Here is a 56,421-nt window from a genome sequence, read left to right on the forward strand (position 1 = left end):
GGATGCACGTGCCGGCGCAATGCGTTTTATGGACGTGGCGGACCTGACGCTGGGCGGGATTGCGGTCTGGGCGTCCCGGTCCGGCTATACCGGTGAGGACGGGTTCGAGATTTCGGTTCCGGCAGATCAGGCCGATGCACTTGCGCGACTGTTGCTGGAACAGGAGGATGTGATGCCCATCGGTCTGGGCGCGCGGGACAGTCTGCGGCTGGAGGCGGGGCTGTGCCTTTATGGCAATGACATCGACAGCGGAACGGATCCGGTTTCAGCAGGTCTGCGCTGGGCCATCCAGAAGGCGCGCAGGGCAGGCGGCGCGCGCGAAGGAGGTTTCCCCGGGGCAGAGACTGTTCTGGAACGCCTGGCCAACGGGACCGACACCCTTCGTGTGGGGCTCCTGCCGCAAGGCCGGGCACCGATGCGCGAAGGCGTGCAGATTTTTGACGCAGAAACAGACGGCGCGGTCGTAGGACGCGTCACATCAGGCGGGTTCGGCCCCACTGTGGGTGGTCCGGTGGCTATGGGTCATGTTCAGAGCACGCATGCGGTCACGGGCACGGCGCTCTGGGGAGAGGTACGTGGCAAGCGGCTGCCGGTGCGCATCGCAGACCTGCCTTTTGTGGCGGCAAATTTCAAAAGATAACTGACAGGAGAAGACAATATGAAATTCACGGAAGAGCACGAATGGCTGCGTGAGGAAGACGGGGAAATGGTCGTGGGGATCACGATCCATGCGGCTGAACAGCTGGGCGATGTGGTGTTTGTGGAACTGCCCGATGAGGGGACCACGGTGAGCAAGGATGACGAGGTTGTCGTGATCGAATCCGTCAAGGCCGCCAGTGATATTCTGGCCCCGGTAGATGGCGAGATCACCGAAGTGAACGAGGCGCTGACCGACAATCCCGGCATGGTCAACGAAGACCCGCAGGGCGAGGCGTGGTTCTTCAGAATGAAGATCACCGACGCGTCACAGATGGACGGCTTCATGGATGAGGCCGCCTACAGGAAATTCATCGAATAAGCTTTCTGGCCGGTCGGGGAAGCCTCCGGCCGGGAAATGTCCACCAGAAGAAACTGACGTGCGCGAAAGGATTGCGACCGATGGTGTATAAACCAACTGAGTATCTGCCCTATGATTTTGCCAACCGCCGGCACATCGGCCCGTCACCGGAAGAAATGGCCGGGATGCTGAAGGTTGTGGGGGCAGAAAGTCTGGAAGCGCTGATTGAGGATACAGTGCCGGCAGCAATCCGCCAGAAACAACCGCTCGATTTCGGGAAAGCAAAATCCGAGCGTGAGGTGCTGGAGCACATGCGCCGGACGGCCAGCAAGAACAGGGTGCTGACTTCGCTGATCGGTCAGGGATATCACGGGACAGTCACGCCACCGGCGATCCAGCGGAATATTCTGGAAAATCCGGCCTGGTACACGGCCTACACGCCATACCAGCCCGAGATCAGCCAGGGGCGGCTTGAAGCACTGCTGAATTTCCAGACCATGATCACTGATCTGACAGGTCTGGATGTGGCAAACGCCTCCTTGCTGGACGAGTCAACGGCCTGTGCCGAAGCAATGACAATGGCCATGCGCACGGCAAAATCCAGGGCAAAGGCTTTTTTCGTGGATCGCGACTGCCACCCGCAGAACATCGCAGTGATTAAAACCCGCGCGACCCCCCTGGGCATCGAAGTAATTGTCGGCAACCCGTCGAAGATGGATGCCTCGGCAGTATTTGGTGCGATTTTCCAGTACCCCGGCACCTATGGGCACGTGCATGATTTCACCGATCTGATGACTGCGCTGCATGAACATCAGGCAATCGGGATCGTATCTGCAGATCCGCTCGCGCTGACCCTGCTCAAGGAACCGGGGGCAATGGGCGCCGATATCGCGGTTGGATCAACCCAGCGCTTTGGGGTGCCCGAAGGGTATGGCGGACCGCATGCGGCCTATATGGCCTGCCGCGATGCGATCAAGCGGGCTATGCCGGGGCGGATCGTCGGCGTGTCTGTGGACAGTCACGGGCACCGTGCCTACCGGCTGTCGCTGCAGACCCGCGAACAGCATATCCGGCGGGAAAAAGCGACATCGAATGTCTGTACGGCCCAGGCGCTGCTGGCGGTCATGGCCTCGATGTACGCGGTATTTCACGGGCCTGAAGGACTGCGGGCGATTGCGCAGCGTATCCACCGTAAAACAGTGCGCCTGGCGCGCGGGCTCGAAGAGGCGGGGTTCCGCGTCGACCCTCAGGCCTTTTTTGATACGATTACAGTGGATGTCGGACCATTGCAGGCGGCAGTCATGAAATCCGCGGTGGACGAGGGTATCAATCTGCGCCGCGTAGGAGAGACCCGTGTGGGCATCAGCATGCACGAGCGCTGCCGCCCGGACACAATTGAGGCGGTCTGGCGCGCGTTCGGGATTGTAAAGCAGGACAGGGACTTCAAACCGGATTACCGCTTTCCCGAAGAGATGCTGCGCACGTCTGACTACCTGACGCACCCGATTTTCCACATGAACCGGGCAGAGACAGAAATGATGCGCTATATGCGTCGTCTGGCCGACCGGGATCTGGCGCTGGACCGTGCGATGATCCCGCTGGGATCCTGTACAATGAAGCTGAATTCTGCTGCCGAGATGATGCCGGTGAGCTGGCGGGAGTTTTCGCTGCTGCATCCTTTTGCGCCCGCTGATCAGGCCGAAGGATATGCGGAGCTGATTGCCGATCTGAGCGCAAAACTCTGTGATATTACCGGCTATGATGCAATTTCGATGCAACCCAACTCAGGCGCGCAGGGAGAATATGCAGGCCTGCTGACGATTGCTGCATACCACCGCAGCAACGATCAGGGCCACCGGAACATCTGCCTCATTCCGATGAGTGCCCATGGCACCAACCCGGCATCAGCACAGATGGTCGGCTGGAAGGTTGTGCCGGTGAAGTCTGCGGAAAACGGCGACATTGATCTGGACGATTTTCGGATCAAAGCAGAACAGCACAGCGAGAATCTTGCGGGCTGCATGATCACGTATCCGTCGACCCACGGTGTGTTTGAGGAAACCGTGACCGAGGTGACCCGGGTCACGCATGAGCACGGTGGTCAGGTCTATATCGACGGCGCGAACATGAATGCCATGGTGGGCCTCTCTCGACCCGGTGACCTCGGGGGTGATGTGAGCCACCTGAATCTGCACAAGACATTCTGCATACCACATGGCGGCGGCGGCCCCGGCATGGGGCCGATCGGCGTCAAAGAGCACCTTGTGGCGCACCTGCCGGGGCATGAGGAAACGGGCGGCGGAGAAGGGCCGGTGTCAGCGGCGCCTTACGGATCGCCGTCGCTGTTGCCGATCAGCTGGGCCTACTGCCTGATGATGGGCGGTGAGGGTCTGACGCAGGCGACGCGGGTGGCAATCCTGAACGCCAACTACATCGCGCGGCGTCTCGAGGGAGCGTTTGATGTTCTTTACAAAGGACCCACCGGGCGTGTGGCACATGAATGTATCATCGATGTACGCCCGTTCGAGCAAAGCGCGGGTGTGACCGTCGAGGACATCGCCAAACGTCTGATTGACTGCGGATTTCATGCGCCAACCATGAGCTGGCCGGTCGCCGGAACGCTGATGGTGGAGCCGACCGAGAGTGAAACCTGTGCCGAGCTGGACCGGTTCTGTGACGCAATGCTGGCGATCCGCGCAGAGATTGCAGAGATCGAGGCCGGACGTATTGATGCGGTAAACAATCCGCTGAAAAATGCACCGCACACGGTTGAGGATCTGGTGAGTGACTGGGACCGGCCTTACACCCGCGACCAGGGCTGTTTCCCTCCCGGTGCCTTCAGGGTCGACAAGTACTGGCCGCCTGTAAACCGGGTGGATAACGTATACGGCGACCGCCATCTGGTGTGCACCTGCCCTCCGATGGAAGACTACGCCGAGGCAGCGGAATAAAAGGGGGCTCTGCCCCCGGCCTTTCCGGCCTTCTCAAAGACATTTCAGGCCAGCTGAAACGGGCGCGCCGGCGGCAGATATCCCCGCCGGTGCTACGAAAACCAAATCATTCCCTCGCGCGCAGAACCTGTGCTGGCCTGACACTTATCGGGCCGGATGCAAATGCAAGTCCGGCGACAAGAGTTGCGATAATGCCACCAGCAACGATGGCCAGGGCTGACGACCAGATGACAGTGTAGTCGGTGTCGAGAATAAAGCGGCTGACAGCCCACCCACCGGTGATCCCCGCCGCCAGTGCGACGACGCCGGCGGACAGGCCAAGAATTACAGAGCGCAGGGCAAAACTGGACAGGATGCGTCGGCGGTCAGCGCCAAGTGTACGCAGCACGGCGGCCTCGAACACGCGTGCTTGTGTACCTGCTGCGGCAGCACCGATCAGGACCAGAAAGCCCGTCAGCAACGTTGCCGCGGCACCGTACGAAGTCGCCGCAGCCAGACCCGACAGCACATCGGCCACACGGTCTATGGCATCGCGGACACGGATGGCAGTGATGTTTGGATAGCTGCTGGCCAGATCGCGGAGGATGCGTGCCTCGGCCTCTTCCTCAGCATAGACCGTCGAGATAAAGCTGTGAGGTGCTCCGGCCAGGGCAGAAGGGTTCATTGCGAGGATGAAACCGATCCCGGCGGTTGAGAAATCAACCTCCCGAAAGCTTGCGACTGTGCCGGTAATGTCGCGGCCGAGAATGTTGATCGTAAGGGTATCGCCAATCGCCAGGCCCATTTCCCCGGCTTCTTCGGCCGCAAAACTGATGAGCGGTGGACCTGTGTAATCCGGTTCCCACCATGTACCTTCGGTCAGGCGGGTGCCCTCTGGCATCGGACCCGAATACGTTACGCCGCGGTCGCCCTGCAACACCCAGTGGTCGCCGGCGATTTCTGCCGCAGGCCGGTCATTGATGCGGGTGATGATACCGCGCAGCATCGGGGCGGACTGTACCCGGCTGACTGCAGGATCATCCGCCAGGCGTTTACTGTAGCCTTCCATCTGGTCTTTCTGGATGTCGACGAAAAAGTAACTTGGTGCCACATCCGGGAGATTGCCGGTGATGGCGTTGCGCAGGTTGCCGTCGATCTGACCGACTGCAGCAAGCACGGAAAGCCCCAGCCCCAGAGAAAGGACCACAGGTGCCGCGCCCTCACGCGGGCTTGAGATCGCCGCAAGCGCCCAGCGGAGCACTGGCCGGCCGCGGCTCAGCCGTGCGCCGCGGCGCGATGCAACCCGGATCAGAACGGCGGCCCCCGCGAGCAGTGCCAGCGCGCCGGCAATTCCCCCGGCGGTCCAGAGTGTCAGCCACCATGTGCCTGAAAAGAAACCGGCAAACCCCAGCAGCGCCGCAAGAGCCAGGGCTGTCATCAGCAGATAGCGGGGTGCAGGCAGCATCCGCCCCCCTGCCAGCGCGTCGCGAAACAAAGTCGCGGCACGGATATCGTCGGTCCGTGCCAGTGGCCAGAGCGTGAACAGAAATGCCGTCAGCAGACCGTAAAGTGCGGCTTCGGCCAGCGGACCCGGGTAAATCGCGAAAGAGGCAGGCAGCGGCAGGCGGGCTTCGATCAGCGGTGCCAGAAAAAGCGGTGCCAGCGCGCCCAGACCAACCCCGATCAGAACACCGGCGATCGACAGCACCCCGATCTGAATAAAATACGTCATGAAGATCAGACGCCGTTCCGCACCGAGCGTGCGCAGGGTGGCGATCACCGCTGTTTTGCCCGCCAGATATGCCCTCACAGCTGAACTGACACCGACGCCACCAACGGCAAGCCCGGAAAGGCCAACCAGGATCAGAAAGGCACCAAGGCGATCGACGAATTCTGATACGCCCGGCGCGCCATTGCGTGCATCGGTCCAGCGCATGCCGGTATCCTCAAACCGCGCGCGCGCGTCTGACTCCAGCGCCGGAAGGTTGGCGCCCTCGGGAAGGATCAGGCGGTACTTTGTGGAAAAAAGAGTTCCGGGAGCGAGCAGGGACGAATTTTCAAGGCTGTCGGTGCGCACAATGGTGCGCGGACCCAGAGCGAAACCGCCTGCCGCGCTGTCGGGTTCCCGTTCCAGCAGAGCCGTCAGCACAAAGTCCTGCGTACCAAGCGCAAAGACATCTCCTGTAGATAGTCCCAGGCGGTCGGCCAGAACACGTTCCATCACTGCACCGGGCAGTCCATTGTGTGCAGCCAGAGCATCCTTCAGCGGAATATCGGGAGAGAGCGTAACAGCGCCCACCAGCGGGTAGGCATCGTCTACCGCTTTGATCTGTGTGAGACCGCGTTCGTCCCCGACCACTGCCATGGACCGGAAATCCGCGATCTCCGAGACCCTGGTGGCCACGTTGTTCATCCATGTACGTTCGGTCGCGGTCGCGAAACGATAGGTGAAATCCAGCTCCGCATCACCGCCCAGCAAAGCTGCGCCCTCCCGTGCAAGACCCGCCTCGATGCTTGCGCGTACTGTGCCGACCGCAGCAATGGCCGCCACGCCGAGTGCCAGGCATGCGAGCAGAATGCGGAACCCCTTCAGGCCGCCACGCAACTCTCTGCGCGCAAAGACTGCCGCCTGAGCAAGGCTCATTCCGCCGCCCTGTCCATACGGGCAATCCGACCGTCCGCCAGGCGTATGACCCGGTCACATCGCTCTGCCAGATCACCGGCGTGCGTCACCAGTACCAGCGTGGCGCCGTGACGGTCGCGCAGATCAAACAGCATGTCGATGATGGCAGCACCATTTGCGCCATCAAGATTGCCGGTGGGCTCATCCGCCAGCAGAATTGCCGGCCGCGGCGCTGCGGCCCTTGCAAGCGCCACGCGCTGTTGTTCTCCGCCGGACATCTGGGCCGGATAATGATCGGCCCGGTGTGCCAGGCCAACATGCTTCAGCTCTGCCGCGGCTTTGTCAAAAGCGTCACGGTCGCCTGCAAGCTCCAGCGGTGTGGCAACGTTCTCAAGTGCGGTCATGGTCGGAATAAGGTGAAACGACTGGAACACCACGCCCATATGACTGCGCCGGAAACGCGCCAGGGCGTCCTCAGACATATGGGTCAGGTCGTGTCCCAGCGCTTCGACGCTGCCGCCGGTGGCGCGTTCAAGGCCGCCCATCAGCATGAGCAGTGAGGATTTTCCGGAACCCGACGGTCCGACGAGTCCCAGGCTCTCGCTTTTGTGAACGTCAAGACTGATGCCGTGCAGGATATCAACGCGGCCCGCATTGCCATCCAGCGACAAAGCCGCATCTTTAAGAGAGAAAACCGGATCAGCCATTCATTCGCTACCTCTGGGCGGTATACGTGTGGCATATGGAGACTGGATCAAGATGCGCAAGGTGATGGTTCTGATTACATTGCTCTGGGCGTGGACCGCCCAGGCAGAAGAAGTCGTGATCGCAGCTCTGGGTGACAGTCTTACCCAGGGCTATGGCTTGCCGGAACAGGATGGTTTTGTGCCGCAGCTGCAACGCTGGCTTGATGCGCAGGACACGGACGTGCGCCTGATCAACGCGGGCGTCTCGGGTGATACAACCGCAGGCGGGCTTGCGCGCGCGGCATGGACCCTGACGCCCGAAGTGGATGGGATGATTGTGGCGCTGGGTGGCAACGACCTGCTGCGCGGTGTTGACCCGGCGGTGAGCCGTTCGAACCTTGACGGTATTCTTGAAGCCGCACAGGCCGCCGGGGTCGAAGTGCTGCTGGTGGGGATGCAGGCACCAGGCAACTTCGGGCCAGCCTATAAGGAGGCTTTTGACGCGATCTATCCCGAACTGTCCGCTGCCCGCGGGACGCTCTATTTTCCGGCGTTCTTTGAGGGACTCTCGGTCGAAGGTGGTGATCCTGCGTCGGTACGGCAGTTCATGCAGCCTGACGGCATACACCCAAATGCCGCAGGTGTCGCACGCATCGTTGATGCGATGGGACCGGCGGTGCTGGAACTCGCCATAAAGGCAAACGGTGGTGGCGCATAAAAAAACGGGCGCTTGAGGCGCCCGTACGGTTCTAGTGGTCTCTCGGGTGGCTTACGCCAGCGCAAGGTTTCCGGCACTTTCGCGACCATCACGGCCTGCTTCGATGTCGAAAGTCACTTTCTGGTTGTCTGCCAGACCTGTCAGGCCTGCACGTTCAACTGCAGAGATGTGCACAAAAACGTCCTTGCCGCCACCATCAGGTGCGATAAAGCCGTAGCCTTTGGTTGAATTGAACCATTTCACGGTGCCAGTAGCCATGTTCCGTGTCTCCCTTAGTATCCCTGCCCGCGGAATGCGGCAGCGTGGCCCGGTGGAATAAGATCGAAGAACTGAGCCGTAGGGAGCAGTGGTCGAAAGTTTTCTCGTCGCGCGGGTTATATCGGTGCGTGAGGCAATAAAATCAAGTGAAATTAATGTAAAAGCCTCATCCGGCGCGTGCCAGGCAATTTCCCGCGCACCGGGCATTGTCCGAATTTTCATCATCTTTACGGTGGAAAGGGGCAAATTAATTTTTACCAGTTGATAAAAAAATGATTCCGTGAGAGCGTTTTCGGAAAGACAGCTCAGCAGGGACCGTTTATGTCACAGAACGCTTTCACGCCAGGTATCGTTGCCGGCAGACTGGATGCCGCAGACTATAACACCGGGTTTTCGGACCTGCATCCTGCCCTTGATCCTCACGAGGCTCTTGTCGCGGCCGACAGATGTTATTTCTGCCATGATGCCCCCTGTATCACGGCCTGCCCCACGGACATCGATATTCCGCTCTTTATCCGCCAGATTGCGACCGGCACGCCGGACGCTGCGGCCAAAACCATACTGAGCCAGAACATCATGGGTGGCATGTGTGCCCGTGTCTGTCCGACCGAACAGCTCTGTGAAGAGGCCTGTGTGCGCGAAGCGGCAGAGGGCAAACCGGTTCTTATCGGACAGCTGCAACGCTACGCCACAGATCACCTTCAGGCGCAGGGTGTGCATCCGTTCTCCCGTGCTGCGGTCACTGGTAAAACAGTGGCCGTGGTGGGAGCGGGTCCTGCGGGACTGTCCTGTGCGCACCGGCTGGCCATGCACGGACACGATGTGGTGGTTTTCGATGCAAGGTCCAGACCGGGCGGGCTGAACGAATACGGTATTGCGACCTATAAAACTGTAGACGGTTATGCGCAGTCGGAAGTCGACTGGCTGCTGCAGATCGGTGGTATCGAGATCCGCAGCGGGCAGGCGCTGGGACGGGACATCACGCTGGAACAGCTGCGCGCGGAATACGACGCGGTTTTCCTGGGTATGGGGCTTGGCGGTGTCAATGCTCTGGGCGTCGACGGAGACGACAGGGATGGTGTGCTGGATGCGGTGGATTTTATTGCTGACCTGCGACAGGCCGGGGATGTCGCCAGCGTACCTGTGGGCCGCGACGTAGTGGTCATTGGCGGCGGCATGACAGCGGTGGACGCCGCTGTGCAGGCCAGACTGCTCGGCGCTCTGAATGTCACGCTGGTTTATCGACGTGGCCGCGACCGGATGAATGCCAGCGTTTTTGAACAGGATCTGGCCGCCAGCAAGGGCGTGCGGATTGTTACCCATGCGGTGCCAAAGGCCGTTCACGGCAACGGGGCCGTACGCGAGATCGAGTTTGACTATGTCGACGATGCCATGGCGCCCACCGGCGAGACCCTGCGTCTTGCTGCGGATCAGGTGTTCCGTGCGATTGGTCAGACACTACAGGGCGACGCGCTGCCTGCGCTGGACGGTCGCAAGATCGGCGTCGATGCGCGGGGCCGGACTTCAGTCGATGGTGTCTGGGCCGGTGGTGACTGCGCCGCGGGCGGCGACGATCTGACGGTAACAGCGGTTGCCGAAGGACGCGACGCCGCAATGGACATTCACGCAACACTGATGGCCTGAGTGCCGGACTGACGGAGGACAAAAATGGCTGACCTGACAAGCGATTTCATCGGGATCAGATCCCCCAACCCGTTCTGGCTCGCTTCGGCACCGCCGACCGATAAGGAATACAACGTGCGTCGCGCCTTTGAGGCCGGCTGGGGTGGTGTTGTCTGGAAAACGCTGGGTTCCGAAGGTCCGCCGGTCGTAAACGTGAACGGCCCGCGATACGGCGCGATTTATGGTGCTGACCGGCGCCTGCTGGGTCTGAACAACATCGAACTGATCACCGACCGCGACCTCTATACGAACCTTGAAGAGATCACACGCGTCAAAGCTGATTATCCTGACCGGGCGGTCATTGTCTCTTTGATGGTGCCCTGCGAGGAAGGTGCCTGGAAAGCAATTCTGCCCCTTGTCGAGGAGACCGGAGCGGACGGTATCGAGCTGAATTTCGGATGCCCGCACGGGATGAGCGAACGGGGCATGGGCGCAGCGGTGGGCCAGGTGCCGGAATACATCGAAATGGTCACGCGCTGGTGCAAACAATACTATTCAAAGCCGGTGATCGTAAAGCTCACACCCAATATCACCGACATTCGAAAACCGGCAGCGGCCGCCCACGCGGGCGGGGCGGATGCGGTCAGCCTGATCAATACGATCAATTCGATTACTTCGGTAAATCTGGACACGATGTCGCCGGAACCTTCCATCGACGGGAAAGGATCACACGGCGGCTATTGCGGGCCTGCGGTCAAGCCAATTGCGATGTCCATGGTCTCGGAGATTGCACGTGACCCCGGTTTGCGCGGGCTGCCGATTTCGGGCATCGGCGGGGTTACCACCTGGCGCGATGCGGCGGAATTCATGGCGCTTGGCGCAGGGAATGTGCAGGTGTGTACCGCCGCGATGACCTATGGCTTTAAGATCGTGCAGGAGATGATTTCCGGCCTGAGCGATTACATGGACAGCAAGGGAATGACCTCGATTGACGAGATTGTCGGTCGTGCCGTGCCGAACGTGACAGACTGGCAGTACCTCAACCTAAATTATGTCGCCAAGGCGAAAATCGACCAGGATCTGTGTATTTCCTGCGGCCGCTGCTTTGCGGCCTGCGAGGACACATCCCACCAGGCGATTGCAATGTCAGACGACCGCACCTTTACCGTCATCGACGAGGAATGCGTGGCCTGTAATCTGTGCGTCAACGTCTGCCCGGTCGAGGACTGCATCACCATGGAGGCCATGACACCCGGTGCCGTCGACCCCAGAACGGGGCGGACGGTTGAGGCGGATTATGCCAACTGGACGACGCATCCCAACAACCCGGCATCAAACGCTGCCGAGTAGGCGTGCCATCAGGGCTGATCGCGCTCCAGAATGGGCGCTGTAGGCAGCGGGTTGGGCATCACGTATTCAGGTTCCGCAGCGGCTGCTGCCTCTTCCTGCGCCGCGTCGGCACGCGCCGCCGCGCGGTCTGCTGCGCGGGCTTCCTCAGCGGCGCGCGCCTCGGTCTGCTGGCGGGCCTGACGGTCGAGGAATGCAGCTGCGGCATCTGTTTTTGTCTGAGCTTCCACAACGGATTCCGGTGTCGCATCCGAGGGCTGGTTCTCATCCCGCCGGCGCGCAAGCAGAGAGTCGAGGTATGCGCCGCCCGTGCCGGTATTGCTGCCTGCGCCATATCCTGCCTGATCTGACGAGGTGCCTGTTTCGCGCCCGGCTCCGGACTGCGACACAGGCTGGGCCGATGCGAGCGCGCTCATGCCCTCGGGACCGGTGCCCTGAGCAGGCTGCGGCGCGTAGGGATTAATCAGGGAAACTGCTGTCATTTCTTACTCCGATCATCGCTTTTCATGCATGCCCACCACCTCAAATCATTAAAGCGGGGTGAATATTACGGAGAAGTTAATGAACGGCGCCTAAACGAAATAGTGGTTAATTTCCGTCAGGGTTTGAGCAGTCTGGTAAACAGTGCCGTCAGGTATTCCCGTGCACCCGCCTGCGACGCCGGGTCCTCGCGCAGCAGAACCTGTACCTGAGCTGCAAAATCCGCATAATGCTGCGTAGTGGCCCAGATCGAAAAGATCAGGTGTCGCGGATCAGCACGCGTCAGGTGGCCTGCGTCCATCCACGCCCCGATCACAGCGCATTTTTCATCGAAAAGCGGTTGTAATCCGGCCTGCAGGTGCGGTGCCATGCGAGGTGCGCCCTGCAGGATCTCGCCTGCAAAGAGGCGGCTTTCGCGCGGGAACTCATGCGCCATATCGAGTTTCCGGTGCACATAGTTCAGAATTTCTGTCAGCGGATCGCCATCCGGATCAAGGGTTACCAAAGGATCAAGCCATGTTTCCATTAACTGGTTCAGCAGGGTGATATGGATCTCTTCCTTGCCCTCGAAATAGTAAAGAATGTTGGGTTTGCTTAACCCCGCGCCTTCGGCGATCTGATCCAGCGTGGCACCGCGATAGCCGTGCTGGGAAAAAACTTCCAGCGCTGCGTCCAGAATAAGACGCCGGTTGCGCATCTGAATCCGGCTTGGTTTTTTGTCAGTCGTACCGTCCAACGCGGCCTCCTTTTCAGGGATCGCCGCAAAAAGGGGCAGCCGTCCCGGTGTCGTCAGCATCACAGCATCGAAGGCCAAAAGGAAGTCTTGACTTGATCCATCCCAGCCGCAATCGTGCCTTTACCAAATGGTAAAATTTGCAGCCGGCCAGAACAACCCTCAGGAAGGATCCAGCCATGCCCGCGCCAGGTCAGAACCTCAAGATCAATCCCGACAGGCTCTGGGACAGTCTCATGGAGATGGCACAGATCGGGCCCGGGGTCGCCGGAGGAAACAACCGCCAGACGCTGACAGACGAGGACGGCGAAGGCCGCGCGCTGTTTCAGAGCTGGTGCGAGGCGGCCGGTTGCGAGATGGGTCTGGATCAGATGGGCAATATGTTTGCCCGCCGCGAGGGAACTGACCCGGACGCTCTGCCGGTCTATGTCGGCAGCCACCTCGATACACAACCGACGGGCGGCAAATACGATGGAGTTCTGGGTGTTCTTGGCGGGCTAGAGATCATCCGTACGCTGAACGATCTGAACATACGGACGAAACATCCGATCGTGGTGACGAATTTCACGAACGAAGAAGGCACGCGCTATGCACCGGCGATGCTGTCGTCGGGTGTCTTTGCCGGCATTCATACGCAGGACTGGGCCTATGCGCGCGAAGACGCAGAGGGAAAAACATTCGGTGATGAACTGAAACGCATCGGGTGGCGCGGCGAGGAGGAAGTCGGCGCCCGGAAAATGCGCGCCTTTTTTGAGCTGCATATTGAACAGGGCCCGATCCTCGAAGCCGAAGGCAGGGACATCGGCGTCGTGACGCATGGTCAGGGGCTGTCATGGACCCAGGTGACTGTGACGGGCAAAGACAGCCATACCGGATCGACGCCTATGCCGATGCGCAAAAACGCGGGCCTCGGCATGGCGCGGATCCTGGAGAAAGTCGATGAGATTGCATGGTCGCATAAACCACATGCCGTGGGCGCTGCCGGCCATATTGATGTCTATCCGAACTCACGCAATGTGATCCCGGGCAAGGTTGTCTTTACCGTCGACTTCCGCTCTCCGGATCTGAGTGTGATTGAGGACATGGAAGCCCGTTTGCACATCGAGGCGCAGAAGATCTGTGATGAGATGGGGCTGGGCGTTGAATTTGAGAAGGTCGGTGGTTTTGATCCGGTAGCTTTCGATGAGGAGTGTGTGTCCGCTGTGCGGAATGCGGCGGATCGCCTGGGTTACAGTCATATGAACCTGATTTCCGGTGCGGGACATGATGCATGCTGGATCAACCGGGTGGCGCCGACCGCGATGGTTATGTGCCCGTGTGTGGACGGTCTGAGCCACAACGAGGCAGAAGAGATTTCAAAAGAATGGGCCATGGCCGGAGCGGATGTTCTGTTGCATGCTGTGGTGGAAACAGCGGAGATTGTTGGTTGATCAGGTCCGGGCTTTCGGTGGCGGAGCGGATATCCGAGCTGATTGAAGCGGAACTCGCAGAAGCAGAAGCGGGAAACGATGCGGTGCTGAGACGGTCTGCGGATGAGATGCGGCAGGTCCTGCGAAAGCCCAGAGAGGTCACGGTGAATTTTTCGGGTGGTATGACGCAGAAATGCTGGTCTGTGACTCGGGGAGACGGAGATTACAGGGTGATTTATATGCCCGTTGCGGGATACTTTTCGCTCTGCGTCGAGAGCGACTTCGGGCCGCTGGATATTGGCGTGCACGGATCAGCACTGGGATGCTTTGGATCGGTATGACGACAGAACAGGATGATACCGCAATGTCTCATGACCACGGAGCCGCCTTTGGCATTGCCTGCACGCACGTGCTGGAGCGGAAGCGTCCCGTCAACCTCGTGGCTCACGCGCCGGACGGTACCTGGGACTTCATCTGTGGCGAAGAAGACGAAGAGCATGACGATGTGAACAAGTTGCATTCACTGTGCGCGGGATGTGGGTTTGAGGCATTTGTCGATGGGCTGGAAATGGCGGATCTGCAGGTTGGGTGGATGGCCGAGCGGCCTGGTGCAGGCGCGCGTTGGGTGGTGCGTCCGATGACGCAGCAGGAACTGCAGGATTATGAGGAGGACTGACGGATGACCAAAGTGATCAAGGGTGGCATGGTCTGCACCGCGGACCGGACATGGAAAGCGGATGTGCTGATCGAAGGTGAAACCATCAGCCAGATCGGCGAGAATCTCTCGGGCGATGAATATATTGATGCAGAAGGGGCTTATGTGATCCCGGGCGGCATTGATCCGCATACGCATCTGGAGATGCCGTTCATGGGGACGACGGCGGCAGAAACCTTTGAAAGCGGGACATGGGCTGCGGCTGCGGGCGGGACCACGATGGTCGTCGATTTCTGTCTGCCGGGGGCCGATGGGTCGATCAAAAATGCGATCAATGAGTGGCACCGCAAGTCCGCGCCGCAGATCTGTTCGGATGTCGGCTATCACATGGCGATCACCGGCTGGAATGAAACTGTCTTCAACGAGATGAAGGACGCCGTGGACATGGGCGTGAACTCGTTCAAGCACTTCATGGCCTACAAGGGCGCGCTGATGGTAGAGGATGACGAGATGTTTGCCTCCTTCCAGCGCTGTGCGGAGCTGGGTGCGCTGCCGATGGTGCATGCGGAGAACGGTGATCTGGTGGCGGCCCTGCAGGAGAAATATTTCAACGAGGGGATCACAGGGCCTGAGGGACATGCCTATTCCCGGCCGCCCGAGGTTGAAGGTGAAGCCGCCAACCGGGCGATAACCATTGCTGATGCCGCGGGCACACCGCTCTATATTGTGCATGTGTCCTGCGAACAGGCGCATGAGGCGATCCGGCGGGCGCGTCAGAAGGGGATGCGGGTCTATGGCGAGCCGCTCATCCAGTTTCTGACGCTGGACGAGAGTGAGTATTTCAACAAGGACTGGGATCACGCCGCGCGGCGGGTGATGTCGCCGCCGTTCCGCAGCAAGGATCACCAGGACAGTCTCTGGGCCGGCCTGCAGGCGGGATCGCTGCAGGTTGTGGCAACAGATCACGCGGCCTTCAATACGGAGCAGAAGCGCGCGGGCCGGGACGATTTCCGGATCATTCCAAATGGGTCCAACGGGCTGGAAGAACGTCTGGCGGTGCTCTGGACCGAAGGAGTGGAGACCGGGCGTCTGACACCGAACGAATTTGTCGCGGCGACATCGACCAATGTGGCGAAGATCCTGAATATCTATCCGCGCAAGGGTGCGCTGGTGGAAGGGGCGGATGCAGATATCGTGGTGTGGGACCCGAAGATCACCAAGACGATCAGCCCCGCGAACCATCATTCGGTGCTGGATTACAACGTCTTTGAAGGCTTTGAGGTGAAGGCACAGAGCCGCTACACGCTGAACCGGGGTGAGGTAATCTGGGCCTGGGGGCAGAATTCGCAGCCCAACCCGGGGCGCGGAAGGTTCATCCCGCGACCGGCGTTTTCGTCGGCGGCCAAAGCGCTCAGCAAATGGAAAGCGCTGAATGCACCGAAAATGATCCAGCGCGACCCGCTGAACATTCCGGCGGGAATCTGAGGGCAGAAATGAATAAAGGGCCTGCGCGTTTGAGCGCGCAGTGGGGGACGTAAGTTTGTGAGCAATTCGAGTGTGATCAGCGCCAGCAACCTGGACCTGACGTTTCAGACCAATGACGGGCCGGTGCATGCATTAAAAGACGTCAGTCTGGAGGTCGGCAAGGGCGAGTTTGTCAGTTTCATCGGGCCGTCGGGCTGTGGCAAGACGACCTTTCTGCGTTGTATGGCGGATCTGGAGCACCCGACCGGCGGGACGATCACCGTCAATGGTGTCTCGCCCGAAAAAGCGCGTATGGCGCGGGCCTACGGCTATGTGTTTCAGGCGGCGGGGCTCTACCCGTGGCGGACCATTGGCGGGAACATCCGGCTGCCGCTGGAGATCATGGGGTATGACCGTGCGGATATGGATGCGCGGGTGGCGCGGGTTCTGGAACTGGTAGAACTTTCCGGGTTTGAGAAGAAATTCCCGTGGCAGCTGTCGGGCGGCATGCAGCAGCGGGCGTCGATCGCGCGCGCGCTGTCTTTTGATGCGGATATTCTTCTGATGGATGAGCCTTTTGGAGCTCTGGATGAGATCGTGCGGGATCACCTGAACGAGCAGTTGCTCCAGCTCTGGGCGCGCACTGAAAAGACGATTGCCTTTGTGACCCATTCGATTCCGGAGGCCGTGTATCTGAGCACGAAGATCGTCGTGATGAGCCCGCGCCCGGGGCGGATCACAGATGTGATTGAGAGCCCGCTGCCAAAAGACCGGCCGCTGGACATTCGCGACAGCACGGAATTTCTGGAAGTGGCGCACCGGGTTCGCGAAGGGTTGCGGGCGGGGCATATTGATGACTGAGCGCGCGTTTGGAGTCACCCGGCCCTCCGGGAGGAGTATTTTCCGAAGGGTGAAGCGGGAGGAGTGCGGGTGATCGGACGGATGGTCTCCTCTTTGGCTGGCCCGGCCGGGTCACCGGCAGGTGTTGTGACCCTTGCAATGCTCGGCGACTATCGGCGCCTACGGTGTCGGGAGATACCCGCGAAGCCATGCGCGGACGCTTCTGGCATCGTACGGATAGTGGCGCTTTTTTTTTCTGGTCTGGGCCTTTGTTGCCCCCTGGCTGTTGCAGAGGGGAAGTTCGTATGCGTAGCGTAATTCCCGTTTTGACCGTAGTTCTGGGCATCTTTCTGCTCTGGTATGCGGCGGCGATCTGGCTGAACGCGCCCTGGGCTTATGACAAGGCGACGCGATCAGGCGAGGTGCTGACCACGCAGACGCTGGTGGCGGACACCTGGAGCCAGGAGAAGCCGAAGCTGCCCGCGCCGCATCAGGTGGGGGCCGAAATCTGGAAAACCACGGTGGAGAAGAAGATCACCTCCAAGCGGTCGCTGATTTATCATTCCTGGGTGACGCTGAGTGCGACGCTGCTGGGGTTTGGTCTGGGCACCGGGCTGGGGATCGCGCTGGCCGTGGGCATTGTATATAACCGCACGATGGATATGAGCGTCATGCCCTGGGTGATTGCCAGTCAGACGATCCCCATTCTGGCGATTGCGCCGATGATTATTGTGGTGCTGAACGCTGTGGGTATTTCGGGGCTGCTGCCCAAGGCGATGATTTCGATGTATCTGTCGTTTTTCCCGGTGGTTGTGGGCATGGTGAAAGGTCTGCGCAGTCCGGATGCAATGCAGCTTGATCAGATGCGGACGTGGAATGCGAGCGCGTCCCAGACGTTCTGGCGGCTGCGGCTGCCGTCGTCGATGCCTTACCTTTTTACCTCGCTGAAGATTGCCATGGCGGCCTCACTGGTGGGGGCGATTGTGGGCGAGCTGCCGACCGGTGCCGTGGCGGGGCTGGGCGCGCGGTTACTGGCGGGCAGTTACTACGGACAGACGATCCAGATCTGGTCGGCCCTGCTGATGGCAGCAGCGCTGGCGGCGCTGCTGGTGGGGATCATCGGGCTGATACAGCGGGTCACACTGCGCCGTATGGGGATGGCGTGATGGGCTGGCTGGTCTTTGCCTTTGGTGCCTGGGCGCTGGGCTGGTGGGCGAACACGCGCCTGGCGGCTTTGCCCCGGACACGGGCGACGTCACTGGCGGTACCGTTTCTCTTTGGTCTGACACTGATCGCGATCTGGGAAGGTATCGTGCGCGGGTTGGGTATCAGTCCGGTGCTGCTGCCCGCGCCTTCCGCAATTGCGGTGACCTTTGCGGCGTCAACCGCGATCCTGTGGGAGGATTTCGTGCAGACGGTAATCAAGGGCGCGCTGAGCGGTTATGTCATCGGCTGTGGGTCGGCGTTTCTGATGGCGATCCTTGTGGACCGCTTCGATTTTCTGCGGCGCGGCCTGCTGCCGGTGGGCAACTTTGTGGCCGCACTGCCGGTGATCGGGATGGCGCCCATTCTGGTAATGTGGTTCGGGTTTGACTGGCAGTCCAAGGCGGCGGTGGTCGTGGTGATGGTGTTCTTTCCGATGCTGGTGAACACCGTGCAGGGCCTGAGTGACAGCTCCGCCATGCAGCGTGATCTGATGCGCACCTATGCTGCAGGCTACTGGACTACGCTGCTGAAACTGAGACTGCCGGCGGCGATGCCGTTCATCTTCAACGGGCTGAAAATCGGAAGCACGCTGGCATTGATCGGCGCGATTGTTGCTGAATTTTTCGGCTCGCCCATCCGCGGGATGGGGTTCAGGATCTCCACATCTGTGGGGCAGCTTGCGCTTGATCTGGTGTGGGCGGAGATTGTGGTCGCGGCGATTGCCGGATCGGCGTTTTATGGCATTATCGCGCTGGCAGAGCGCGTTGTGACTTTCTGGCATCCGTCCCAGCGACACTGACAAAACCAAAAACAAAACGACCAACAAAGGAGAGTATAATGAAAACCATAACAAGCATGACCGCAGCGGCGGCGCTGGGGCTCTGGGGCGTTGCGGCGCAGGCCGCAGACGATCTGACGCTGCAGCTCAAGTGGGTCACCCAGGCGCAGTTTGCGGGCTACTATGTGGCGCTGGACAAGGGGTTCTATGACGAAGAAGACCTGAACGTCACTATCAAGCCCGGCGGGCCGGATATTGCGCCCACGCAGGTGCTGGCCGGTGGCGGTGCTGATGTGACCGTGGAATGGATGCCAGCCGCACTGGCCGCACGCGAAAAGGGCCTTGGCATGGTCAACATCGCGCAACCATTCAAGTCCTCGGGCATGATGCTGACCTGCCGCAAGGATGCGGGTGTGACCAGCACAGACGATTTCGCGGACAAAACGCTGGGTGTCTGGTTCTTTGGCAACGAGTTTCCGTTTCTCAGCTGGATGAGCAAACTTGGTATTGCGACGGACGGCAGTGATGGAGGCGTCACCGTTCTCAAGCAGGGCTTCAACGTTGATCCGCTGCTGCAGGGACAGGCCGCCTGTGTTTCGACGATGACCTACAACGAGTACTGGCAGGTGATTGACGCGGGGCTTACGCCCGACGATCTGACCGTTTTCAAGTATGAGGACCAGGGTGTTGCGACACTGGAAGATGGTCTCTATGCGCTCGAGGAAAACCTGGCTGACCCGGCGTTTGAGGACAAAATGGTCCGTTTTGTGCGTGCCTCCATGAAAGGGTGGAAGTACGCTGAAGCCAACCCTGATGAGGCGGCTGAGATTGTGCTCGACAACGACGCCAGCGGTGCACAGACCGAAAAGCACCAGAAACGCATGATGGGCGAGATTGCCAAGCTGACTGCGGGCAGCAACGGTGCGCTTGATCCGGCGGACTATGAACGCACAGTTGCCTCGCTGCTGTCGGGGGGATCGGATCCGGTGATTTCCAAAGCGCCAGAAGGCGCATGGACACACGCAATCACTGACAAAGCACTGAACTGAGCAGTTTGCGCCGATATTGAAGAGGGCCGGTCACTGTACCGGCCCTTTTTTGCGCGATCTGCACTGGACTTTAAGCAATCTGACCCCATGTGGACTCCCAGCCAAGGGAGTTTGAGGAAGATTATGAGCAACATGGAAAATCTGGAGAGCCAGCTGACTGAGAAAGAACGCCAGGCGCGGGTCAACCGGCGTGCGTTGGAGTCCATCGAGGCCGGGAAGGTCAGAGAGTCAGCGCGGGGCTATGCCGTCATTTCCAGTGCTGTGGGCTATGGCGAGGGCGCGCTGGGCAACGGTGTTTTCGGGCGTGTCAGCCACGGAGCGAAACTGTTCTGCATTCTGTTTGCAATGATTGTTCCCAGCCTGCTCGTCTGGCGCGTTCTGCTCTGAACGAAAACGTTTCATTCATTATGTAGAAAACGCCGCGCGATTGTGCGGCGTTTTCCGTTCTGACAGCGTGACAGTATTTATTCTGCAGGGATCCTGTTTGTCCCTGTTGTCTGTGCGGGAGCAGGCTGCAGGCGGTTGTGACGCGGCTCTTCAGCGCTTCTGGGTGCCATCAGGCCGAGGCAGATCAGTGACAGGGTCGTGCCCATGCCGACCATCAGATATGTCTGCAAAGCCGCACCAAATCCGGCATCGGAAAAGACGAGCATCCAGACGAAGGAAAAGAAGCCGAGAACACCGCCGAGGAGAGCTGCCATTGTTGCCATATGTCACCTTTGATCCGCATTGGAGAGAGACCTCAGAGGACTGTCGGAGCGTGGCGGAAATGTGGCTGGTTTCTGACGGCGCCGCCAAAGTTGACGAAGAACAATGCCCCGTCAAGGTTCTTGAAAAAAGATTCTGTTTGAAAACAGAGCCCTGAAGGGTGGGGCATTTTGTAAAATTCGAAAGATATGTGACCTGGGTTACAGAAGACATGTCAGCATTGTGGTTAACTGTATGTGTCCATGGATGTGAATACTCCCACATCCGAGCTCTTTGTGCCTGGTGACTCAAAGAGAGGACGTACTCTGACGACGGTCTGACGTATCTCTTCCTGCGTCTGACTGAACATCTTGCGGGTCGGTTATTTTGCCGGCCCGCTTTTTTTCGAGCGACAAAAAAAGGCGCCGCTAAGGGCGCCTTTTCCAGGATCGTGACCAGGTCAGATCAGCTTTTCTTCCGGCGGCGCATGGCACCCATACCGGCAACACCGCTGAGCAACAGCAGAACACCCGCCGGCAGCGGAACTGCGGAGATCGAAACAGTGTCGATCAGACCACCCAGTTCGTCCTGACGGCCACGGGCAGCAAAAAGCAGCAGAGCGTTGTCATAGTCTTCGGTTACCGTGAAACGGTGAACAATTTCCGTCCAGCCGTTCTCAACACGGCCGCTCAGCGTGCTGGGGTGGATCAGCAGCTCGTCAAACAAAGGGTTCCGGTCAAGCAGTGAGTCCCAGATGTTGACAGCGATCCTGTTGGACGCGGCGCTGGAGCCACCAGGGCGCTTCATATACCAGAACCTGAGATCGTAGGTGCCGGCTGTCAGCGAGATTGCCTGAGACATGTTGCTGTTCGGACCGACACCGTCGCCGCGCTCGCTGTCCAGTTCGATGTAGTGCGAGCCGGAATGTGCCGTGACACCGCGCAGCGTGCCATTGGTCTGAACCTCAATGCCGTTGCCGCGCTCGGGTGCGTTGGCCCAGCCACCTGGCAGAGTATCATAGACGTCCCATGACGCCCTGCCGGTACTGCCACTGAGAGAGTTCAGCGCATCGCCGTCGGAGCCGCCAACCGTCAGACCGGCCCGGTCGTCAACAGTTTCAAAATCGCCGTTCATGACGATGGTGGCCGCTCCTGCGGAGGAAGCCATAGCCGCGACGGCGGCGGCAAGAAGTGCAGAACGTATCATTACTGGAACCCTCATAAAATCTGGCGAATATGTGGCAAGTTGATGGCCGCCGGTCAAGGAAATCTGACGCCCATCGTTAAAATGCAATCTATTGGGGATACTGTGTTTTCGTAACGGGAAAAGACTGTTGGAATTCCCCCGATTGTCGCCGGTTACGAAACTGTTATCCGCCGTTCAGACCGGATCGACAATCAGCCTCGTCGCCCGCCGGGCACCGTTTTCCAGAAGCTCCAGAACCGCGACTTCGCCATACTCCTGCGGCGCCGTTCCGGGCCCGCCAAGCTCTTCCCAGATTGTCCGCAGATTGCCTTTGTTGCCGACCCATATCACCGTGCCGTCCGGGTGGTCTGACGTCATCTGCGCACCGGCGTTTTCCTTGGGAATGATCGTTACGGGCAGACCCGTTGCCTGTGACAGGGGTTCTGCCGTTTCCAGGTTGCGGCCAATATCGGGGCTGTAAATCGCATCAAGCGGGTATTCAGCAAGCAGTGCGGGAAGGGCGGCAGCGCGCCGTCGGCCGGTCTCGTTCAGAATGTCGCCCGCGCGGTCCGCGTGGCGGACGAGAATAACGGTCGTGCGCGCGGACGCAGGCACATCGCGCATGGTACAGCCGGCGAGAGTGAGGGGAACGGCGGCAAGGAAAAGGCGTCGTGAAATCATGCATTCAGCTTGTCGCTGTCGCGTTCATAAATCAAGAGGTGGCACTGGTTTTGCGGTATCAATGGTGCCAGTGTGCGCGGGGAGAACGAGGAGACGTGGCGTGCAGGACCTGGTGGTGAGCGGACTGGTGATGGGGCTGGTGGCAACGGTTGCTCTGGATCTCTGGGCTTTGCTGCTGAACCGGGTCGCGGGGCTGCCGGTAACAAACTGGGCCATGGTCGGACGCTGGGTGGCCAATCTGCCGCGTGGCCTGGTTTTTCACAAAGATATCGGCGCAGCAGAACAGGTGTCGGGGGAACGTCCGCTGGGCTGGGCTTTTCACTATGGCGTCGGTCTGGTCTATGGCGTGGCGCTGGCTGTGTTGATGGGGCCGGCGTGGCTGGCCGCACCGACGCTGTTTCCGGCGTGGCTGTTTTCGATCCTGATGCTGGGTTTCGGATGGTTCCTGCTGCAGCCGGGGCTGGGGCTTGGTATGGCGGCGTCCCGCACGCCGGATCCGACCAGGGTAAGGGTTCTGGGGTTGATCGCTCACACGGTTTTCGGGGTAGGGCTGTGGGTGGGGGCGCTGCTCTGACGGCCTTGCGCGGCCGGGGCGCACGGGCTCACTGAACCGTTTGCATGCGGTATGCGCACCGCGACAGGGATCACGCCCATGCGCAAAAGAAAAACGGCGGGCACTGGCCCGCCGTCCTGTCGTATCCCGGACTGGTTCGGCTCAGGCCGTGCGTTTTTTCCGGCGTGCAACAGCCAGAGCACCAAGACCACTGAGCACCAGCAGGCCGCCCGCAGGCAGCGGAACGGGATCCAGATCGGTTTCGATGGTAACCGTATAGCGGCCATCCCGGAAGTTTGCCGAGGAGGTCGCATCAGCAAGGGCCGGTGTGAAGTCGGACTTGGCGCCGCCGAAAGCAAGCACATAGTCGCCGTTGCCCAGCGCGTTTGTCTGCGGCAGACCATCAAAGGTCAGTGTCGCCGATTTGCCGCTTCTGTTGAGCGGGAAGTTCGGCGTGCGCGCAATCAGCGTGCCGTCAGCATAAAGGCCGAATGTTTCGTCCAGGTTGCTGCCGACGTTGCTGGTAAAGGTGATGGCGATGGAATCCAGGAAAAATCCCTCGGGTGTATCCAGGCTGAACCCGATGAAGTCGAGCTCCCGCACTGTGGCGGTGCCGGCACCGTTTGCGCCGGCTGTTGCATCGCCCAGGTCGATGTCCAGCGTCGCAGCCGATGCGCCGATGGAGGACACGGCAAACAATGCACCGGCCATAAGTGTTGTTGTAATTCTCATAGTACTTCTTCCCCTTTTTAATTGTCTTTTAACCTTATTTTCACATTCCGCGCAGGGGTACAACCGGACTGTCTGTAATTGGTAAACATGCTGCAATACGATGAAATTGTGCACGTTTTTCGTGCAGTGGGCTGACCTTTGGGGTGTGTTTCGAGGGTGAGTTCACGGTGGGGTGGTGAGGAATGGAAACAATGCCGCATGAGCGCCGGGATTGTTGATTGTAACGTGGCGGTGGAGCGGGAATGAGACGGCGTGTGGAGGGTTTGAATTGGCTGTGTGCTGAGCAAACGCCCCGCGGTCTGGCGCTAAGGACGCTAATACGCGACAGTTGAAAGTGAGAACTGGAGGAAAATAGCATGACCGACACAACTAGTCTGGAATGGTCTCCTGTCGCAATTCTACCAAACATCGAAATCGAAGGGGAATTAGGCAATCGATACGGTTCAATTTCCTCTGTCAGTCATCCGAACATTGCACCTCTTCTGGATGGTTTCCCCGAGTTGAAGGAATTTACTGGGAGGTTTTCGGACTCATTTGGAGAAAGGGTTCGGCCGTCTTTTGTTTTATTCAATCAAGCTGTTAAAGAGCGCCACCAAAACAGCCAGGCATTTCTCGCTTTTCGGAACTCAATCGCGGTGCCGCTGGCGACGTATGGTAGATGCCTTATGTTGAAAAACGGTTCGCCGCATACACATCCGATGTGGACTGACAGTTTTGACTGTTATCCATGGATGCTTGGAAAAGACCTCAAAAATCTGGTCATCAGTTCTGGTGCTCTGAAGGGCTTTCACGAAGTCAAAAAGTTCAATGGTCAGTCTTCTCCGCAGTTGCCGCATCGCTTCTTGAGCAACGCAGGCGGGATTGATTTGCTTTCCGATCGCCTCTTGGAAATTTGGTCGAATACATTTGTCAAAAAACAGCAGATCAAAACGCACGTTCCGATTTTTCGCTCTCTTGAAATGGCATACGAAGCAGGGCGGGTGCCTTTTCAATACGCTCAAACGGACACAGACCATGGCAGGCTTATTGCGTTATGGATCAGCGCGTTCGAAATACTTGCACATCCTGGCAAAGGCAATGTGGCACTAAAGGATGTCCTGAGGCTATTGGACGGATACGAACCGGCACAACCAAAGAGAATTCGCTCGAAGAAGTATTCGGTCAAACTACGCAATACCCGAAAATCGGTTGACCTGTTGGAAAAAACCTACCGTCATTTGTACGGCCTGAGAAACGACTATTTGCATGGAAATCCGCGATCTTTTGCGTCGCTAGTGCCAAGAGGGTTTTCTATCAATCTGCTGCATGCTGCGCCAGCACTGTACAGAATTTGTCTGTTTTCAAAACTCGCCATCAAACCGCCGCGAATTGTATCTGTCGATGATACTAACGAATTTGCGGCTGCTATCTTTGCTTCCTCGCAATTCAACCAATGCAGATCTATCGCAGAAAACGCGGTGTTGGCCGCAAGGTATGGAAACCTGCTGACAAATGAGCACCGGAAATCTGGGGAACGCTAGTCCAGACCTATTTTACCTGACAAACTTCTTATGCTTCATCCGGGTCGGTTCGACGTCCCCCAGTCTCCGTTTCTTATCCTCTTCGTAGTCCTCGAAGTTGCCCTCGAACCATTCCACATGTGCTTCGCCTTCAAAGGCCAGGATGTGCGTGCAGATGCGGTCCAGGAAAAACCGGTCGTGGCTGATGACCACGGCGCAGCCGGCGAAGTCCACCAGGGCGTCTTCCAGCGCGCGGAGGGTTTCGACGTCCAGATCGTTGGTCGGTTCGTCCAGCAGCAGCACGTTGCCGCCTGATTTCAGCAGGCGCGCCATGTGCACGCGGTTACGTTCACCCCCCGACAGCAGGCCGACCTTTTTCTGCTGGTCGCCGCCTTTGAAGTTGAAGGACGAGCAATAGGCGCGGGAGTTGACCTCGGCGTCGCCCAGCTGAATGAGTTCGGCCCCGCCCGAGATGGCTTCCCAAACGGTTTCATCGGCGCCCAGATCATCGCGGGACTGGTCGACATAGGACAGATCCACCGTGTCGCCCATTTCGATGGTGCCCGCGTCGGGCTGTTCCTGGCCCGTGAGCATTTTGAACAGGGTGGATTTACCCGCACCGTTGGGGCCGATGACGCCGACGATGCCGCCGGGGGGCAGGGAGAAGTCGAGCCCTTCGACCAGCAGCTTGTCGCCCATGGCTTTGCTGAGCCCCGATACCTCAATCACCTTGGAACCCAGACGCTGGCCGGTGGGGATGACGATCTGCGCGCGGGTCAGTTTTTCGCGCTCGGACTGTTCGGCCATGTCGTTGTAAGCGTTGATGCGGGCCTTGGATTTGGCCTGGCGCGCCTTGGCGCCCTGGCGCATCCATTCCAGCTCGCGTTCGAGGGTTTTCTGGCGGCTCTTGTCCTCGCGGGCTTCCTGTTCGAGGCGTTTGGCCTTTTGCTCCAGCCAGGCGGAATAGTTGCCTTCGTAGGGAATGCCGCGGCCGCGGTCGAGTTCGAGGATCCAGCCGGTGATGTCATCGAGGAAGTAGCGGTCGTGGGTGACGATCAGGATCGTGCCCTTGTAGTCGATGAGATGCTGTTGCAGCCAGGCGATGGTTTCCGCGTCAAGGTGGTTGGTCGGCTCGTCGAGCAGCAGCATGTCAGGCGCTTCGATCAGCAGTTTGCAGAGGGCAACGCGGCGGGCCTCACCGCCTGAAAGCTGCGTGACATCGGCATCGTCGGGCGGGCAGCGCAGCGCCTCGAGCGAGACGTCGATCTGGCTGTCGAGATCCCAGAGGTTTTCGGCGTCGATTTTGTCCTGGAGCTGTGCCATCTCGTCGGCGGTCTCGTCCGAGTAGTTCATCGCCAGTTCGTTGTAGCGGTCGAGGATCGCCTTTTTGTCGGCGACGGCCAGCATGACGTTTTCGCGCACGGTCAGCGTGGGGTCGAGTTTCGGTTCCTGCGGCAGGTATCCGACAGTGGCACCCTCGGCGTGCCAGGCCTCGCCCTGAAAATCGGTGTCGAGACCGGCCATAATCTTCATCAGCGTGGATTTACCCGCGCCGTTGACACCCACCACGCCGATTTTCACCCCGGGCAGAAAATTCAGGTGGATGTTCTCAAAGCATTTTTTGCCACCGGGGTAGGTCTTTGAGACGCCGGACATGTGATAAACATACTGATAAGCGGCCATGGGGTGCTCCTGGTGCGGGGTATCTGGTTTTGCCCTGTGATACCGGGAGGCGGGCGGGGGAGCAATCCACGAAGCGCCCGGACGTCCGGGTGCAATTTTGATACCCGCTGGGAGCCGGTCAAAGGCAGTTCCGGGTCGCTCAGAATCTCTGCTTTGCGATCCAAGTGGCAATGTCCCGGATGTGCCAGTAAGGTTTGGGGGCGCTCAGTCAGGCAAAGCAAGATCCCAAAAAAATGATTTATCTCGTTATCCCTGTCGTTCTGTTTTTCATCCTGGGCGGTCTGGTTTTTGTCGGGCGCATGTCCGGATCCGGCCACCGGAGTGACGATGGAAACCCTGAGCCAGCACGCCGCGGCTGCCTTCTTGCCCTGGCAAGTCTGTTGCTGCGGCCAGTGCCGGTGATTTTCGCCTATTTCTATACTGGCTTTCTTTCGGCGGTCTTCGTCGCGTTGGTCATATGGCTGATCCTTCGTTGCTTTGAGATTTACAGCGGCAAAATCTGGAAAAGCGCGGATTTGCGGCTGTTGATATTACCGCTGGCTGCGGGTCTGACTTTGTTCACCGGAGATTTTCTGTACTTTCAGCTGCTTCCGAGTGCATGGTGCGTAATGACGGCTGCGGAGCAGTCTGCCGGGCTGTTGCTGAAGAAAGCTCATCTGTTTCCAGGTGAGAACGGCGACACAGCCTTTTCAAAGGACGAGTTAAAGCTGGCGCGTTTTGGCATCCTTGGTGCCAGCCTCATCGCCCTTCTGATAAGCGAATACTTTCGGCAGACCTTATCGCTTTCCAGCTGGATCTGGTATTATGGCTATCTGCGCCTTGAGCTTTTGCCTATCATGCTGGGATCAATCGCCCCCGCAATGGTCCGGATGATAAGAAGGTCAGAAAAGGAGGCAGGCTGACCTCGTGCACAGGCCCTGCGTGCTGGTACTGTTCCGCTCTGTTGTGCTTTTTCTTCCCTTTTCGGCGCGGTCGCTGACGTACATGCAGCGAAGGGCGACTTTGCTCTGCTCGGACAATCTTTCAGGCTGTTCAGCGGGGTGCAATCGTGGCTGAAACCACCGGGCGCCCGCTTCGGGCCCGTCGCATCGATTTTCTGACTGGCTGTGAAACCGCGGTTTCTGGCACGATGCGAGACTTCCCACGAGACTTTGCCTGAGAGAAACCAGTGAATTGTCTGCCGATTCGCAAGATGGTTTTTCATCTGCTGCATTCGTCTGAAACGTCGCCGTCTTTCACATGGACGCTGGTCTCTCCCAGCCAGAATTTTCGACCGCTGCAAGTGCAGGGAACAGAGCTTTGGCCATCAAATATCAAACAGAAAGGGGCCTATGGATGCACTGCCCGGCAACTTACCCGTGCGCTTGTCCGGACGACGAAAAAACATTTCATGTAACTTTCGTTGACATGAATAAATTTTCGTGTGAACTTAATTTACATGAAATTGGCTACCCGCGCATATGACAACTCAAAACGCCAGGCCCAGGCGGCCGAACGTCGCAGGAAAATCCTGAAATGTGCAGCAAAGGTTCTGGCTGACGCAACCAATGATGAGTTCCGGCTGGAGGATGTTGCGCAGGCCGCCGGTGTCAGCGTGCAGACCATCCTGCGCGCCTTCGGGAGCAAGGATGGCCTGACGGTTGCCACACTTGAAACCGAAGCACCCGATGCTGTTGATTTTTCCGCCTTTGCCAATATCGCAGCAGATGACATCGAACGCTGCATGTTGGAGATGTTCAAAATCTACGACAAGATCGGTGATCTGGTAATCCGCCTTCTTGCTGACGAGCACCGCTCACCGCAATTTCAGCAAGCCCTCGATGTCGGACGCGATTTCCACAAAGGACTGGTGACTGATCTCTTTGGCCCCCGCATTGAAAAGAAACCGGTCAAAGAGCGTCAGATCCTCTTTCACGCGTTGCTTGCCGCAACCGACATCTATGTTTGGAAAATTTTGCGCCGGGACGAGGCGCTCAGCCTCGAAGACTCCGTCGCGACAGTAGCTTTTACTCTCAGATCCCTTATTCAGGAGAAGAATTGATGACTAAATTCCTTTGGCTCAGCCATTCAAGCGGCGGGAATCTGCCCCCCAGCCTTGGCGTCGCAAGCGCCTTGCGCAAACGCGGGCATGAGGTTGTTTTTGCGACCAAACCCGACACAATCAGCCGCATCAGGGCCGAAGGATTCCGCGCCATTGGTTTCAGCAACGCATACACCCAGGTCGACAACTACCCTGATATGGGGCCGATGACGCGCGTAGCCTGTTCACTCACATCACCAGACGTCGCAGACGAAATAAAAGAGATTGTCGCGACAGAAATGCCTGACGCGATCATGGTCGACGCCATGTTTCCGGCGGCGCTGGACATTGCGCCGTCCTTTGGCCTGCCGACATCCGTATTCTGCCACACCTTTATCTGGCGCCAGCTTGATGAATGGCAGGGCATAATGACCAAACTCGGTCAGTTGCGTGCTGCTGCAGGCTTTGACCCACTGCCGGACATGCAAACGCTCTGGAAAGCGCAAACGCGCATGATCGTCACTTCGGTCGAAGCTTTCGACGACGCACCCCTGCCGGGCTGGGATCATGTCACCCATGTGGGACCCGTGCTGGATAATGAAACACCTGCACAGCCGATTGATCTGCCCTGGGCGGCAGACGATCCGACACCGCTGGTGCTGGTCAGCTATACCACTACCGAACTGGGGGCTCCGGAAAAAGTACAGACTGCACTGGATGCGCTTGGCGGTGTTGATGCCCACGTGGTAATGACCACAAGCATGGCCATTGACCCGGCCGCTCTGAAGATCCCTGAAAATGCGCATGTCGTACGATATGCCGACCATAATGCCATTCTTGCGCACGCCGCTCTTTGCGTCACCCACGGCGGGCACGGCACCATGATGCGTGCCTTTAAACACGGCGTGCCCATGGTGGTGATCCCCGGGTTTCCGCATGATCAGGCGCCAAATGCAGCATTGGTGGAGAAGATGGGTGTCGGTATTGCGCTTCCGGGTGATGCCGATGCAGCGGCACTGAAAGAAGCGGCAGTCCGGGCGCTCGGCAATCCGTCCTTCAGGCAGGCCGCGCAGGAACATGCAAAAGTCGTCTCGCCACTGGACGGGGCATCGGCAGCCGCATACATCATGGAGCGGATGGTGCCGGAAACACTACCAGCCTGATTTTTTCAAACCACCTAGTATTTCAGAAAGTAACCGGAGCATAAAATGCCTCAGATTCTGCAGATCGCGGCGATTGCCGCCGCCACGCTCGGCACTGGTGCGGCAACCCTTGTTGTCATGAACGACGACCTTCCCGATCTCACCGTGCCCGAAGGTGACTGGGCTGCGACGGGTGCGCTGGATGGTATGACATTCCGGATATCGGGTCGTGATCTGTCCAGCGGTGCAGAGCTTGAAGACGACATTATCTTTCGCGATGGCAGGTTCCAGTCGACCGATTGTGAGGAGTACTGCAACTTTGGCTGGTCTGAATACCAGACCAGGAACATCGACGGAGTGATCCACTTTACGACCACCACGATTTGCCCGGATGCCCCCCATACTGTCGTCTGGTATGGCACGGTGACAGGCGAGAACGTGGTTGTCGATGCGACGTGGACGACCCGCCGCTGGTACTGGACCAACCAGATCCCTGTCCGTGCCGCAGGCACCGCAACAGCGACCGGGGCGGTATCAGGTTAGGGACATGAGTGTGAACTCGCGGGCTCCGGCCCTGGCCGGCGTTATCGTAAAGACCGGCGCGCTGATCGCGTTGATTGTGCTGGCCACGTGGGGCGTGCATCTGATCCGGGAAGCACTGGACCTGCAGATCCGGCCTGACAACGAACAACACGTTCACAGGGCAATCATGATCGGTGCGGTGGCCTATATCGGGTTTCTTGCAATGCCGTTCGTGCCAGGAGCCGAGATAGGCCTGGCGCTGCTCGCCGGCTTCGGAGCACCGATAGCGCCTCTGATCTACGTCTGCACCGTTGCGGCCATGATGCTGGCCTTCACAATAGGACGTTTCCTGCCGGTCAGCGCACTGGAGCGGCTGTTGCAGGTCTTCAGGATGCAGCGCGCGGCCGCGCTGGTTGCCCGCGCGGGGCCGTTGTCGCAGGAAGAGCGTGTCGCGATGCTTCTGGAAGGTCAGTCAAAACGCGTTTTCCATTTCGCCATGCGGTACCGTTACATCGCGCTGGCGGTCGCCGTGAACATGCCGGGGAATTCAATTATTGGCGGTGGCGGCGGAATTATGATGATCGCAGGGCTCAGCGGAATTTTTAATCCGATCCCGACCCTTCTGACGATCATTCTGGCTGTTTCACCGGTGCCGCTGGCGGTTATTTTTCTGGGAACTGAATTCTGAGCTTCCCCGGCGCAATGCACAGCAGGCATTGATTTCGCGGGCAGAGGCAGAGGTGTCGGCCTGACCGGCACTGCGGTCATCCGTCGACGGGCATGTCTGATGGCAGTGAGAGTTCTCTCAACACAAAGATACGCAAACCGGCAAAACCGCTGTATGCTCCTTTTGCGTGTGTTCAGGGGGGGCGACATCGATGACCTATCAGGAAATGCTGAGTTCAGTGCTGATCCTGCCGGAGGGCGAGCGGCGCAGGCTGATGCGGGCCCACTGGCGGGATGCGTTTTCAGACGGCTTCATCGCTTATGTACAGAGCCAGATTGACGCGACCGAAGCCTACATCAGAGGCGAAAAACGAGGGCTGAGTGCCTGGCTTCCGGATATGGTTGAAGCGGTTTTTGTCGAAGGTAACAAAGTATACCTGGGCCAGCTGCTGACCGTGTGGGAAAGCATGAAAGTGGTTTACGCCCAGCTGCAGGCCGCCAGTGCCGAAGAGGGTAATCCGACGGGCATGGCCGCGCGGGCCAGCGGGTCGGTCATGCCGGCGGGGCAGGTGATCACAGGGGCGGGCGAATGCGCACGCTGCGGTGCTGCGGCACAGGCTGGCATCTGCGATGCCTGTGCTGATCACGACGCATTTATCGAGCAGGAGCATGTGGAATACGAGCGTCAGCTGAACGATCAGGAGTACTACCGGCAGCAGTATGACAACCATCAGGCCGACGCGAGTTACTACGACGGACAGTCGGATTTCTATAACAGTCAGTGATGTGCCCGACCGGGGTTTCAGGACCAGGCACGACTGGCAGGACAGCACACAAAAGCTTGCTTAATACCGCGTAGTCCGAAATCCTGCGGGGTGTCGCCGGCCGGCGCCCGGATCAGCAGGAGACGGACATGGACAACGAACAGCGGATCGCGAAAATCAACGAGTTGTCGTTGCATCTGCGCAGTATCTGGATCGGGCTGTTGCTGGCACTGGTTTTTGTGGGCATCACTCTTATGGGTCACAAAGACGCCGATTTTTTTGCTTTTGGCGCGGCAACGACCCTGCCTGTCGTAAGCGTCGATGTGAACCCCGCTGCTTTTTTTCTGGCCGCGCCTGTGCTGATCGCGGCGATCTATGTCTATCTGCATATCTTTCTGATGCCATTGTGGGATCATATCGGCGAGGCCGCGCCCACTAGTGGTTCTGGAGAAATGCCGCTGAGTGACCAAGTGGCGCCGACGATCTTTGCGCTTGCAGCCATCTGGTACCGGGGCCGGACGCGGGCGGACGGGTCCATGGCCCCGAGCGTGCTGGGCACGAGCATTGTGAGTATCGCGCTCGCTCTGGGCTGGGCGTTCGGGCTGTTTGTGCTGCTGGTGATCTGGATCAGGGGCATGCCGCTGCATGATTTTCCGATGACAGTCGTAGCCGCTGTTTGCCTCTGGGCGGCTGCAGTTGTCGGATTGTTGTCGCTGCGGTCTGCTGAGGGACGGATGCGGGGCGTGTCGCGGCAGTCTCTGGCTGGTATCGGGCGTCGCTTCTTTGTGGTTGCAGCCATTGTTCTTGTTACCTGCGTGCTGGTGTCCTGGGAAAGGACCAAAGGCGGCCTTCTTGCCTCGCTAGGCGTGCCCGAAGGTTTCCAGGTTCCGCTGGCGCAGGCCGATCTGCGCGAGGCAGAACTGACCAGGCGACCGGCTGACTGGCAGCCCTTTGAGCTCTGGGTGTCATCGGCAGGTCTCAGCGAGGATACTGACAGGGCACGCATTTCCGAGATTGAGCAACAGTGGCAGAACCGGCTTGACGCTCTGGAAGCGCCCGATCTTTCGGGCAGGGATCTGCGCGGGGCTGACCTGACCAACGCCTTTCTGCCGGGTGCCAGCCTGCGTGGTGCGGATCTGACCGGCGCGCAGATGCAGGGCGCGAACCTTTCTGGCGTAAATTTCCGGGGCAGTACTTTTGATACTGTTATTCTGCGGCATGCCTCGTTGCAGGGGGCCGACCTGTCCGGCCTCGGGATCATCAGGTCTGACTTTTCCTTTGCCGGTATGGAGTTTGGCAATGTGTATTCCTCGCGGGTTCTCGAAAGCGATCTGTCGCACGCGAGGCTGGACTATGCGGATCTGGGCGATGTCCTGTTTCTGGGCTCGGAGCTGGTGCGGGCGGAATTTTTCAGGAGTATTCTCGAAGGCGGCGTGGTGATCCGGTCCGATCTGTCGGGTGCTCGGTTTACCGGGTCTGACCTCTATGGGCTGCGGACAGGTGCCGCCCAGTTCACGGATGCGGATTTCACGGGTGCGGATCTGACCAGAAGCACTTTTCTCGAAAGCAATCTGACGATCGCAAAGCTTCGTGAAAACGTCGTTCTTGAAACCTGTTTTACGCTCTCCAACCTTGCCGGTGTGGATTTTGAGAACCCGATACCCGGACCGGATGCGGAATTTCATGAACCGTTCAGCTTTGCCGGGAGCAGCCTGACCGAAGCCCGGCTGAAAGACCTTTCCGGACTGCTGACACAGGACGTGATCGCAGAGGCTTTCGGGCGCTTATCCACAGAGTTACCGTCCGGCATCGTACCGCCGGCGCACTGGTCGGATGAACCCGTAGGTGGGCTTGGCGGGGGTGGGTCGTTCACACCGGATCCCCCCTGGTACGAACGTACACGCCAGGGGATCACAGCCGCTATGGCGGAGGACGATGCCTCAAACCGCACGGTCATCGTGGATGACGTCTGGAAGCGGTGGGTGAAATCTGTCCAGCCTGTTGAACCGACCGGCTATTTCTGTGACCCGGTCTATATCACGCTCGATCGTCCCGGTGGCGTTCCCCTGGAGGTGCCGGCGGTCGATTACCAGGGGCTGGAGGCCGATGTTCATCGCATTATGTCGCAGGAGTGGCTGGATGGGCCCGACGTAGAGTGGGCGGGCGCGGTGGACATAGACTGGTCCGCAGCCTCCGACACCTTCCCGGTTTTCGACCTGGTGCCGGAACTTGATGAAGCGCTGCAGGTTGCCCCCCCTGCCGACACGGTGTCTGAACCCCCTGACGAAGTCGGACCTGTTTCCCCCTGACGTCCGGCGCGAGTATAAGCCAGGTCTGGTTGTGATTTTGAAAAACCAAGTTCCCATGTTAGCGCTGTGGCGGGTCGTAACAGGGAGTGCCCATGAAACATCTGAAACTGCAGCTTGCTGGCCTGACTTTAGCGCTGGCTGCCTGTGGCATTGAGAACGCAGTCCTGGCGCCGCCACCCAATATCTACTCCACCGGTACCAACTATCCGACAAACAGCGTTCCCGTAGTCTTGCGCACTGTGACCCCGCGCATTTTCTATGTGACTGACCGGGCCCCTGAAAAAACGGGGACAGGTGGTCTGACGTATGGGTCTGAGCGGTCGGAAGCCATGGCCTTTGGCGCCGCGCAGGTACGCTTTGGTGCCAGCGACTGGCCGGATCTTGTGGCGCGTACCCACGTTGATGGCAGGCGCAACCTGTCTGATCTGAGTGTGGAGTCAGTCGAGGAAATTGTGCGCTTTCGCGCAGTTCCTCTGGCCACGTCGCGGACCGAAGGAGAGCTTATCTTTGATCCGGCGGAGAAAGCCGACTACGACAGCCGGGGCGTGGCTTTTCAGGAGGCCATCCGAAAAGAAATCGCCCGCACCGGAAACCGGCGGATTCTGGTATTCACTCATGGTGTGCGCAACGATTTTGACCGGTCCATCACGTCGCTTGCAAACATCTGGCACTATGTGGGACGGGGCAGCATCCCTGTTGCATTTGCCTGGCCTGCCGGAAATGGCGGCCCTCTTGGGTATTTCCGCGACCGCGAAGCCGGGGATTTCAGCGTTTTTCACGCCAAGGAGTTCCTGAGGCTGCTCGCAGAGATGCCCGAAGTAGAGGACATTGATATCGTTGCGCATTCACGCGGAACGGATGTCATGGCCAAAGCGCTGCGCGAACTGGTGATTTATCACCGGGGCCGGGGTAAGCCACCGAAAACGTCGATGAAAACCGGCACGCTGATCCTCGCGGCGGCTGATCTGGACACCGGCGTGGTGCGCCAGCGGTTGCAGGCTGAGCGCTTTTCTGAAGCATTTGAACAGATCAACATCTATATCAACCCGGCGGACGCAGCGCTGCGCCTGTCGTCCATTCTGACCAACGTGCCGCGGCTGGGATCTGCCACGTCTGATGTGTTGTCACCCGAGAACATTCAGCGGCTGGGCAAATCTGAACTGGTGCATTTCATAAGGGTAGAGAACATCAGCGGCCGGGGGCACTCCTATTTCAGAAGCAACCCTGCTGTGCTGTCCGATATTGTGCTTGCACTGCGCACGCGGGCCTTTCCGGGAGGGACGCTGCGCCCGCTTGAACGGGGAGACGACGGGTTCTGGCAGCTGCATCCCAACTATCCGCTGGAGCGTCTGCCAGACCTTGTGGATACATTTATCAGCGGCTCGGAGCGCTGAGACGTGCAGATGCAGGAGATGATCCGGCGGCACGCGCAGCCCGGGCGGCTTGAGGCCATTCTGCTGCGTACGGCGCGACGCGCTGAGATGAGCACCGTGGCTTCCGTCAGTACCGGTCCGCGTGGTCTGGAAGGTGATCACGGGTCATCAGAGAAACGCGCTGTGACGCTGATCCAGGCTGAACATCTGGCTGTGATCGGTTCGATGCTGGGAACTGGCCCGGTGGCTGCTTCAGTTCTGCGGCGGAATCTCGTTGTGTCGGGCCTCAATCTGGCTGCTCTCAGAGGGCGGCGCCTGCGGATTGGCGGCGCGGAGCTGGAAATGACAGGTATCTGTGCGCCCTGCAGCCGGATGGAAGAGGCCTTTGGCCCGGGGGGCTATTCTGCAGTGCGCGGGCTTGGTGGAATGTGCGCGCGGGTACTGACGCCCGGCCGTCTGACAGTCGGTGACAGCGTTGCACCGCTTCAGGACTCCGGGCATTGACAATGCGTGGCCGGCAACGTTCAACGGCGCAAACCGACGGTGGTGGCAGAGGCAGATGACGGGCGAGCGGTTTCCCATAGCGCGACAGGGAGAGGTGATCGGCCTGCTGGGCGGGTCATTTGACCCAGCACATGACGGCCACGTGCATATCACCCGCGAGGCCATGAAACGTTTCGGTCTGTCCCGCGTCTGGTGGCTGGTGAGCCCTGGAAATCCGCTCAAGAAGCGCGGTCCAGCACCGCTGGTGCAGCGTATGGAACGCGCGCGCGACCTGATGCAGCACCCGCGGGTGACGGTCACAGATATCGAAGCACGTCTGGGTACGCGCTACACAGCACGGACCATCCGCGCGCTGCAGGAACGCTTCCCGGGTGTCCGCTTTGTCTGGCTCATGGGAGCAGACAACCTCGCGCAGCTGCATCACTGGCAGGACTGGGAATGGATCATGCACAATGTCCCTGTGGGCGTTCTGGCCCGGCCCGGTGACCGGATTTCTGCGCGCATGAGTCACGCAGCCAGGCGGTTCAGAAATTACCGGATTGCCGGGCGGGCGAGCCATATGCTGGCGCAGACGGATGCCCCCGCATGGTGTTTTGTAAATGTGCCGATGGTGTCGCACTCTTCGTCCGAGATCCGCGCTGCCGGAGACTGGACCGCCTGACCCCGGCTCTGGCTTTTTCATGTTCTCCTTTGTGATGTCACAGACGGTTGTGCCGGCGTGCTGCCTGGGGTTAACTCGGCCAGATGAACCGTAAGGCAATCCATAACCTGACGCGCCGCGGACTGCTGGCAGGCGCTGCCGCGAGCCTCGCGGCACCCGTATTGGGACAGGGGCTTCTGACGTCACCCCGGCCGGTGTTGCGGGGCGGCCCCCGCCTGCCAGAAGCGGACGTTCTTGTGCGCGAAGCCGGTATCAGCGGGGATGTGGTGTTCGCTGTGGCAGATGCAACTACGGGCGAGGTGCTCGAGGCGCGGGGCAAGGATATGCCCATTGCACCGGCCAGCGTGACCAAGGCGATTACCGCGCTCTATGCTCTGGACGTTCTTGGCGCTAGCCACCGCTTCCGCACGCGCCTGATGGCGACCGGCCCGGTCACCGATGGGATTCTCGACGGCAATCTGATCCTTGCAGGCGGATGTGATCCGACCCTGGACACCCGTGATCTTGCGCTGCTGGCCGCCCGCCTAAAAGAGGCAGGTATCCGTGAGGTCCGCGGTGGATTTGTGGTCCACGAAGGACCAGTGCTTTCGGTACGCGCAATCGACCCGGGCCAACCGGACCACGTGGGGTATAACCCGGCGGTTTCTGGCATTGCACTGAACTTCAACCGGGTTCATTTCGAGTGGAAACGGGTATCGGGCGATTACACGATCACAATGGATGCCCGGACGGGTAAGTACCGGCCTGATGTGGATATCGCGCGCATGTCGATCGCGGATCGTGGTCAGCCGGTTTACACCTATCGGGACGCGGACGGGCGCGACAACTGGACCGTGGCGCGGGGCGCACTGGGGCGCGAAGGTGCACGCTGGCTGCCGGTGCGTCGGCCTGGGCTCTATGCGGGCGAGGTGTTTGCAACACTCGCTCGTTCAAACGGAATTGTTCTCAAGCCACCTGCGGTGATCAGCATTCTTCCACCGGCGAAAGAAGTGGCTGCTGTGGAAAGTGCTCCGCTCAGCGAAGTACTGCAGGGCATGCTGAAGTTTTCCACCAACCTCAGCGCAGAAATGGTTGGTCTGGCGGCGACCTATGCGCGGGCCGGACAGGTGCCGACACTCGCGGCCTCTGCGCGCGAGATGAACCGGTGGGCGCAGGAAAACCTGGGAATGGTGGGACCTGCCTTTGCAGATCATTCGGGGCTTGGCAGTGCAAGCAGGATCAGTGCCGTTGATATGGTGCGCGGGTTGAGTGCATTGGGCCATGCAGAGCTGCTGCGCCCGCTTCTGAAGCCTGTGAAGCTGCTGGACGCCGCAGGGCGCACAACGAACAACCATCCGGTTAAAGCCGATGCCAAGACAGGTACGCTCAACTTCGTCTCCGGCCTTGCAGGCTATGCCACAGCGACGGGAGGGCGCGAGCTGGTTTTCGCGATTTTTTCAGCAGACGAAGACATCCGCGCCAGTCTGACCCAGGACCAGCGAGAACGCCCTCCCGGCGGGCGGACCTGGGCAAACCGGTCGCGCCGCCTTCAGCGGCGACTGATCATGCGCTGGGGCTCGGCGTTTAACGAACGAACGGTATCGGCCAACAACTGATCCTGTTCTGGCCCGTCAGGTCAGATGCCGCGCGCGGGCACCGCGTTCGATGGCCGCGGCATGCAGACGGTCGAGAGACAGCTCATAGCGGATTTCTTCCAGCAGGCGCAGTTCTGCCTCGCCCAGGGTTCCGTCGGCGGCGGCCACGTCGCAGGCCAGCGCATAAGCGGTTTCGAAGAGGCGCTCGGGCAGGGCTTCGCGGATCAGGCCGAAAAGCGCGTCCAGCCCGTCTTCCTGCTCGAAGAGATCAAAGACAACCTGGCTGACGACGCTCATACGGTCGGGATCGTATTCAGCAAAGATCGGCAGCATCTGTACCGCCGCCTCGATCTTGACCAGTTCCGCCGTGCGGATATCCGCATCAGAGGCGGAGACGGCGATCATCAGGGCAACAAGACTGTCTTGCGCGTTAAACGCGTGGGCTGGGCTGTCGGGCACGGGGGTTTGCTTTCACTGGTCAGGAATGCAGCCAATTTATTGACGCCACCGGGCCAAGGCAATAGGGACGGGCAAAACCCTGCGCATGGGGCGCGGGGCAAAACCCCGGAGTGGATGATGTCTGAGACCCGTGACGCCGCGATGACCAGCAAAGCATGGCCTTTTGAGGAAGCACGCCGGGTGCTCAAACGCTATGCCAAGGCGCCGCCTGAAAAGGGCTATGTGCTCTTCTCAACTGGCTACGGCCCCAGTGGTCTGCCGCATATCGGCACCTTTGGCGAGGTGCTGCGCACAACCATGGTGCGTCGCGCGTTCGAACAGATTTCGGACATTCCCACGAAACTGATCTGTTTTTCGGACGATCTGGACGGGATGCGCAAGGTGCCGGGCAATGTGCCCCAGCAGGAAATGCTGGCAGAGCATATGCACAAGCCGCTGACGGACGTGCCGGACCCTTTCGGCACCCATGAGAGCTTTGGCCATCACAACAACGCCATGCTGCGCCGGTTTCTGGACACTTTCGGGTTTGACTATGAGTTCTATTCCGCGCGCGAGTTTTACCGCTCCGGTCAGTTCGATGAGGTGCTGAAACGCGCGGTCGAGCGTTACGATGACGTGATGAAGGTGATGCTGAAGTCCCTGCGAGAGGAGCGTCAGCAGACTTATTCCATTTTCCTGCCGATCCATCCGGAAACCGGCCGGGTGCTTTATGTGCCGATGAAAAACGTCGATGCGGTCGACTACACAATCACTTTTGATGATGAGGACGGGCGCGAATGGACGCTGCCGGTCACAGGCGGGAACGTAAAACTGCAGTGGAAGCCTGATTTCGGCGCGCGCTGGGCGGCGCTGGGCGTTGATTTCGAGATGTACGGCAAGGAGCACGCCACCAACACCGCGATTTACGACCGGATCTGCGAGATTCTGGGCGGCAAAAAGCCTGAGCATTTCAGCTATGAGCTGTTTCTTGATGAAAACGGACAGAAGATTTCCAAATCGTCCGGCAACGGAATTTCGATCGATCAGTGGCTCAGCTATGCCAGCACCGAGAGCCTGTCGTACTTCATGTTCCAAAAGCCAAAAACCGCCAAGCGGATGTATTTTGACGTGATCCCGAAGGCGGTGGATGAATACCACCAGCAGCTGCGCGCCTTTGCGACCCAGGATATAGTTCAACGGTTGAACAATCCGGTCTGGCATATTCATTCCGGCGATGTGCCGACATCAAATATGGTTGTGCCTTTCTCGATGCTGCTGAACCTCGCAAGCGTGTCGGCGGCAGAAGACAAGTCGCAGCTTTGGGGTTTTATTAAGCGCTATGCTCCTGAAACCAATCCGGAAAACAATCCGGATATGGATGCAGCGGCGGGTTTTGCCGTGCGCTATTTCAACGATTTCGTGAAGCCCGGAAAAGTATACAGGCTGCCCGATGATACCGAGCGCGAGGCGCTGCAGGATCTGCGTGATCAGCTGGTGGCCTACGATGGCCCGGCCGATGACGAAGCGTTGCAATCCATTGTCTATGCCTGCGGGCGCGAGCGTTTCGATCCGCTGCGCGGCTGGTTCACGGCCCTCTATGAGGTGCTGCTGGGCGCGAGCCAGGGCCCCCGGTTCGGCGGCTTTATCGCGCTCTATGGGGTAGACGAGACGGTGGCGCTGATTGATGCTGCGCTGGCCGGTGAGCTGGTAAAAGACGCCTGAAACACTTGCCGCGCGCCCGCCGTGACTTACCCTGAGACGTGTATCAGGGGAGACATGCCATGCGTTCAGGGATCTTTGCGGTCATCGCCAGCCTTATTATGACCTGTGCGGCTCAGGCCGAACCTGCGGACATCGAGGCCACAATTGACCGGCAGTTGCAGGCGTTTCAGGCGGATGACTTTGACCGCGCCTTTACCTTTGCCAGCCCGAACCTGCAGCGTCTGTTCCAGTCGCCGCAGAATTTCCAGCGCATGGTCACGCAGGGCTATCCCATGGTCTGGCGGTTCTCCGAGTTCCGGTTTCTGGAACTGCGCGAGGAGAGTGGCGCGTTCTGGCAGCGGGTGATGATCACGGACGAAAAAGGTACGGTGCATATTCTGGACTACCGGATGCTGGAAACGGCTGAGGGCTGGCGCATCAATGGTGTCCAGATCCTCGACAGCTCGGAAATGAATGCCTGAGCGTCAGAAATCGCGCCACAGCCCGATTTTGAGCGTCCTGTCGCTGCCCCCCGCGACCTGAAACTCTGCGCCGATCTGGATCGTATAGGGTCCGCCACGCGGCTGAATGAGCAAAGATGGTGCGATATCCGAAAAGACCTGCCCGTTTTCCAGCGTGTTGAACATCTGAATCATAGCCTTGACCGAAGGTGTGAAACCCATACCGAAGGTGCCGTCGAGCTTGATCCGGTTTTCCGCGGGCGCCTGCGGCAGGTTGATACTTGCATCCACCGCGGCCCAGCCCCAGTTGTCGCGCCACTGCACCCCACGGCCCCAGCTGAGCCCAGCCTCAACCGCTGCCGAGAAAACGCCGTTTGTATATCGCCCGCCCAGTCCGACGTGCCCTGCAAAACGGTGGGTCTGATCTGTGGGACCGATGGGAAAACGGACAAAAATCACGCCCGAACCGTTTTGCTGGCCGGTACGGTCCAGCCCAAAGCTGATATCTGCGCCCAGTGTGCGCTCGGGCGTCAGCCCGTATTCCAGATAAAGACTGCCCGAGAAATCGCGGTCCTGGGTGGTTGAGGCGGAAACTGAGGCAAAGCCCTTTCCCTCTTCGCGCAGCCACGCGCCGGCCAGGGCCGTTTGCCCGCCCGCGAGGCAGAAGATCAGGGCCAGAACGGCAATGCGCATCGTAATCCTTTCCGCCCGCCAACATGGTTAACGAGCGTTAAGAAATGGTTACCGGGATGTTTTGAATTTTATGGAACGTGCTGGTGAAAAACGCGGGTCCGCGCCCTATCTCAAAGGGGTGAAACCAGGAGGAGAAACAGCCATGCATTGCCCCGTCGACGGAGAAACCCTTGTGATCGCCGAACGCAGCGGCGTCGAGATCGATTACTGTCCGCGCTGCCGGGGTGTCTGGCTGGACCGTGGCGAGCTGGACAAGATTATCGACCGCAGCGACGCGCAGACGGGTCATGCGGCACCGCCACGCCCGGCACCCGGCAAGTATCAGGGCGGCTACAAGCAAGGCGGTTACAAAAAGAAAAAGCGCGGTCTGGGGCTGCTGGAAGAGATCTTCGACTTCTGATCGCTCAGACACCGGCCTCGGGCCGGCAGGCGCGGAAGGCCGCGACCGGTTCTGCAGCACCTGCGAGCGGAAAGGCGACCTCGGCCGCACCCAGGATGGCCGTGGCCGTGTCGTTGTACTGCAACCCGTTCAGGACATTTCCGAAGCCGCGGTCGCTGACGGTGACGCTGCGCCCGTCGCGGGATGGCATGTGCCGGTCGGTGGCAATGCTGATCGGCAGATCGCCGTCGAACCGCATGGCGAACACAGGTGCGCTGTCAAAGGGCCGGTCCTGGCGGATGGTCACGGTATAAAGCGGCTGGGTCGGGTCAAAGGTCAGCTCGATCTCCGCCTGCGGCGTGCTGTGGGTCAGGATGCAGGGCAGACCGGGCGTGAACTCCCAGGCGGCGGCGGGAGAGGTGAGCAGGGTGAGGGCGATGAGTGTGCGCATGGGGTGGAGGTAGCCGGCGTGTACTGGAAATCCACCAGAGGCTTTGCTCTGCAAAGCCCGCGCCCGACCCTCCCCCAGGGAGGGCGCTTCGCGCCACCCTAGGGTCGAGCGCTAGTCCACTGCCCAGCTCCGAGCGCAATTGGAGTACAATCTACGGAGACATTGTCCGCTACGTTGATGGATTTCACCATTAGAAGCGCCGCTGCAGATCTGCGGCCTTTGAATGAAACTGTCATTGACGAAGTTCCGAACATATCGCGAGTTTCTATAATGTACTCAAACTTGACTTTCCTCTTTTTGACGTAGGCAAGCCGAACGATATTGTCTTTTGTGATGGTTACGTCTCTGAAATAGTGACCACGGTTCAAGAAAATAAAAGTGCCCGGTCGCAAAAGATCACTTATCCAAGCCTTGGTGAAGCTGTAATCGTCAATGTGAATAGCCGAACAATCATGTGCAAGAATATCGACGATACCTGAGTATAACGTGTGGACACGATGGTCGTCACCAAAATCGAACCTGTCGTATATAGAAGCTCCTAAGTAAGACGATGGTTCAGCTTCAAATGGCCTAGAAACTATGATTCCGTTCTGATCGATGAGGTTCCGTGTAAGGCACTCAGCAAACATCCGTTTGTCAACTCTGGACAGAACGTCTTCACTGATCATTCCGGCGACGCGCCTATGGTTTATGTAACCCCATGATATTCCTGTAGCCATAAACTCGTCGGAAACGCTTCTCTGGTGAGATACGGTAGCAGTTGCTTCTCGTCTTAGTCGCACTTCGGTTTCCCAAGATTTTTTGTACTCCTGGATGCGAGCCGCCGTAAGTGTCAAAGACAGTTTACGTTTGGTATGTGCCTCTCCGTGATGCTCTTGACACAGGACCACCAAATTTGATGGATCGTTGTTTGCTCGATTTTCGTTGATATGATGTATTTGAACATTTGATTTTTGACAAATGGCGCAAGCATGAGCGCTTTCGTATAAGATGCGATGTTTGGTTTTTCTCGGAATCGCGGGTCTGTTTGTCAACCTAACGCCCCCGCTTCTTCCGCTTCACCCCACCGCGCATCCCGCCGCGGCCCATGGTGCTGCGGCCTGAGGCTTTCTGGGCGTCGTCCACGGCCTTTTCAACCGCGTACTGCCGTGCCATCGGGTCGTCAGCAATCGCCAGATCGACCGCTTCCAGTCGTTTGACTTCATCGCGCAGGCGAGCGGCTTCCTCGAACTCCAGGTTCTCGGCAGCCTTGCGCATGTCCGTGCGCAGCCCGTCGAGCACGGCCTGCAGGTTGCCGCCGGCGAGCGGATTGTCGACCGTGGCCGTCACGCGGTTCATGTCCACGTCGCCCTTGTAGAGACCGGCCAGAATATCCTCGACGTTCTTTTTCACGGTCTGCGGCGTGATCCCGTGTTCCTCATTATAGGCCAGTTGTTTGGCACGCCGCCGGTTGGTTTCACCCATCGCGCGCTCCATCGAGCCGGTGATGCGGTCCGCGTACATGATCACGCGACCATCGGCGTTCCGCGCGGCCCGGCCGACCGTCTGGATGAGCGAGGTTTCCGAGCGCAGAAAGCCTTCTTTGTCGGCGTCCAGAATGGCCACGAGCCCGCATTCAGGGATATCGAGACCCTCGCGCAGCAGGTTGATCCCGATCAGTACGTCAAAAGCGCCGAGCCGCAGATCGCGCAGGATTTCGATGCGTTCGATGGTGTCGATGTCCGAGTGCATATAGCGCACGCGGATGCCCTGTTCGTGCATGTATTCGGTCAGATCCTCGGCCATACGTTTGGTGAGGGTTGTGACGAGCGTACGGTAGCCGTCGGCGGCGACCTTGCGGACCTCATCCAGCAGATCGTCAACCTGCATTTCAACCGGCCGGATTTCGATCTCGGGGTCAATAAGTCCGGTGGGACGGATGATCTGTTCTGTGAAAACGCCGCCAGTCTGTTCGATCTCCCACGACGCAGGCGTGGCGGAAACAAAGACAGACTGCGGGCGCATGGCATCCCATTCCTCGAACTTGAGGGGGCGGTTGTCCATGCATGAGGGCAGGCGGAACCCGTGTTCGGCCAGCGTGAACTTGCGCCGGTAGTCGCCTTTGTACATGCCACCGATCTGCGGGACTGAGACGTGGGATTCGTCGGCGAAAACAATGGCATGGTCGGGAATGAATTCGAAGAGCGTGGGCGGCGGTTCTCCGGGCGCGCGCCCGGTCAGATAGCGTGAATAATTCTCGATCCCGTTACAGACGCCGGTGGCTTCGAGCATTTCCAGATCGAAGTTCGTGCGCTGCTCCAGACGCTGCGCTTCAAGCAGTTTACCCTCGCTCACCAGTTGGTCGAGGCGGATTTTCAGCTCTTTTTTGATGCCGATTATGGCCTGCTGCATGGTCGGTTTGGGCGTCACATAGTGGCTGTTGGCGTAGACGCGGATCTGGTCGAAAGTATCGGTTTTCTCGCCGGTCAGGGGGTCGAATTCCGTGATGGATTCCAGCTCTTCGCCAAAGAAGGAGAGTTTCCAGGCGCGGTCCTCAAGGTGGGCGGGAAAGATCTCGAGGCTGTCTCCCCGCACGCGGAAGGAGCCGCGCTGGAACGCCTGGTCGTTTCGACGGTATTGCTGCGCTACCAGATCGGCCATGACCTGGCGCTGGTCGTACATCTGGCCGGTTTTCAGGTCCTGGGTCATTGCGCCATAGGTCTCAACCGAGCCGATGCCGTAGATGCAGGAGACCGAGGCCACGATGATCACGTCATCACGCTCCAGGAGCGCACGGGTTGCCGAGTGCCGCATCCGGTCGATCTGTTCGTTGATCTGGCTTTCTTTCTCGATGTAGGTGTCCGACCGCGCCACATAGGCTTCGGGCTGGTAATAATCGTAGTAGCTGACAAAATACTCGACAGCGTTATCCGGAAAGAACCCTTTGAATTCGCCGTACAATTGCGCCGCCAGCGTTTTGTTGGGCGCGAGTATGATCGCCGGGCGCTGGGTTTCCTCGATAACCTTGGCCATGGTGAAGGTTTTGCCGGTGCCTGTGGCGCCCAGCAGGACCTGGTCCCGCTCGCCCGAAGTCACGCCCTCGGCCAGTTCAGCGATGGCGGTGGGCTGGTCGCCTGCAGGTTCGAAATCCGTCGCAAGCACGAATTTCCGGCCGCCCTCCAGTTTGGGTCGGGCGCGCACATCTGGCGCAGGATTGGAAAGAACGGCTTCTGAGCCATCGGTGTGGGCGTAAGACATTTGCAAATTCCCCGGGAGCTACTGCCAAGGTGTCATGAATTGTCAGGGGTTCAAGGGGGCAGGGGAGCATTACTGACAGGAATTGTCAGTAAGCGTCGCCACCCGCCCGGTTGTCTCTGGTTTGCGGGCTGACCACATCGAGCAGATCAAAAAGTTCTCTGACGTACTGCCCGGCGTCCAGCAGTTCTACGTCCGGTGAGACGGTATCGATGATCTGACGGATTTCGGTAACGTGGCTGTCGCCGACCTTGTAGATCAGATTACTGCGGGTTGCTGCGAGCCCGGAAGCGACACGGTACATATGGCTGGCCCGGACGAGGCTGTAGTCGCTGGACGGCATGATCGATACGCCCTGCACGGAACCCATCTGCTCTTCCATTCGGCCGATCACGTCTACAATGCTGCGCAGCGGTGTCCGGATAAGGTCAGGCGTCAGTGTTTTAGGCGCGTTCCCAGCGGCCTTCCACGCCGCACGAAAGGCAGACCGGGCCGCCATCAGTTCATCCAGTATTTCGAGCGTCAGATGAATTTCGGGCTGGCCTGCATCGCTCTGTGCGGCCCGGAGCAGTTTTCTGACATTTTTCGCCTCTCCTGTCAGCCGCGGGAACACTGCGTTGGCATTGGTTTTGTCCTGTGCACTGACCGTGTAGCTGCCATCATTGGCGTAGACCTTGTTTTCGAGGTCCTTGATGAATTCTGCGGCTGTCGTGGCGATGAACATCAGCCGCCAGCCAGCGTGATCCGGCGTCACCCTTGGGGCGTCTGCGTCCTGGACTCCATCGTGGACTGCAATGTCATCGGCCTCGTACCTGAGTTCTATGCCGCGGCCTGCGAAAACCTGTGTTTCTTTCGTTGGATCTACTGCACCGTGAGTCTCACCGACAATCGCAACTTTCTTGTCGCCGTCATTCAGTTTCTCGTCGAGGCGTTTAAGCTGCACGACCTGTGCGCCCCGCAGCGCCAAAGTTGCCAGACGCTGCACGGTGGGGCTTGTGTTGGCGCGGGCCTGCATCGTGGTTCCGGGACCGGGCCGGAAAGCCCCCCCGTGCGCCGGCCCGGTTCGTTGCTGGCGCGGGAAGCGCGCTGTTCGGTGCATCTCGGCTCTCCTGTTCATGTCACGCTACCAAAGGTTGCGGAATGCGCAAACAGGGTTTTCGATAACGGAGCGCGTCAGAGAAGTCCGAGTGACCGGAACGATGCCTCGCTGTTTTTGCCGATAATCACGTGGTCATGCACGCGCGCATCGATTGCCTCGCAGGCACGCACGATGGCGTCCGTCATTGTAACATCGGAGTCACTGGGTGAAGGGTCGCCGGAAGGATGGTTGTGGACAAGGATCAGCGCGGCTGCATTCAGTTCCAGCGCGCGTTTGACCACCTCACGCGGATAGACAGGTACGTGGTTGATTGTGCCGCGGGCCTGTTCTTCGTCGGCAATCACAACGTTTTTGTTGTCCAGAAAGAGGATGCGGAACTGCTCTGTGTCGCGATGCGCCATAGAGGTGCGGCAATAATCGATCAGGTCATCCCAGCACGACAGAACACAGCGTTGCAGTACACGCGCCTGAGCCATACGCTGGGCAAAGGCCTCAACAAGACGCAGCTGGAAGTAGACCTTGCGGGTTGTGCCCCTGACCTGCAGCAACCGGTGCTCAGAGGCGGCAACGACTCCGTTGAGGTCACCAAAGGTTTCCAGCAGCTTCTTGGCCAGCGGTTTAACGTCAATCCGCTCAATGGCGTTGCAAAGAAGCAGTTCCAGAAGCTCGTATTCGGGCATGGCCGCATGTCCACCGGAGAGAAAACGCGTTCTCAGCCGCTGCCTGTGGCCGACGTAGTGGGGTGAGGGGCCGCCGCCACGCGTGGCAAATTCGCCCGGTTGCAACGAACGCGTTTCAGCCCAGGCAGGGATACGGCGGTCAAGATCCTCCAGACCACGCATGGCTTCTTCGGAAAATCCGTGTTTCTGGCTGGTCACTGCGGTCTCCTTCCTGCCTGCAAGCACCCGGAGATATTGGTGATTCATGGTTAGCGAATGGTTAAAATTCATATCCGTCGCTCAGGTTTCGGGAAAACCCTGCGCAGTTGCACACCAGAGGACAAAATGCCGTCTTGCCTGGCAACGCGAAATCTCTGATAACCTGACCGGAGCCAACCCGGGAGCCAGCAGATGCGCGCACGAATCTATCAGCCTGCAAAAACAGCTATGTCCTCGGGCATGGCCAAAACCCATGCATGGGTTCTTGAGTATGCACCCGCATCCTCACGTGAGGTTGATCCTCTGATGGGCTGGACTTCTTCTGATGATACTCAAAGCCAGGTGCGGATGCGGTTCCGGACCAGAGAAGAGGCCGTTGAGTACGCCCGTGACAATGACATTCCGGCGGATGTCCTGGAGCCGAAAAAACGCCGTGCAAACATCCGGCCCGGCGGATATGGCGAAAATTTTGCAACCGGACGCCGTGGGGCATGGACCCACTGATACCGCCCGCCGTGGTCCGTGTTGATGCGCGGGACGCTGATGTCGCTGCTCTTCTGGAACGGCATTTCCAGCTGATGCGGTCCCAGTCACCTCCTGAAAGCTGTCATGTTCTGCCCGCTGATGCGCTTTGCTCGCCGGAAATGATCCTGTTTGCGATCCGCGACAACTCTGCAGCAGTGGCTGTCGGTGCGCTGCGGCGGTTTGGCGATGATGACGTCGAACTGAAGTCGATGCATACCGCGGCGGAACACCGCGGCAGGGGGCTGGCGCGCCAGTTGTTGCGGGGACTGATCGCGCATGCCCGGAGCGAAGGCATTCAGTTCGTGTGGCTTGAAACAGGAGCCGGTCCCGAGCATTCAGCCGCCCGATCGCTCTACACCTCCGAAGGGTTCAGCACCTGCAGTCCGTTTGGTGACTATACCGCGGACCCGCTGAGCATTTTTATGACCCGCCGGATCTGAGGCTTGCGCGCCGCCGCTGCCTGCGGCATGAACGGGATCAGCGGTCCCTTAGCTCAACTGGATAGAGCAGCTGACTTCTAATCAGCAGGTTGAGGGTTCGAGTCCTTCAGGGATCGCCATATTCACCGGTCTTCGCAGTGACGATAACCAGCGCGCGAGATTTCAGGCGCGGCGGTGCCATGAAGGCTGCTGGCCGGCCCGTACGCACCGGCTCAGTTACTCTGTGAGAGAAACTCACGCGCTGCGGCGGCGTCCCCGCCTTCAGGATCAAGAGACAGAACCCGCTGGAGCTCTTCACGACCCGCAGCGTTTTCTCCCTGCGCAATTAATGTTCTGCCCAGGCCCAGAGCAACGCCCGGGTCGTCAGGTTCGGAGTCTGCAAGCGAGAGATACAGTGCCCGGGCTTCTTCAAGATTTCCGGTCGCCAGCAGCGCGCGGCCAAGCGTCTTGCGCACTGCCACTACCTCGCCCGCGACGGCAGATGACGCGCGGGCCAGCACAAGAGCGCGCCCGGGGTCAGTTTCGAGCGTGAGCAGAGAGAGGTTATTATTCGCAACCCAGTTTCCGGGAGACAGAGCGAGCGCGCGTTCATAGGCCTCTGCGGCCATCTCATCGGAGTCGTCCGCCTCTGCCATTATACCCAGCCAGACAAAGTCTTCGGCTCCGGCGTCCGGAAGTGACGCACGCGCTTCGGCGCGCTGCCTGGCAGTCTCGGAAAGTCCCAGACGCGCGGCGGCCTGACTGGCACCTTTCAGCGCCTCCCCGGACTGCGGGTTGTTTTCCAGCACGGCGTCAAAGAGCTGTAAAGCGTCCTCATACTGCCCCTTTGCCCCGACCAGTCTGGCAAGGGCGACGTTGGAAGCCTCGTCATCAAACGCCGCTTTCGCCTTTCGCAGCACGTCGTCGGCACCTGCCACATCTCCCTGGCCCAGCAGAAAATCGGCGGTCGACAGATAGGGCGCAGATGTGGTTGCGCGACCGAGAAACGCTGCGAACCTTGACCGTGCGTTCTCAACCTGTCCCAGACCCCAGTCAGCCCGTGCGAGGATCGGATCCACGGCATCGCCTGCGGCGTCCTGCTGGTCCGCCCAGGGGGCAAGCAGATCGTGCACCTGATCGAATCTGCCAGTACTCAGATAGAGCCGTGCCAGCGCAACACGGGTGCCTATCTGCTCCTCAGAAGCCGATCTGACCGCATCTTCATAATGACCGATGGCAGCGTCGGCCTGCCCGTCACTCGCGGCGAGCTGCGCCAGCGCTACATGCACACGTACAGATGCAGGATCCAGCTTCAGGGCGGATTGCAACGTTTCCGCCGCTGCACCGGGCTGACCGGCGCGCGCCTGCGCATCGGCACGCAGAAAACGAAGGTTTACGTTACCACCGGCGGCCTTGTCGCCCATCTCAAAGGCCTCTGCTGCGGCTGCCGGATTCCCGTTGCGCAGGCGAATACGCCCCAGGGTCGACCACCCTTCAGCGACATCCGGTGCTGCTTCGGTAAAGCGGACAAAAAGGGACTCGGCTTCGTCCGTTTTGCCACGGTCGACGAGAAACTGCGCCAGCGAAAGACGTGGTGCATAGGCTTCTGGCGGGGTCGCGTCGACTGCGCCTTCAAGCAAAGCCTGAGCTTCTTCGGGGCGGCCGTCTGCGAATGCCAGCTGCGCCAGCCCCTCGCCGGCGCGCCAGTTACCGGAATCGCGGCGCTGTGCGGCCTCATATGCCGCGCGCGCCTCGACGGGACGCCCGGCTTCAAGCAGCAGGTCCCCCTTGATCACGAGCGGATCGGCATTCTGGTCGTAGAGCGAAGCTGCCTTGTCCAGCGCGGTCAGTGCGTCTTCCAGCCTGCCATCGGCGGCATCGGCAAGCCCCAGCAGATGCCAGCCTTCGGGAGCCTCGGGGCTGGACAGCGTGACCCGCAAAGCGGCGTCACGGGCTTCGGAAAACTGACCTTTTTCAAGCGCCGCACTGCCCCTGGCCAGCGAGTTCTCGTCAGCAGGGCTGAGGTTCGGGTTTGATTTGAGGTGAGGATAGGCCGGGCCGCGTTCAGTACCTGACAGAGCCGTATCGGACGAAGACCCGAAATCCGGAAGTTCGAGCGTCGACGCCGACACCGGTCCGGTTGCAATTGTGGCCGCTAAAATGGCCTGCAGGAAAAATCTGTTCAACAACATCGAACGCTCCCTCTTTACCTCAAAATCTAAATGATAAACCAAGCTCTGCTGTCGGTCTACCATGGCTCTGTCGGGGCAGTTTTTCGCCTGAAAAACAGACGCTTTAGCCTCAGAAAAATGGCGTGTTTAACTCAGAATATCCTCTTGCGGCAGCCGATTCGGCAGACAACCCCGACGGCTTTATTATTGAAAGCAAAAGAAAATTTGTCAAAATTAAGAAAAAATTAGGCAAATTCACAATCCCGTGCATAAAATAGGAACGGGTGAGTCCGCGGCGGAATTTAATTTTCATTTTCCGTCGCAGTGAGCCTTACGAGTTGTCGGGGTACACCGGAGTTTTTTGTCGTACGCGTTCCATGCGAGCGCCCTTTTATAAGTGGGGAAATATTATGATAAACCGCAATACAACCATGTGTGCAGGTGTCGGGCTGCTGCTCTCAGGGCTCAGCTCTGTCGCTTTCGCAGACAGCATCGCTCCGGACACATACAGCGCGACGCTGGAAGTTGGCGAATCAGTAACCATCAGGAAAACGGTGGTTATCGACGAAGCAAAGCCCACGGGCGCGCTGCTGGATGTTCACTTCCTTTTCGATACGTCCGGATCCATGGGTGGCGCTATCAATTCGGCAAAAGCCGCGGCTGCTGCAATTGCCGCCGATCTGGGATCGTTTGATTTTGCCGTTGGCGTTGGTGCCTTTGGTGAAAACGCAGGCCTGGTCGGAGATCCGTGCGTCTTCACAAGGTTTGGCAATGGCTGCAGTTCCCCGGGTGACCTGATCGCGGCGCCTGGCTCTGTCATAAACCAGGATATCACCGTCGGTGACATTTCGGGAATCGCGGACATTACGCTCAACGATCCTGATTTCGGAGGTGACGGCCCTGAGCGCGGCAATGATGCGGTGGCGCTTGCCGCCGGGGAACTGACCTGGCGTCCGGGATCCAAACGCGTGATTGTCGCACTGGGCGATTCCACGTGGAAAGAAGATATCACTGACGATGCCGCCGTGATTGCAGCGCTGGCCGCCGAAGATGTTGATCTGATCGGGATCAATTTTGGCGGAAGCGGTTTCCGGAACGATGTTGAAAGCGTCGGCGGTACGGTTTTTGATGGCGGTACAGACGCCGGAGACCTCGCAGATGCAATTTCTGCCGGTATCGGCAGCATTTTTGCATCGTATTCAACCGTTCAGGTGACAGATATGGGTGCCGGACTTCCCGGCATTGATGTCAGCGCCGTTTGCGTCGACGCAGCGGGCGGTGTCTGCTCAGGCGACACAGCGACCGGTTCGTACGAGCGTTCGGATACGGAAACCTTCCTTTATGACGTTACCTTCACTGCGCTTGAGGCAGGCTTCTACTCCTTTGACACAGTTGCCAAAGTTGATGGCGGCATCGTTGCACGCGAAGCAGACCGCTTCACAGTGACAGACGGCACGCCGGTAATCCCGGTACCTGCGTCCTTGCCGCTTCTGGCTGCTGGTCTGGGTGGTTTCGGCTTCCTGGCACGTCGCAAGCGTCGTAAAGACAGCTGAGACCTGTGATCTCTGAATAATGCAGCGCCGCCGGTTTTGCCGGCGGCGTTTTTCATTCAGGCGGGGATTTCGCAGATCCGGATTGCACGCTGTCGCCGGGAAAACTCCCCGATCAACACCTGTTCTCAGTCTGTCCTGAGCAACGCCGCAATGTCATGGTGTCCTGCGTCAGCGGCATAGTCCGCGATCCGGCGGCCTGCATCATCAGCAACACTAACCTCGGCCCCATGGGCAAGCAGCAGATGTACCACATCCTTTCTGCCGTTCAGCGCTGCGAAAAGCAGGGGTGTCGCCCAGTCCCGCCCGTGCTTTTTCTGCGGGCCGGTCCGTACAGTTCTGAAGCGTGCATTCGCAAGGTTTTTGTCATCTGACAACGCCGCCTCAACAAGGTCGGCGCGGCCCAGAGCAGCAGCGGCAAAAATATCCATTGGACAGCCCATAAGGATTTCCGTCGCCTCGGTCTGAAAATTGTGCATCGCGTGCACCAGGGGTGGCGTGTCATAGTCGGGATCGCGCAGCGTGGTGTCTGCGCCCGCGCGAATGAGGGCCAGCAAAACGTCAGTGTGCCCCTTATAGGCTGCTGCATGCAGTGGCGTACGGGTGCCACGTGGACTGAGCCCGAAGCCAAGCCCGATCATTGTCTGCACCGCGGCAAGGTTTCCGTTGCCTGCAGCCTCCCGCAGCAGTTCCTGATCCGTCTCGGGGTCTGCACCCATGGCGTCCGGTGCAAGTGCCCGCGCTTCGTCACTGTCGCCGCGCATACAGGCGGCCCGGAACGCGTCGGTACTGCCCAGCGGGTCGGCCCGCCCGCCTTTTGCTCGGATCAGTTCCGCAATCTCCGGCATACCCCGCAGGAGCGCCACCTGATAGGGCGTATAGCCCACGGTATAAGTCGGATAGTAATTGTTGTCTGGTGTGTCGATATCCACGCCATGTTCGATCAGCAGCCGGGCACGGTCAGCAAACCCCCAGCGCAGAGCAATGATCAGCTGAAAATGCATTGTGCGGTGATCGGCCGGATCGCGGTCGGGCGCAGTCAGCCACCAGTCTGTCGGATCGCTGTCCTTCAGCCCGTATTCCAGCATCAGTTCAAGGTGTGTGTTGTCGGGGCTGAAACAGCGGTTGTAAGCGCCCTGGCTGTCATTCGGGTTTGCGCCTGCCTCCAGCAGAGCGCGGGCAAAGGGGACCATGTCGGGGTGCGGCGGCTGGCGTACCACGCCACCTTCGCCGTCACCGAAAACGCCGGTCAGCGCAGCGAAACGATAGGTGCCGAACGACATGAAATGCGCGTTCGGGTCGGCACCGGCATCCAGCAGAGCTTTGCCCGCGGGAAAAGACGACGTGCCGGGCAGACGGGCGTAAGCCGCATACATCAGAGGCGTCCAGTGAAACGGGCCGCCCCTGTGGTCCACTGTCTCCGGTTTCTGCGCCAGCAGGTCCCGTACCGCCGCGGTATCGCCGGCAGCAGCGGCAGCATGCAGGCTGTAACGGGCGATTTCCGGATGGGTTCTGAGCAGCGCCTCTGCCTGTTCAAATTCCGCTGAACTGCGGTTTCCGGGATCCGGCGCGTAATGAATGCAGGCCAGATCGAGAAAACGGTTGGCACGCTGCTCTGTCGTCTCCTCGCTCCATGCGCCGGACTGGATGTGTCGTTTCAGACGTGTCCAGCTGGAGAACCCGTGGTCACGGGCGATAACCAGTTGCGCCTGCTGGAGCGATATCTGCGAGGGATCGCCAAAATAGGGTCCGATCTTCGCCAGTGCAGTCGGGTTGTTGGATTTTGCGGCTCTGAGAAGTCGTTTCGCCTGTTTTTTCAGATACTCAAGCGACGGGCGTGCCGGAAGGGTGGGCATAGTGGCCTCCTTTCTGTCGTCCGGTATCCGCGCCCCCGGACCTGAAAGAAGGTCAGTGATGGGTTCTGGTTCTGGTCGTCAGATGGGCCTGGCCCTCCCCGCGGATCGGATGCGCCCTGACGCGCATCGAAACACTATCACAGAAGCCGGTTTTCATCCAGCGGGAGTGATGTTTCAGGCGGCACACAGGACCGGGCGCTTGCGCTCTTTCCGTCCACCGGGTCCGGGCCGTAGAACGAATAACGCGCCCGTCGCAGTGACGTGGCGCGCTATGTGCTCTGCCCTGACGGTCAGTGCGGGGTGCGTCCGGGCAGCGTCGCCGCCCGGACAATTGTCGGATCAGGCGACCAGATCGAACCGGTCTGCATTCATGACCTTTGTCCAGGCTGCCACAAAGTCGCGTACGAACTTCGCACCGTTGTCGTCCTGTGCATAGACTTCTGCATAGGCCCGCAGGATCGAGTTGGATCCGAACACAAGATCAGCGCTTGTCGCCGTCCATTTGACGGTTCCGCTGGCACGGTCACGAATTTCATAGGTGCCGTTGTCCACCGGATCCCAGGTGTTGGCCATATCCGTCAGGTTGACAAAGAAATCATTCGTCAGCTGACCTTCCCGGTCTGTGAGTACACCATGCTTCGTGCCGCCATGGTTGACGCCCAGCACCCGCATGCCACCGACCAGAACCGTCATTTCCGCGGCCGTCAGTCCCAGCAGCTGTGCTTTGTCGAGCATCAGCTCTTCGGGTGCCACAGCGTACTGCTCTTTTTGCCAGTTACGGAAACCACAGGCCAGCGGCTCCAGCACGTCAAAGCTTGCAGCGTCGGTCTGTGCGTCGGTGGCGTCACCGCGCCCTGGCGCGAAAGGCACCTCCAGGCTGAAACCGGCAGCGCTGATCGACTGCTCGAGGCCAACGTTGCCCGCAAGTACGATCACGTCCGCGACAGAGGCACCGCTTTCCGCCGCGATGGGTTCCAGAATGCCAAGGACCTTGGCCAGACGCTCCGGCTCGTTTGCCGCCCAGTCTTTCTGCGGGGCAAGACGAATGCGCGCGCCGTTGGCACCACCACGTTTGTCCGAGCCACGGTATGTGCGGGCGCTGTCCCAGGCTGTGGCAATCATCTCCGCCGCGGACAGACCGCTGGCCGAGATTTTTGCCTTCACAGCATCCAAGTCGTAATCCGTCGCGCCTGCGGGGATGGGATCTTGCCAGATCAGATCTTCGGCAGGGACGTCGGGCCCGTAATAGTTGGCTTTGGGGCCCATGTCGCGGTGGGTCAGCTTGAACCATGCACGCCCGAATGTCTCGGCGAAATACGCAGGGTCCGCACGGAATTTCTGGCAGATTTCGTTGTAGACCGGGTCGACTTTCATCGCCATGTCCGCATCTGTCATCATCGGCATACGGCGCACGGACGGATCGCTCGGATCTACCGGCATCTCGTCTTCGGGCATATCCACAGGTTTCCACTGGTTTGCACCGGCGGGGGATTTGGTCAGTTCCCATTCATACCCGAAGAGGTAGTCAAAATAGCCCATATCCCACTGCGTCGGGTGTTTGGTCCAGGCGCCTTCAATCCCGGAGGTAAAGGCATTGGTCGCCTTGCCGCCATGGCCCGGGTTGCTCCAGCCAAAACCCTGGGAATGTACGGGGCAGCCTTCGGGTTCTGCGCCGATATTGGCATGATCTCCGCCGCCATGCGCCTTACCAACTGTGTGGCCACCGCATGTCAGCGCAGCTGTTTCTTCATCATCCATCGCCATCCGGGCAAAGGTTTCGCGCACATGCAGTGCGGTACGCGCCGGATCAGGATTGCCGTTCACACCTTCGGGGTTCACATAGATCAGCCCCATGTGCACAGCAGCGAGCGGGTTGTAGAGTGTCGAGGTATCGTCCAGATCGCCATAGCGGTTTTCCGACGGTGCCAGCCATTCGTTTTCGGCGCCCCAGTTTACGTCCGTTTCCGGCCCCCAGATGTCTTCACGGCCAAACCCGAAGCCAAATGTTTTCAGACCCATGGATTCGTAGGCCATATTGCCGGCCAGGATGATCAGGTCTGCCCAACTCAGAGCATTGCCGTACTTTTTCTTGACCGGCCACAGCAGGCGGCGGGCTTTGTCGAGGCTGGCGTTGTCCGGCCACGAGTTCAGCGGCGCAAAGCGGATATTGCCCGAGCCTGCACCTCCGCGACCGTCGCCCATGCGATATGAACCG

54 protein-coding genes and 1 tRNA gene (2 of these 55 only partly in view) are annotated in these 56,421 nt (G+C 59.3%); 35 read left to right on the forward strand and 20 right to left on the reverse strand.

Going from position 1 to position 56,421, the window contains the following annotated elements:
- The 3 genes from gcvT to gcvP all read left to right on the forward strand — a co-directional run.
- A protein-coding gene (gcvT, locus tag Q0792_RS18005) for a glycine cleavage system aminomethyltransferase GcvT (protein WP_298844097.1) crosses the window boundary here: on the forward strand, nt 1-640 show its 3' portion. Its footprint begins 482 nt before the window's first position; 640 of the gene's 1,122 nt are visible here — the last part of the coding sequence; the start codon falls outside the window, past its left edge; it ends in the stop codon at nt 638-640.
- A gap of 18 nt (nt 641-658) precedes the next feature.
- Nucleotides 659-1,018 carry a glycine cleavage system protein GcvH gene (gene gcvH / locus Q0792_RS18010; RefSeq protein ID WP_298844102.1) on the forward strand — a complete coding sequence of 120 codons (360 nt, stop codon included), beginning with the start codon at nt 659-661 and terminating at the stop codon, nt 1,016-1,018.
- Nucleotides 1,019-1,098: 80 nt separating this feature from the next.
- On the forward strand, nt 1,099-3,948 hold the full coding sequence (gene gcvP / locus Q0792_RS18015) for an aminomethyl-transferring glycine dehydrogenase (protein ID WP_298844105.1): 2,850 nt from the start codon (nt 1,099-1,101) through the stop codon (nt 3,946-3,948).
- Nucleotides 3,949-4,054: 106 nt separating this feature from the next.
- Here gcvP and Q0792_RS18020 read toward each other — a convergent pair whose 3' ends face one another.
- Nucleotides 4,055-6,571 carry an FtsX-like permease family protein gene (locus Q0792_RS18020; protein ID WP_298844107.1) on the reverse strand — a complete coding sequence of 839 codons (2,517 nt, stop codon included), beginning with the start codon at nt 6,569-6,571 and terminating at the stop codon, nt 4,055-4,057.
- A complete protein-coding gene (locus Q0792_RS18025; RefSeq protein ID WP_298844110.1) occupies nt 6,568-7,257 on the reverse strand; it encodes an ABC transporter ATP-binding protein in 690 nt (229 codons plus the stop codon). The genes Q0792_RS18020 and Q0792_RS18025 overlap by 4 nt, the downstream gene beginning before the upstream one ends.
- 52 nt (nt 7,258-7,309) lie before the next feature.
- Between Q0792_RS18025 and Q0792_RS18030 the strand changes: the two genes are divergently transcribed.
- A complete protein-coding gene (locus tag Q0792_RS18030) occupies nt 7,310-7,954 on the forward strand; it encodes an arylesterase (RefSeq protein ID WP_298844390.1) in 645 nt (214 codons plus the stop codon).
- 51 nt (nt 7,955-8,005) lie between these two features.
- On the opposite strand, the gene Q0792_RS18035 is transcribed toward Q0792_RS18030, so the two are convergent.
- On the reverse strand, nt 8,006-8,212 hold the full coding sequence (locus Q0792_RS18035; protein ID WP_298844113.1) for a cold-shock protein: 207 nt from the start codon (nt 8,210-8,212) through the stop codon (nt 8,006-8,008).
- Nucleotides 8,213-8,533: 321 nt separating this feature from the next.
- On the opposite strand from Q0792_RS18035, the gene Q0792_RS18040 reads away from it, so the two are divergent.
- Together Q0792_RS18040 and preA are read left to right on the forward strand one after the other, a co-directional pair.
- Nucleotides 8,534-9,856 (forward strand): NAD(P)-dependent oxidoreductase, encoded by a 1,323-nt coding sequence (locus Q0792_RS18040; protein WP_298844115.1) that lies wholly within the window; start codon nt 8,534-8,536, stop codon nt 9,854-9,856.
- A 24-nt stretch (nt 9,857-9,880) separates the two neighbouring features.
- The gene (gene preA, locus Q0792_RS18045; RefSeq protein ID WP_298844117.1) at nt 9,881-11,185 is read left to right on the forward strand and encodes an NAD-dependent dihydropyrimidine dehydrogenase subunit PreA; all 1,305 of its coding nucleotides are present in this window, start codon (nt 9,881-9,883) and stop codon (nt 11,183-11,185) included.
- A gap of 8 nt (nt 11,186-11,193) precedes the next feature.
- On the opposite strand, the gene Q0792_RS18050 is transcribed toward preA, so the two are convergent.
- Both Q0792_RS18050 and Q0792_RS18055 read right to left on the reverse strand, forming a co-directional pair.
- Nucleotides 11,194-11,664 (reverse strand): hypothetical protein, encoded by a 471-nt coding sequence (locus tag Q0792_RS18050; RefSeq protein WP_298844119.1) that lies wholly within the window; start codon nt 11,662-11,664, stop codon nt 11,194-11,196.
- A gap of 116 nt (nt 11,665-11,780) precedes the next feature.
- A complete protein-coding gene (locus Q0792_RS18055; protein WP_298844393.1) occupies nt 11,781-12,359 on the reverse strand; it encodes a TetR family transcriptional regulator C-terminal domain-containing protein in 579 nt (192 codons plus the stop codon).
- A 215-nt stretch (nt 12,360-12,574) separates the two neighbouring features.
- Here Q0792_RS18055 and Q0792_RS18060 point away from each other — a divergent pair, with 215 nt between their 5' ends.
- The 9 genes from Q0792_RS18060 (at nt 12,575) to Q0792_RS18100 (ending at nt 20,183) form a co-directional block, all read left to right on the forward strand.
- Complete coding sequence (locus Q0792_RS18060; protein ID WP_298844121.1) at nt 12,575-13,825, forward strand: Zn-dependent hydrolase; 1,251 nt, start codon at nt 12,575-12,577, stop codon at nt 13,823-13,825.
- Entirely contained in the window at nt 13,822-14,145 is a 324-nt protein-coding gene (locus tag Q0792_RS18065; protein ID WP_298844122.1) for a hypothetical protein, read from the forward strand. The genes Q0792_RS18060 and Q0792_RS18065 overlap by 4 nt, the downstream gene beginning before the upstream one ends.
- A gap of 23 nt (nt 14,146-14,168) precedes the next feature.
- On the forward strand, nt 14,169-14,480 hold the full coding sequence (locus Q0792_RS18070; protein WP_298844124.1) for a hypothetical protein: 312 nt from the start codon (nt 14,169-14,171) through the stop codon (nt 14,478-14,480).
- A 3-nt stretch (nt 14,481-14,483) separates the two neighbouring features.
- Complete coding sequence (hydA, locus tag Q0792_RS18075) at nt 14,484-15,944, forward strand: dihydropyrimidinase (RefSeq protein ID WP_298844126.1); 1,461 nt, start codon at nt 14,484-14,486, stop codon at nt 15,942-15,944.
- 57 nt (nt 15,945-16,001) lie between these two features.
- Entirely contained in the window at nt 16,002-16,784 is a 783-nt protein-coding gene (locus Q0792_RS18080) for an ABC transporter ATP-binding protein (protein WP_298844128.1), read from the forward strand.
- Between the two features lie 284 nt (nt 16,785-17,068).
- Nucleotides 17,069-17,929 (forward strand): ABC transporter permease, encoded by an 861-nt coding sequence (locus Q0792_RS18085; protein WP_298844130.1) that lies wholly within the window; start codon nt 17,069-17,071, stop codon nt 17,927-17,929.
- Nucleotides 17,929-18,768 (forward strand): ABC transporter permease, encoded by an 840-nt coding sequence (locus tag Q0792_RS18090; RefSeq protein WP_298844133.1) that lies wholly within the window; start codon nt 17,929-17,931, stop codon nt 18,766-18,768. The genes Q0792_RS18085 and Q0792_RS18090 overlap by 1 nt, the downstream gene beginning before the upstream one ends.
- Nucleotides 18,769-18,806: 38 nt before the next feature.
- Complete coding sequence (locus Q0792_RS18095; RefSeq protein ID WP_298844135.1) at nt 18,807-19,796, forward strand: ABC transporter substrate-binding protein; 990 nt, start codon at nt 18,807-18,809, stop codon at nt 19,794-19,796.
- Nucleotides 19,797-19,919: 123 nt separating this feature from the next.
- Nucleotides 19,920-20,183: a hypothetical protein gene (locus Q0792_RS18100; protein WP_298844137.1), complete on the forward strand. Its 264-nt coding sequence runs from the start codon at nt 19,920-19,922 to the stop codon at nt 20,181-20,183.
- Between the two features lie 77 nt (nt 20,184-20,260).
- On the opposite strand, the gene Q0792_RS18105 is transcribed toward Q0792_RS18100, so the two are convergent.
- From Q0792_RS18105 to Q0792_RS18115, 3 genes are all read right to left on the reverse strand, one after another.
- Entirely contained in the window at nt 20,261-20,506 is a 246-nt protein-coding gene (locus Q0792_RS18105) for a hypothetical protein (RefSeq protein WP_298844139.1), read from the reverse strand.
- A gap of 442 nt (nt 20,507-20,948) precedes the next feature.
- A complete protein-coding gene (locus Q0792_RS18110) occupies nt 20,949-21,689 on the reverse strand; it encodes a VPLPA-CTERM sorting domain-containing protein (protein ID WP_298844141.1) in 741 nt (246 codons plus the stop codon).
- A 174-nt stretch (nt 21,690-21,863) separates the two neighbouring features.
- Entirely contained in the window at nt 21,864-22,349 is a 486-nt protein-coding gene (locus Q0792_RS18115) for a histidine phosphatase family protein (protein ID WP_298844143.1), read from the reverse strand.
- A gap of 100 nt (nt 22,350-22,449) precedes the next feature.
- Here Q0792_RS18115 and Q0792_RS18120 point away from each other — a divergent pair, with 100 nt between their 5' ends.
- A complete protein-coding gene (locus tag Q0792_RS18120) occupies nt 22,450-22,923 on the forward strand; it encodes a DUF2938 domain-containing protein (protein ID WP_298844145.1) in 474 nt (157 codons plus the stop codon).
- Between the two features lie 141 nt (nt 22,924-23,064).
- Here Q0792_RS18120 and Q0792_RS18125 read toward each other — a convergent pair whose 3' ends face one another.
- Nucleotides 23,065-23,634 carry a VPLPA-CTERM sorting domain-containing protein gene (locus Q0792_RS18125; RefSeq protein WP_298844146.1) on the reverse strand — a complete coding sequence of 190 codons (570 nt, stop codon included), beginning with the start codon at nt 23,632-23,634 and terminating at the stop codon, nt 23,065-23,067.
- A 356-nt stretch (nt 23,635-23,990) separates the two neighbouring features.
- Between Q0792_RS18125 and Q0792_RS18130 the strand changes: the two genes are divergently transcribed.
- On the forward strand, nt 23,991-25,154 hold the full coding sequence (locus Q0792_RS18130) for a hypothetical protein (RefSeq protein ID WP_298844147.1): 1,164 nt from the start codon (nt 23,991-23,993) through the stop codon (nt 25,152-25,154).
- Nucleotides 25,155-25,166: 12 nt separating this feature from the next.
- Here Q0792_RS18130 and ettA read toward each other — a convergent pair whose 3' ends face one another.
- On the reverse strand, nt 25,167-26,816 hold the full coding sequence (gene ettA / locus Q0792_RS18135; RefSeq protein ID WP_298844149.1) for an energy-dependent translational throttle protein EttA: 1,650 nt from the start codon (nt 26,814-26,816) through the stop codon (nt 25,167-25,169).
- Between the two features lie 398 nt (nt 26,817-27,214).
- Here ettA and Q0792_RS18140 point away from each other — a divergent pair, with 398 nt between their 5' ends.
- From Q0792_RS18140 to dacB, 11 genes are all read left to right on the forward strand, one after another.
- Nucleotides 27,215-27,718 carry a hypothetical protein gene (locus tag Q0792_RS18140; protein WP_298844152.1) on the forward strand — a complete coding sequence of 168 codons (504 nt, stop codon included), beginning with the start codon at nt 27,215-27,217 and terminating at the stop codon, nt 27,716-27,718.
- Nucleotides 27,719-28,254: 536 nt separating this feature from the next.
- A complete protein-coding gene (locus Q0792_RS18145) occupies nt 28,255-28,857 on the forward strand; it encodes a TetR/AcrR family transcriptional regulator (protein WP_298844154.1) in 603 nt (200 codons plus the stop codon).
- Complete coding sequence (locus tag Q0792_RS18150; RefSeq protein WP_298844157.1) at nt 28,857-29,999, forward strand: nucleotide disphospho-sugar-binding domain-containing protein; 1,143 nt, start codon at nt 28,857-28,859, stop codon at nt 29,997-29,999. The genes Q0792_RS18145 and Q0792_RS18150 overlap by 1 nt, the downstream gene beginning before the upstream one ends.
- Nucleotides 30,000-30,044: 45 nt before the next feature.
- The gene (locus Q0792_RS18155) at nt 30,045-30,521 is read left to right on the forward strand and encodes a hypothetical protein (protein ID WP_298844160.1); all 477 of its coding nucleotides are present in this window, start codon (nt 30,045-30,047) and stop codon (nt 30,519-30,521) included.
- 4 nt (nt 30,522-30,525) lie between these two features.
- Nucleotides 30,526-31,188: a hypothetical protein gene (locus tag Q0792_RS18160; RefSeq protein WP_298844163.1), complete on the forward strand. Its 663-nt coding sequence runs from the start codon at nt 30,526-30,528 to the stop codon at nt 31,186-31,188.
- A 190-nt stretch (nt 31,189-31,378) separates the two neighbouring features.
- Nucleotides 31,379-31,951, forward strand: coding sequence for a hypothetical protein (locus Q0792_RS18165; RefSeq protein WP_298844166.1), 573 nt, complete (start codon nt 31,379-31,381; stop codon nt 31,949-31,951).
- Nucleotides 31,952-32,079: 128 nt separating this feature from the next.
- Entirely contained in the window at nt 32,080-34,239 is a 2,160-nt protein-coding gene (locus tag Q0792_RS18170; RefSeq protein ID WP_298844168.1) for a pentapeptide repeat-containing protein, read from the forward strand.
- Between the two features lie 92 nt (nt 34,240-34,331).
- Entirely contained in the window at nt 34,332-35,633 is a 1,302-nt protein-coding gene (locus Q0792_RS18175) for an alpha/beta hydrolase (protein ID WP_298844171.1), read from the forward strand.
- A gap of 9 nt (nt 35,634-35,642) precedes the next feature.
- Entirely contained in the window at nt 35,643-36,116 is a 474-nt protein-coding gene (locus tag Q0792_RS18180; RefSeq protein WP_298844174.1) for an MOSC domain-containing protein, read from the forward strand.
- Between the two features lie 55 nt (nt 36,117-36,171).
- The gene (locus tag Q0792_RS18185) at nt 36,172-36,777 is read left to right on the forward strand and encodes a nicotinate-nucleotide adenylyltransferase (protein ID WP_298844177.1); all 606 of its coding nucleotides are present in this window, start codon (nt 36,172-36,174) and stop codon (nt 36,775-36,777) included.
- 83 nt (nt 36,778-36,860) lie between these two features.
- Nucleotides 36,861-38,372: a D-alanyl-D-alanine carboxypeptidase/D-alanyl-D-alanine-endopeptidase gene (dacB, locus tag Q0792_RS18190; protein ID WP_298844181.1), complete on the forward strand. Its 1,512-nt coding sequence runs from the start codon at nt 36,861-36,863 to the stop codon at nt 38,370-38,372.
- A gap of 15 nt (nt 38,373-38,387) precedes the next feature.
- Here the strand turns inward: dacB and Q0792_RS18195 are convergent, their stop codons facing one another.
- Nucleotides 38,388-38,756 carry a tellurite resistance TerB family protein gene (locus tag Q0792_RS18195; protein WP_367276789.1) on the reverse strand — a complete coding sequence of 123 codons (369 nt, stop codon included), beginning with the start codon at nt 38,754-38,756 and terminating at the stop codon, nt 38,388-38,390.
- A gap of 171 nt (nt 38,757-38,927) precedes the next feature.
- Here Q0792_RS18195 and Q0792_RS18200 point away from each other — a divergent pair, with 171 nt between their 5' ends.
- Entirely contained in the window at nt 38,928-40,511 is a 1,584-nt protein-coding gene (locus tag Q0792_RS18200; RefSeq protein ID WP_298844187.1) for a lysine--tRNA ligase, read from the forward strand.
- 59 nt (nt 40,512-40,570) lie between these two features.
- Nucleotides 40,571-40,972, forward strand: a complete 402-nt coding sequence (locus Q0792_RS18205) for a DUF4864 domain-containing protein (RefSeq protein WP_298844192.1) — start codon at nt 40,571-40,573, stop codon at nt 40,970-40,972.
- Between the two features lie 3 nt (nt 40,973-40,975).
- On the opposite strand, the gene Q0792_RS18210 is transcribed toward Q0792_RS18205, so the two are convergent.
- On the reverse strand, nt 40,976-41,644 hold the full coding sequence (locus Q0792_RS18210) for a hypothetical protein (protein ID WP_298844195.1): 669 nt from the start codon (nt 41,642-41,644) through the stop codon (nt 40,976-40,978).
- Between the two features lie 142 nt (nt 41,645-41,786).
- On the opposite strand from Q0792_RS18210, the gene Q0792_RS18215 reads away from it, so the two are divergent.
- Nucleotides 41,787-42,044, forward strand: coding sequence for a zf-TFIIB domain-containing protein (locus Q0792_RS18215; RefSeq protein WP_298844396.1), 258 nt, complete (start codon nt 41,787-41,789; stop codon nt 42,042-42,044).
- Between the two features lie 4 nt (nt 42,045-42,048).
- On the opposite strand, the gene Q0792_RS18220 is transcribed toward Q0792_RS18215, so the two are convergent.
- From Q0792_RS18220 to radC, 5 genes are all read right to left on the reverse strand, one after another.
- Nucleotides 42,049-42,474, reverse strand: coding sequence for a hypothetical protein (locus tag Q0792_RS18220; protein WP_298844198.1), 426 nt, complete (start codon nt 42,472-42,474; stop codon nt 42,049-42,051).
- Between the two features lie 98 nt (nt 42,475-42,572).
- Nucleotides 42,573-43,508 carry an HNH endonuclease signature motif containing protein gene (locus tag Q0792_RS20140; protein WP_367276786.1) on the reverse strand — a complete coding sequence of 312 codons (936 nt, stop codon included), beginning with the start codon at nt 43,506-43,508 and terminating at the stop codon, nt 42,573-42,575.
- Nucleotide 43,509: 1 nt separating this feature from the next.
- Nucleotides 43,510-45,711, reverse strand: a complete 2,202-nt coding sequence (gene uvrB / locus Q0792_RS18225) for an excinuclease ABC subunit UvrB (protein ID WP_298844201.1) — start codon at nt 45,709-45,711, stop codon at nt 43,510-43,512.
- Between the two features lie 85 nt (nt 45,712-45,796).
- The gene (locus Q0792_RS18230; RefSeq protein WP_298844203.1) at nt 45,797-46,807 is read right to left on the reverse strand and encodes a hypothetical protein; all 1,011 of its coding nucleotides are present in this window, start codon (nt 46,805-46,807) and stop codon (nt 45,797-45,799) included.
- A 74-nt stretch (nt 46,808-46,881) separates the two neighbouring features.
- Nucleotides 46,882-47,685, reverse strand: a complete 804-nt coding sequence (gene radC / locus Q0792_RS18235) for a DNA repair protein RadC (protein WP_298844206.1) — start codon at nt 47,683-47,685, stop codon at nt 46,882-46,884.
- 192 nt (nt 47,686-47,877) lie between these two features.
- Between radC and Q0792_RS18240 the strand changes: the two genes are divergently transcribed.
- The 3 genes from Q0792_RS18240 (at nt 47,878) to Q0792_RS18250 (ending at nt 48,769) form a co-directional block, all read left to right on the forward strand.
- Nucleotides 47,878-48,189, forward strand: coding sequence for an ETC complex I subunit (locus Q0792_RS18240; protein WP_298844209.1), 312 nt, complete (start codon nt 47,878-47,880; stop codon nt 48,187-48,189).
- Complete coding sequence (locus Q0792_RS18245; protein WP_298844213.1) at nt 48,177-48,650, forward strand: GNAT family N-acetyltransferase; 474 nt, start codon at nt 48,177-48,179, stop codon at nt 48,648-48,650. The genes Q0792_RS18240 and Q0792_RS18245 overlap by 13 nt, the downstream gene beginning before the upstream one ends.
- A 42-nt stretch (nt 48,651-48,692) precedes the next feature.
- A tRNA-Arg gene (locus Q0792_RS18250) sits at nt 48,693-48,769 on the forward strand.
- Between the two features lie 93 nt (nt 48,770-48,862).
- Here the strand turns inward: Q0792_RS18250 and Q0792_RS18255 are convergent.
- Nucleotides 48,863-50,821 (reverse strand): tetratricopeptide repeat protein, encoded by a 1,959-nt coding sequence (locus Q0792_RS18255; RefSeq protein WP_298844216.1) that lies wholly within the window; start codon nt 50,819-50,821, stop codon nt 48,863-48,865.
- A gap of 389 nt (nt 50,822-51,210) precedes the next feature.
- Between Q0792_RS18255 and Q0792_RS18260 the strand changes: the two genes are divergently transcribed.
- Nucleotides 51,211-52,353, forward strand: a complete 1,143-nt coding sequence (locus Q0792_RS18260; RefSeq protein WP_298844219.1) for a VPLPA-CTERM sorting domain-containing protein — start codon at nt 51,211-51,213, stop codon at nt 52,351-52,353.
- A gap of 125 nt (nt 52,354-52,478) precedes the next feature.
- Here Q0792_RS18260 and Q0792_RS18265 read toward each other — a convergent pair whose 3' ends face one another.
- On the reverse strand, nt 52,479-54,206 hold the full coding sequence (locus Q0792_RS18265; protein ID WP_298844221.1) for an ankyrin repeat domain-containing protein: 1,728 nt from the start codon (nt 54,204-54,206) through the stop codon (nt 52,479-52,481).
- Between the two features lie 339 nt (nt 54,207-54,545).
- Nucleotides 54,546-56,421, reverse strand: the 3' portion of a protein-coding gene (gene katG, locus Q0792_RS18270) for a catalase/peroxidase HPI (RefSeq protein WP_298844224.1). 302 nt of this gene lie beyond the right edge of the window; the window shows 1,876 of its 2,178 coding nt (coding positions 303-2,178); its start codon lies beyond the right edge, outside the window; its stop codon occupies nt 54,546-54,548.

It is taken from the genome of uncultured Roseobacter sp. (genome assembly GCF_947495025.1).
In the GTDB taxonomy this organism is placed as follows: Bacteria; Pseudomonadota; Alphaproteobacteria; order Rhodobacterales; family Rhodobacteraceae; genus Roseobacter.

Bases quoted from the DNA above. Each gene is read 5' to 3' on its own strand.
- gcvH (WP_298844102.1), top strand. From the start codon at position 659: ATGAAATTCACGGAAGAGCACGAATGGCTGCGTGAGGAAGACGGGGAA.
- gcvP (WP_298844105.1), top strand. From the start codon at position 1,099: ATGGTGTATAAACCAACTGAGTATCTGCCCTATGATTTTGCCAACCGC.
- Q0792_RS18020 (WP_298844107.1), bottom strand. From the start codon at position 6,571: ATGAGCCTTGCTCAGGCGGCAGTCTTTGCGCGCAGAGAGTTGCGTGGC.
- Q0792_RS18025 (WP_298844110.1), bottom strand. From the start codon at position 7,257: ATGGCTGATCCGGTTTTCTCTCTTAAAGATGCGGCTTTGTCGCTGGAT.
- Q0792_RS18030 (WP_298844390.1), top strand. From the start codon at position 7,310: ATGCGCAAGGTGATGGTTCTGATTACATTGCTCTGGGCGTGGACCGCC.
- Q0792_RS18035 (WP_298844113.1), bottom strand. From the start codon at position 8,212: ATGGCTACTGGCACCGTGAAATGGTTCAATTCAACCAAAGGCTACGGC.
- Q0792_RS18040 (WP_298844115.1), top strand. From the start codon at position 8,534: ATGTCACAGAACGCTTTCACGCCAGGTATCGTTGCCGGCAGACTGGAT.
- preA (WP_298844117.1), top strand. From the start codon at position 9,881: ATGGCTGACCTGACAAGCGATTTCATCGGGATCAGATCCCCCAACCCG.
- Q0792_RS18050 (WP_298844119.1), bottom strand. From the start codon at position 11,664: ATGACAGCAGTTTCCCTGATTAATCCCTACGCGCCGCAGCCTGCTCAG.
- Q0792_RS18055 (WP_298844393.1), bottom strand. From the start codon at position 12,359: ATGCGCAACCGGCGTCTTATTCTGGACGCAGCGCTGGAAGTTTTTTCC.
- Q0792_RS18060 (WP_298844121.1), top strand. From the start codon at position 12,575: ATGCCCGCGCCAGGTCAGAACCTCAAGATCAATCCCGACAGGCTCTGG.
- Q0792_RS18070 (WP_298844124.1), top strand. From the start codon at position 14,169: ATGTCTCATGACCACGGAGCCGCCTTTGGCATTGCCTGCACGCACGTG.
- hydA (WP_298844126.1), top strand. From the start codon at position 14,484: ATGACCAAAGTGATCAAGGGTGGCATGGTCTGCACCGCGGACCGGACA.
- Q0792_RS18085 (WP_298844130.1), top strand. From the start codon at position 17,069: ATGCGTAGCGTAATTCCCGTTTTGACCGTAGTTCTGGGCATCTTTCTG.
- Q0792_RS18090 (WP_298844133.1), top strand. From the start codon at position 17,929: ATGGGCTGGCTGGTCTTTGCCTTTGGTGCCTGGGCGCTGGGCTGGTGG.
- Q0792_RS18095 (WP_298844135.1), top strand. From the start codon at position 18,807: ATGAAAACCATAACAAGCATGACCGCAGCGGCGGCGCTGGGGCTCTGG.
- Q0792_RS18100 (WP_298844137.1), top strand. From the start codon at position 19,920: ATGAGCAACATGGAAAATCTGGAGAGCCAGCTGACTGAGAAAGAACGC.
- Q0792_RS18105 (WP_298844139.1), bottom strand. From the start codon at position 20,506: ATGGCAACAATGGCAGCTCTCCTCGGCGGTGTTCTCGGCTTCTTTTCC.
- Q0792_RS18110 (WP_298844141.1), bottom strand. From the start codon at position 21,689: ATGATACGTTCTGCACTTCTTGCCGCCGCCGTCGCGGCTATGGCTTCC.
- Q0792_RS18115 (WP_298844143.1), bottom strand. From the start codon at position 22,349: ATGATTTCACGACGCCTTTTCCTTGCCGCCGTTCCCCTCACTCTCGCC.
- Q0792_RS18125 (WP_298844146.1), bottom strand. From the start codon at position 23,634: ATGAGAATTACAACAACACTTATGGCCGGTGCATTGTTTGCCGTGTCC.
- Q0792_RS18130 (WP_298844147.1), top strand. From the start codon at position 23,991: ATGACCGACACAACTAGTCTGGAATGGTCTCCTGTCGCAATTCTACCA.
- ettA (WP_298844149.1), bottom strand. From the start codon at position 26,816: ATGGCCGCTTATCAGTATGTTTATCACATGTCCGGCGTCTCAAAGACC.
- Q0792_RS18145 (WP_298844154.1), top strand. From the start codon at position 28,255: ATGAAATTGGCTACCCGCGCATATGACAACTCAAAACGCCAGGCCCAG.
- Q0792_RS18150 (WP_298844157.1), top strand. From the start codon at position 28,857: ATGACTAAATTCCTTTGGCTCAGCCATTCAAGCGGCGGGAATCTGCCC.
- Q0792_RS18155 (WP_298844160.1), top strand. From the start codon at position 30,045: ATGCCTCAGATTCTGCAGATCGCGGCGATTGCCGCCGCCACGCTCGGC.
- Q0792_RS18160 (WP_298844163.1), top strand. From the start codon at position 30,526: ATGAGTGTGAACTCGCGGGCTCCGGCCCTGGCCGGCGTTATCGTAAAG.
- Q0792_RS18165 (WP_298844166.1), top strand. From the start codon at position 31,379: ATGACCTATCAGGAAATGCTGAGTTCAGTGCTGATCCTGCCGGAGGGC.
- Q0792_RS18170 (WP_298844168.1), top strand. From the start codon at position 32,080: ATGGACAACGAACAGCGGATCGCGAAAATCAACGAGTTGTCGTTGCAT.
- Q0792_RS18175 (WP_298844171.1), top strand. From the start codon at position 34,332: ATGAAACATCTGAAACTGCAGCTTGCTGGCCTGACTTTAGCGCTGGCT.
- Q0792_RS18180 (WP_298844174.1), top strand. From the start codon at position 35,643: ATGCAGGAGATGATCCGGCGGCACGCGCAGCCCGGGCGGCTTGAGGCC.
- Q0792_RS18185 (WP_298844177.1), top strand. From the start codon at position 36,172: ATGACGGGCGAGCGGTTTCCCATAGCGCGACAGGGAGAGGTGATCGGC.
- dacB (WP_298844181.1), top strand. From the start codon at position 36,861: ATGAACCGTAAGGCAATCCATAACCTGACGCGCCGCGGACTGCTGGCA.
- Q0792_RS18195 (WP_367276789.1), bottom strand. From the start codon at position 38,756: ATGATCGCCGTCTCCGCCTCTGATGCGGATATCCGCACGGCGGAACTG.
- Q0792_RS18200 (WP_298844187.1), top strand. From the start codon at position 38,928: ATGTCTGAGACCCGTGACGCCGCGATGACCAGCAAAGCATGGCCTTTT.
- Q0792_RS18205 (WP_298844192.1), top strand. From the start codon at position 40,571: ATGCGTTCAGGGATCTTTGCGGTCATCGCCAGCCTTATTATGACCTGT.
- Q0792_RS18210 (WP_298844195.1), bottom strand. From the start codon at position 41,644: ATGCGCATTGCCGTTCTGGCCCTGATCTTCTGCCTCGCGGGCGGGCAA.
- Q0792_RS18215 (WP_298844396.1), top strand. From the start codon at position 41,787: ATGCATTGCCCCGTCGACGGAGAAACCCTTGTGATCGCCGAACGCAGC.
- Q0792_RS18220 (WP_298844198.1), bottom strand. From the start codon at position 42,474: ATGCGCACACTCATCGCCCTCACCCTGCTCACCTCTCCCGCCGCCGCC.
- uvrB (WP_298844201.1), bottom strand. From the start codon at position 45,711: ATGTCTTACGCCCACACCGATGGCTCAGAAGCCGTTCTTTCCAATCCT.
- Q0792_RS18230 (WP_298844203.1), bottom strand. From the start codon at position 46,807: ATGCACCGAACAGCGCGCTTCCCGCGCCAGCAACGAACCGGGCCGGCG.
- Q0792_RS18240 (WP_298844209.1), top strand. From the start codon at position 47,878: ATGCGCGCACGAATCTATCAGCCTGCAAAAACAGCTATGTCCTCGGGC.
- Q0792_RS18245 (WP_298844213.1), top strand. From the start codon at position 48,177: ATGGACCCACTGATACCGCCCGCCGTGGTCCGTGTTGATGCGCGGGAC.
- Q0792_RS18255 (WP_298844216.1), bottom strand. From the start codon at position 50,821: ATGTTGTTGAACAGATTTTTCCTGCAGGCCATTTTAGCGGCCACAATT.
- Q0792_RS18260 (WP_298844219.1), top strand. From the start codon at position 51,211: ATGATAAACCGCAATACAACCATGTGTGCAGGTGTCGGGCTGCTGCTC.
- Q0792_RS18265 (WP_298844221.1), bottom strand. From the start codon at position 54,206: ATGCCCACCCTTCCGGCACGCCCGTCGCTTGAGTATCTGAAAAAACAG.